This window comes from Youhaiella tibetensis (genome assembly GCF_008000755.1).
GTDB lineage: Bacteria > Pseudomonadota > Alphaproteobacteria > Rhizobiales > Devosiaceae > Paradevosia > Paradevosia tibetensis.
Genome location: NZ_CP041690.1, coordinates 2,974,660 through 3,029,205 on the forward strand (window position 1 = coordinate 2,974,660; position 54,546 = coordinate 3,029,205).

58 protein-coding genes, 1 other RNA gene and 1 pseudogene (2 of these 60 cut by a window edge) are annotated in these 54,546 nt (G+C 64.9%); 27 read left to right on the plus strand and 33 right to left on the minus strand.

What is annotated here, in order from left to right:
- Positions 1-653, minus strand: partial view of a PQQ-dependent sugar dehydrogenase gene (locus FNA67_RS14555; protein WP_147656529.1) — the beginning only. Its footprint begins 712 nt before the window's first position; the window shows 653 of its 1,365 coding nt (coding positions 1-653); it begins with the start codon at positions 651-653; its stop codon lies off the left edge, out of view.
- A gap of 175 nt (positions 654-828) precedes the next feature.
- Here FNA67_RS14555 and FNA67_RS14560 point away from each other — a divergent pair, with 175 nt between their 5' ends.
- Positions 829-1,575 carry a pyridoxine 5'-phosphate synthase gene (locus FNA67_RS14560; RefSeq protein ID WP_049705848.1) on the plus strand — a complete coding sequence of 249 codons (747 nt, stop codon included), beginning with the start codon at positions 829-831 and terminating at the stop codon, positions 1,573-1,575.
- Positions 1,576-1,586: 11 nt separating this feature from the next.
- On the opposite strand, the gene FNA67_RS14565 is transcribed toward FNA67_RS14560, so the two are convergent.
- Positions 1,587-2,237, minus strand: coding sequence for a TetR/AcrR family transcriptional regulator (locus tag FNA67_RS14565; protein WP_147656531.1), 651 nt, complete (start codon positions 2,235-2,237; stop codon positions 1,587-1,589).
- A 176-nt stretch (positions 2,238-2,413) separates the two neighbouring features.
- Between FNA67_RS14565 and FNA67_RS14570 the strand changes: the two genes are divergently transcribed.
- The 3 genes from FNA67_RS14570 (at position 2,414) to FNA67_RS14580 (ending at position 6,616) form a co-directional block, all read left to right on the plus strand.
- Positions 2,414-3,619, plus strand: a complete 1,206-nt coding sequence (locus tag FNA67_RS14570; protein WP_147656533.1) for a multidrug effflux MFS transporter — start codon at positions 2,414-2,416, stop codon at positions 3,617-3,619.
- 324 nt (positions 3,620-3,943) lie between these two features.
- The gene (locus FNA67_RS14575) at positions 3,944-4,543 is read left to right on the plus strand and encodes an NADPH-dependent FMN reductase (protein WP_049705851.1); all 600 of its coding nucleotides are present in this window, start codon (positions 3,944-3,946) and stop codon (positions 4,541-4,543) included.
- A gap of 153 nt (positions 4,544-4,696) precedes the next feature.
- Positions 4,697-6,616, plus strand: coding sequence for a potassium transporter Kup (locus tag FNA67_RS14580; protein WP_147656535.1), 1,920 nt, complete (start codon positions 4,697-4,699; stop codon positions 6,614-6,616).
- A 123-nt stretch (positions 6,617-6,739) separates the two neighbouring features.
- Here the strand turns inward: FNA67_RS14580 and FNA67_RS14585 are convergent, their stop codons facing one another.
- From FNA67_RS14585 to FNA67_RS14610, 6 genes are all read right to left on the minus strand, one after another.
- Positions 6,740-7,129 carry a hypothetical protein gene (locus FNA67_RS14585; protein WP_049705853.1) on the minus strand — a complete coding sequence of 130 codons (390 nt, stop codon included), beginning with the start codon at positions 7,127-7,129 and terminating at the stop codon, positions 6,740-6,742.
- Positions 7,130-7,263: 134 nt separating this feature from the next.
- Positions 7,264-8,022, minus strand: coding sequence for an alpha/beta fold hydrolase (locus FNA67_RS14590; protein WP_147656537.1), 759 nt, complete (start codon positions 8,020-8,022; stop codon positions 7,264-7,266).
- 9 nt (positions 8,023-8,031) lie between these two features.
- The gene (ilvN, locus tag FNA67_RS14595) at positions 8,032-8,586 is read right to left on the minus strand and encodes an acetolactate synthase small subunit (RefSeq protein ID WP_049705855.1); all 555 of its coding nucleotides are present in this window, start codon (positions 8,584-8,586) and stop codon (positions 8,032-8,034) included.
- Positions 8,587-8,738: 152 nt separating this feature from the next.
- Positions 8,739-10,502 carry an acetolactate synthase 3 large subunit gene (locus FNA67_RS14600; RefSeq protein WP_147656539.1) on the minus strand — a complete coding sequence of 588 codons (1,764 nt, stop codon included), beginning with the start codon at positions 10,500-10,502 and terminating at the stop codon, positions 8,739-8,741.
- 420 nt (positions 10,503-10,922) lie between these two features.
- Complete coding sequence (locus tag FNA67_RS22490; RefSeq protein WP_147656541.1) at positions 10,923-11,471, minus strand: ImmA/IrrE family metallo-endopeptidase; 549 nt, start codon at positions 11,469-11,471, stop codon at positions 10,923-10,925.
- A complete protein-coding gene (locus FNA67_RS14610; protein WP_147656543.1) occupies positions 11,446-11,799 on the minus strand; it encodes a hypothetical protein in 354 nt (117 codons plus the stop codon). The genes FNA67_RS22490 and FNA67_RS14610 overlap by 26 nt, the downstream gene beginning before the upstream one ends.
- Positions 11,800-11,870: 71 nt before the next feature.
- On the opposite strand from FNA67_RS14610, the gene FNA67_RS14615 reads away from it, so the two are divergent.
- Positions 11,871-12,152, plus strand: coding sequence for a CRISPR-associated protein Cas2 (locus FNA67_RS14615; RefSeq protein WP_147656545.1), 282 nt, complete (start codon positions 11,871-11,873; stop codon positions 12,150-12,152).
- Between the two features lie 4 nt (positions 12,153-12,156).
- Here FNA67_RS14615 and FNA67_RS14620 read toward each other — a convergent pair whose 3' ends face one another.
- Positions 12,157-12,768, minus strand: a complete 612-nt coding sequence (locus tag FNA67_RS14620) for a LysE family translocator (RefSeq protein WP_147656547.1) — start codon at positions 12,766-12,768, stop codon at positions 12,157-12,159.
- A gap of 82 nt (positions 12,769-12,850) precedes the next feature.
- Positions 12,851-13,453, minus strand: coding sequence for a YdeI/OmpD-associated family protein (locus FNA67_RS14625; RefSeq protein WP_147656549.1), 603 nt, complete (start codon positions 13,451-13,453; stop codon positions 12,851-12,853).
- Between the two features lie 645 nt (positions 13,454-14,098).
- Here FNA67_RS14625 and FNA67_RS14630 point away from each other — a divergent pair.
- From FNA67_RS14630 to FNA67_RS14640, 3 genes are all read left to right on the plus strand, one after another.
- Positions 14,099-15,646: a sensor histidine kinase gene (locus tag FNA67_RS14630; protein WP_147656551.1), complete on the plus strand. Its 1,548-nt coding sequence runs from the start codon at positions 14,099-14,101 to the stop codon at positions 15,644-15,646.
- 4 nt (positions 15,647-15,650) lie between these two features.
- Positions 15,651-16,334, plus strand: a complete 684-nt coding sequence (locus FNA67_RS14635; RefSeq protein WP_049705860.1) for a response regulator transcription factor — start codon at positions 15,651-15,653, stop codon at positions 16,332-16,334.
- Positions 16,335-16,426: 92 nt separating this feature from the next.
- The gene (locus FNA67_RS14640) at positions 16,427-16,615 is read left to right on the plus strand and encodes a hypothetical protein (RefSeq protein WP_049705861.1); all 189 of its coding nucleotides are present in this window, start codon (positions 16,427-16,429) and stop codon (positions 16,613-16,615) included.
- 118 nt (positions 16,616-16,733) lie between these two features.
- Here FNA67_RS14640 and FNA67_RS14645 read toward each other — a convergent pair whose 3' ends face one another.
- Complete coding sequence (locus FNA67_RS14645; protein WP_049705862.1) at positions 16,734-16,940, minus strand: cold-shock protein; 207 nt, start codon at positions 16,938-16,940, stop codon at positions 16,734-16,736.
- 340 nt (positions 16,941-17,280) lie between these two features.
- Between FNA67_RS14645 and FNA67_RS14650 the strand changes: the two genes are divergently transcribed.
- Positions 17,281-17,484, plus strand: coding sequence for a hypothetical protein (locus tag FNA67_RS14650; protein ID WP_147656553.1), 204 nt, complete (start codon positions 17,281-17,283; stop codon positions 17,482-17,484).
- On the opposite strand, the gene FNA67_RS14655 is transcribed toward FNA67_RS14650, so the two are convergent.
- From FNA67_RS14655 to FNA67_RS14665, 3 genes are all read right to left on the minus strand, one after another.
- On the minus strand, positions 17,481-18,050 hold the full coding sequence (locus FNA67_RS14655; protein ID WP_049705864.1) for an HPF/RaiA family ribosome-associated protein: 570 nt from the start codon (positions 18,048-18,050) through the stop codon (positions 17,481-17,483). The genes FNA67_RS14650 and FNA67_RS14655 overlap by 4 nt on opposite strands.
- A gap of 141 nt (positions 18,051-18,191) precedes the next feature.
- Positions 18,192-18,452 (minus strand): glycine zipper domain-containing protein, encoded by a 261-nt coding sequence (locus FNA67_RS14660; protein WP_049705865.1) that lies wholly within the window; start codon positions 18,450-18,452, stop codon positions 18,192-18,194.
- Positions 18,453-18,559: 107 nt separating this feature from the next.
- Entirely contained in the window at positions 18,560-18,922 is a 363-nt protein-coding gene (locus FNA67_RS14665; RefSeq protein ID WP_147656555.1) for a DUF423 domain-containing protein, read from the minus strand.
- An 84-nt stretch (positions 18,923-19,006) separates the two neighbouring features.
- Here FNA67_RS14665 and FNA67_RS14670 point away from each other — a divergent pair, with 84 nt between their 5' ends.
- Entirely contained in the window at positions 19,007-20,437 is a 1,431-nt protein-coding gene (locus FNA67_RS14670; RefSeq protein ID WP_147656557.1) for an MATE family efflux transporter, read from the plus strand.
- Positions 20,438-20,440: 3 nt separating this feature from the next.
- Here the strand turns inward: FNA67_RS14670 and miaA are convergent, their stop codons facing one another.
- Complete coding sequence (miaA, locus tag FNA67_RS14675) at positions 20,441-21,325, minus strand: tRNA (adenosine(37)-N6)-dimethylallyltransferase MiaA (RefSeq protein ID WP_244616357.1); 885 nt, start codon at positions 21,323-21,325, stop codon at positions 20,441-20,443.
- A gap of 29 nt (positions 21,326-21,354) precedes the next feature.
- Between miaA and serB the strand changes: the two genes are divergently transcribed.
- Positions 21,355-22,227, plus strand: coding sequence for a phosphoserine phosphatase SerB (serB, locus tag FNA67_RS14680; protein ID WP_147656566.1), 873 nt, complete (start codon positions 21,355-21,357; stop codon positions 22,225-22,227).
- Positions 22,224-22,772, plus strand: a complete 549-nt coding sequence (locus FNA67_RS14685; protein ID WP_210246386.1) for a GNAT family N-acetyltransferase — start codon at positions 22,224-22,226, stop codon at positions 22,770-22,772. The genes serB and FNA67_RS14685 overlap by 4 nt, the downstream gene beginning before the upstream one ends.
- Positions 22,773-22,792: 20 nt before the next feature.
- Here FNA67_RS14685 and FNA67_RS14690 read toward each other — a convergent pair whose 3' ends face one another.
- From FNA67_RS14690 to FNA67_RS14725, 8 genes are all read right to left on the minus strand, one after another.
- The gene (locus FNA67_RS14690; RefSeq protein WP_170267323.1) at positions 22,793-24,283 is read right to left on the minus strand and encodes a Do family serine endopeptidase; all 1,491 of its coding nucleotides are present in this window, start codon (positions 24,281-24,283) and stop codon (positions 22,793-22,795) included.
- A 226-nt stretch (positions 24,284-24,509) separates the two neighbouring features.
- Positions 24,510-25,469: a protease modulator HflC gene (hflC, locus tag FNA67_RS14695; protein ID WP_147656570.1), complete on the minus strand. Its 960-nt coding sequence runs from the start codon at positions 25,467-25,469 to the stop codon at positions 24,510-24,512.
- A 3-nt stretch (positions 25,470-25,472) separates the two neighbouring features.
- Positions 25,473-26,600 (minus strand): FtsH protease activity modulator HflK, encoded by a 1,128-nt coding sequence (gene hflK / locus FNA67_RS14700; protein ID WP_049705873.1) that lies wholly within the window; start codon positions 26,598-26,600, stop codon positions 25,473-25,475.
- A 75-nt stretch (positions 26,601-26,675) separates the two neighbouring features.
- The gene (locus FNA67_RS14705) at positions 26,676-27,188 is read right to left on the minus strand and encodes a dihydrofolate reductase (RefSeq protein WP_147656572.1); all 513 of its coding nucleotides are present in this window, start codon (positions 27,186-27,188) and stop codon (positions 26,676-26,678) included.
- A complete protein-coding gene (locus FNA67_RS14710; protein WP_147656574.1) occupies positions 27,185-27,664 on the minus strand; it encodes a GNAT family N-acetyltransferase in 480 nt (159 codons plus the stop codon). Before FNA67_RS14710 ends, FNA67_RS14705 begins: the two co-directional genes overlap by 4 nt.
- The gene (locus FNA67_RS14715; protein WP_147656576.1) at positions 27,661-27,996 is read right to left on the minus strand and encodes a nucleoside triphosphate pyrophosphohydrolase family protein; all 336 of its coding nucleotides are present in this window, start codon (positions 27,994-27,996) and stop codon (positions 27,661-27,663) included. Before FNA67_RS14715 ends, FNA67_RS14710 begins: the two co-directional genes overlap by 4 nt.
- Positions 27,996-29,009, minus strand: coding sequence for a DUF4424 domain-containing protein (locus FNA67_RS14720; protein ID WP_147656579.1), 1,014 nt, complete (start codon positions 29,007-29,009; stop codon positions 27,996-27,998). The genes FNA67_RS14715 and FNA67_RS14720 overlap by 1 nt, the downstream gene beginning before the upstream one ends.
- Entirely contained in the window at positions 29,009-29,803 is a 795-nt protein-coding gene (locus tag FNA67_RS14725) for a thymidylate synthase (RefSeq protein WP_147656581.1), read from the minus strand. Before FNA67_RS14725 ends, FNA67_RS14720 begins: the two co-directional genes overlap by 1 nt.
- Positions 29,804-29,949: 146 nt before the next feature.
- Here FNA67_RS14725 and FNA67_RS14730 point away from each other — a divergent pair, with 146 nt between their 5' ends.
- The 6 genes and pseudogenes from FNA67_RS14730 to FNA67_RS14750 all read left to right on the plus strand — a co-directional run bounded on the left by FNA67_RS14730 (position 29,950) and on the right by FNA67_RS14750 (position 34,183).
- Positions 29,950-30,621, plus strand: a complete 672-nt coding sequence (locus FNA67_RS14730) for a GntR family transcriptional regulator (RefSeq protein WP_049708049.1) — start codon at positions 29,950-29,952, stop codon at positions 30,619-30,621.
- Positions 30,622-30,687: 66 nt separating this feature from the next.
- Positions 30,688-31,257, plus strand: coding sequence for a uridine kinase family protein (locus FNA67_RS14735; RefSeq protein WP_147656583.1), 570 nt, complete (start codon positions 30,688-30,690; stop codon positions 31,255-31,257).
- Complete coding sequence (locus FNA67_RS14740; RefSeq protein ID WP_210246387.1) at positions 31,257-31,961, plus strand: S66 family peptidase; 705 nt, start codon at positions 31,257-31,259, stop codon at positions 31,959-31,961. Before FNA67_RS14735 ends, FNA67_RS14740 begins: the two co-directional genes overlap by 1 nt.
- 24 nt (positions 31,962-31,985) lie before the next feature.
- Positions 31,986-32,318, plus strand: a pseudogene (locus tag FNA67_RS22120) (S66 family peptidase); the annotation flags it as partial.
- 846 nt (positions 32,319-33,164) lie between these two features.
- Complete coding sequence (locus FNA67_RS14745; RefSeq protein WP_147656585.1) at positions 33,165-33,752, plus strand: biotin transporter BioY; 588 nt, start codon at positions 33,165-33,167, stop codon at positions 33,750-33,752.
- On the plus strand, positions 33,749-34,183 hold the full coding sequence (locus FNA67_RS14750; RefSeq protein WP_147656587.1) for a DUF1284 domain-containing protein: 435 nt from the start codon (positions 33,749-33,751) through the stop codon (positions 34,181-34,183). Before FNA67_RS14745 ends, FNA67_RS14750 begins: the two co-directional genes overlap by 4 nt.
- Here the strand turns inward: FNA67_RS14750 and FNA67_RS14755 are convergent.
- Positions 34,160-35,410 carry an Hsp70 family protein gene (locus FNA67_RS14755; protein ID WP_147656589.1) on the minus strand — a complete coding sequence of 417 codons (1,251 nt, stop codon included), beginning with the start codon at positions 35,408-35,410 and terminating at the stop codon, positions 34,160-34,162. The genes FNA67_RS14750 and FNA67_RS14755 overlap by 24 nt on opposite strands.
- 70 nt (positions 35,411-35,480) lie before the next feature.
- Positions 35,481-36,119, minus strand: a complete 639-nt coding sequence (locus FNA67_RS14760; RefSeq protein WP_147656591.1) for a TetR/AcrR family transcriptional regulator — start codon at positions 36,117-36,119, stop codon at positions 35,481-35,483.
- Positions 36,120-36,196: 77 nt separating this feature from the next.
- Between FNA67_RS14760 and FNA67_RS14765 the strand changes: the two genes are divergently transcribed.
- Positions 36,197-37,108, plus strand: a complete 912-nt coding sequence (locus tag FNA67_RS14765) for an oxidoreductase (protein ID WP_147656593.1) — start codon at positions 36,197-36,199, stop codon at positions 37,106-37,108.
- A 21-nt stretch (positions 37,109-37,129) separates the two neighbouring features.
- Here FNA67_RS14765 and FNA67_RS14770 read toward each other — a convergent pair whose 3' ends face one another.
- The 6 genes from FNA67_RS14770 to FNA67_RS14795 form a co-directional block, all read right to left on the minus strand.
- Entirely contained in the window at positions 37,130-38,008 is an 879-nt protein-coding gene (locus tag FNA67_RS14770; protein ID WP_147656596.1) for a hypothetical protein, read from the minus strand.
- Positions 38,005-38,916 carry an ABC transporter ATP-binding protein gene (locus tag FNA67_RS14775; RefSeq protein WP_049705885.1) on the minus strand — a complete coding sequence of 304 codons (912 nt, stop codon included), beginning with the start codon at positions 38,914-38,916 and terminating at the stop codon, positions 38,005-38,007. The genes FNA67_RS14770 and FNA67_RS14775 overlap by 4 nt, the downstream gene beginning before the upstream one ends.
- Positions 38,916-39,284 (minus strand): GntR family transcriptional regulator, encoded by a 369-nt coding sequence (locus FNA67_RS14780; RefSeq protein WP_145976760.1) that lies wholly within the window; start codon positions 39,282-39,284, stop codon positions 38,916-38,918. Before FNA67_RS14780 ends, FNA67_RS14775 begins: the two co-directional genes overlap by 1 nt.
- Positions 39,285-39,414: 130 nt before the next feature.
- Positions 39,415-40,437 (minus strand): hypothetical protein, encoded by a 1,023-nt coding sequence (locus tag FNA67_RS14785; RefSeq protein ID WP_147656598.1) that lies wholly within the window; start codon positions 40,435-40,437, stop codon positions 39,415-39,417.
- Positions 40,438-40,494: 57 nt separating this feature from the next.
- Positions 40,495-40,881: an SHOCT domain-containing protein gene (locus FNA67_RS14790; RefSeq protein ID WP_049705887.1), complete on the minus strand. Its 387-nt coding sequence runs from the start codon at positions 40,879-40,881 to the stop codon at positions 40,495-40,497.
- 111 nt (positions 40,882-40,992) lie between these two features.
- A complete protein-coding gene (locus FNA67_RS14795; RefSeq protein WP_147656600.1) occupies positions 40,993-41,448 on the minus strand; it encodes a YcgN family cysteine cluster protein in 456 nt (151 codons plus the stop codon).
- Between the two features lie 139 nt (positions 41,449-41,587).
- On the opposite strand from FNA67_RS14795, the gene FNA67_RS14800 reads away from it, so the two are divergent.
- The 6 genes from FNA67_RS14800 to FNA67_RS14825 all read left to right on the plus strand — a co-directional run bounded on the left by FNA67_RS14800 (position 41,588) and on the right by FNA67_RS14825 (position 46,066).
- Positions 41,588-43,747 (plus strand): transglycosylase domain-containing protein, encoded by a 2,160-nt coding sequence (locus tag FNA67_RS14800; protein ID WP_053167939.1) that lies wholly within the window; start codon positions 41,588-41,590, stop codon positions 43,745-43,747.
- A gap of 3 nt (positions 43,748-43,750) precedes the next feature.
- Positions 43,751-44,326, plus strand: a complete 576-nt coding sequence (locus FNA67_RS14805; protein ID WP_147656602.1) for a DUF1214 domain-containing protein — start codon at positions 43,751-43,753, stop codon at positions 44,324-44,326.
- Complete coding sequence (locus FNA67_RS14810) at positions 44,323-44,868, plus strand: DUF1254 domain-containing protein (RefSeq protein ID WP_147656604.1); 546 nt, start codon at positions 44,323-44,325, stop codon at positions 44,866-44,868. Before FNA67_RS14805 ends, FNA67_RS14810 begins: the two co-directional genes overlap by 4 nt.
- Before the next feature lie 22 nt (positions 44,869-44,890).
- Positions 44,891-45,245, plus strand: a transfer-messenger RNA (tmRNA) gene (gene ssrA, locus FNA67_RS14815).
- Positions 45,246-45,343: 98 nt separating this feature from the next.
- The gene (locus FNA67_RS14820; RefSeq protein WP_049705891.1) at positions 45,344-45,844 is read left to right on the plus strand and encodes an SspB family protein; all 501 of its coding nucleotides are present in this window, start codon (positions 45,344-45,346) and stop codon (positions 45,842-45,844) included.
- 9 nt (positions 45,845-45,853) lie between these two features.
- A complete protein-coding gene (locus FNA67_RS14825) occupies positions 45,854-46,066 on the plus strand; it encodes a ribbon-helix-helix domain-containing protein (RefSeq protein WP_049705892.1) in 213 nt (70 codons plus the stop codon).
- On the opposite strand, the gene FNA67_RS14830 is transcribed toward FNA67_RS14825, so the two are convergent.
- Together FNA67_RS14830 and FNA67_RS14835 are read right to left on the minus strand one after the other, a co-directional pair.
- Entirely contained in the window at positions 46,067-49,711 is a 3,645-nt protein-coding gene (locus FNA67_RS14830; protein ID WP_170267324.1) for an AsmA family protein, read from the minus strand.
- A 158-nt stretch (positions 49,712-49,869) separates the two neighbouring features.
- Complete coding sequence (locus FNA67_RS14835; RefSeq protein WP_147656608.1) at positions 49,870-52,053, minus strand: esterase-like activity of phytase family protein; 2,184 nt, start codon at positions 52,051-52,053, stop codon at positions 49,870-49,872.
- A gap of 119 nt (positions 52,054-52,172) precedes the next feature.
- Between FNA67_RS14835 and FNA67_RS14840 the strand changes: the two genes are divergently transcribed.
- Together FNA67_RS14840 and FNA67_RS14845 are read left to right on the plus strand one after the other, a co-directional pair.
- Entirely contained in the window at positions 52,173-52,571 is a 399-nt protein-coding gene (locus FNA67_RS14840) for a hypothetical protein (RefSeq protein ID WP_049705895.1), read from the plus strand.
- A 76-nt stretch (positions 52,572-52,647) separates the two neighbouring features.
- A protein-coding gene (locus FNA67_RS14845; protein WP_049705896.1) for an ATP-dependent helicase crosses the window boundary here: on the plus strand, positions 52,648-54,546 show its 5' portion. It continues 435 nt past the right edge of the window; only the first 1,899 of its 2,334 coding nucleotides appear in the window; its start codon is at positions 52,648-52,650; its stop codon lies beyond the right edge, outside the window.

A 54,546-nucleotide genomic window follows, 5' to 3' on the forward strand; every position in this document is an offset into this window, starting at 1 on the left:
CCCACCGAGAAGTAGAGCGTCTTGCCGTCCGGCGAGAAAACCACGTCGCGCGTCCAGTGATGGTTGGGCGGAATGCCTTCCAGGATCACCTCGGGCGCGCCGCCGGCCTTCAGGTCCCCGCTCTTGTAGGGGAAGCGCACCAGTCCGTCGGCATTGGCGACATAGACCCACTCGGGGTTATCCCCCGGCGGATAGAAGGCGATGCCATAGGGCTGGTTGAGCTTGTCGGTGGCGAAGACACCTTCCTCGGTCGGCTTGGCGCTGCCTTCGGCAATTCTATAGACGCGCACCTCGTTGGCGGCGCTGTTGGCGACGAAAAGGTCCCCGTTCGGCGCGAAGCGGATGGCACGCGGATTCTTGATCCCCTGCGCCACCAGTTCGACCTTGAACCCGTCCGGCACCTTTGGAGTCAGCCCGTCCGGCAGCGGCACCCCGTGCGCCGAATTGGAGGCCGAGGGCGTGGCGCCCGGCTTGGGCAGGTCATCGACGGTGAAGTGCCGGGTCACTCCCGGCGCGTCCTTGGACCAGTCCCCGAAGGCGGCGTCTCCGCTCAGCACCTGGCCACTGGCAGCGCCGCTCTGGGCGTTTGCAGCGGCACCTGCGGCGAGGAAGGCGGACATTGAAATGGCAACGATGGGTATGAACTTGAGCATGGTTCCCTCCTTGAAATGCCTGACCGGCAAACGCCTCGCCTCCCTGCCCGTTCCGTCCCACACAAAACCTTGAGCCGCTTCCGAGGCAATCAATCGCATCGCCACAGGCTGCAACTTGCGCCAAGGCGTCCTATAGATTTGGCTCACTTTTTCGAGTCGGCACCCTGGACCCGCCATGACCAAGCTCTCCGTCAATCTCAACGCTGTCGCCCAACTCCGCAACCGGCGGAACCTGCCCTGGCCCAGCGTCACCGGGATCGCACGCATCGTGCTGGACGCGGGCGCCAGCGGCATCACCGTCCATCCGCGCCCTGACGAGCGCCACATCCGGCGCACCGATGTCTTCGAGCTCAAGGAACTGCTGGTTTCCGAGTATCCGCAGGCCGAGTTCAACATCGAGGGGTACCCGAGCGAGGAATTCCTGGCTCTGGTAGAGACAGCCGATCCCGAACAGGTGACGCTCGTCCCCGACGATCCGCAGCAGGCCACGTCCGATCACGGCTGGGATTTCACCGGCAAGGGCAATTTCCTCGCCTCGGTTGTCGGACGCATCCGCACGCCTACGCGTCGCATTTCCCTTTTCTGCGATCCCGACGCCGGTGAGGCCGGCATTGCCGCGGCCCGCGCCACCGGCGCCGACCGCATCGAGCTCTACACCGGCCCCTATGGCGGTTGCTTTGACGATCCGACCCGCGCCGAAGCCGAACTCGCCAAGCTGGCTGACACCGCCCGCGCCGCCATTGCCGCCGGCATGGGGATCAACGCCGGCCACGACCTGACCCTCGAAAACCTGCCGAAATTCCAGGCGGAAGTCCCCGGCGTGTTGGAAGCCTCGATCGGCCACGGCATTACCGCCGACGCCCTCATCCTCGGCTTCGCCGAGGCTGTCCGCCGCTACCGCGAGGTCCTGGGCGATCTCTGATCGCCCCTCGCCTACCGCTTGCCGAAAGCCTTCAGGAACGTTCGCACCGCGTTGGTCGCCGCCGAGCGGATTTCCGCCGGCCTGGGTGCCTGCCCGATTTCGCGCGTAACCGCCAGGTCGGCATTGACCAGCGCCATGAATTGACGCGCCGCCAGGTCGGGATCCTCGATATCGAGATAGCCCTGGTGCGCCAGCTTGGCGAAGCGTCCAGAAATCGCCGGCCAGTTGCTGCCCGGCCCATATTGCTTCCACGTCTCGAAGAGCTCGGGATAGCGCGGGCCTTCTTTCTCGATCAGCGTGCGCAACGCCATTGCATCGGCGTCGCACATGCAATTGCTGCACAGGCGCATCGCGAACTCGACGAGGTCCGATTCGAGATCGGTGGGATGGTCCGGGAACGTGCCTATGGTCTGGATCAACCGGTAGCTCGAGCGCGCCGACACCTCGGCCACCACCGCCACGAACAGTTTTTCCTTGTCCCCGATATGGTTGTAGATCGTCTGTCGTGAGACGCCGGCCTCGGCCGCGATCAGGTCGATACTGGCGCCAGCCACCCCTTCCCGCACGAAAACGGCTGTCGCTGCATCCAGGATGCATTTGCGCTTTGCGCTCTGCCCGCGCTGCATGGCGGGTTCGCGGATCAACTCAGACAGAGATTCCATGCCGCGAATATAATGGGGCTTGACGAATTAGACAACACTGTCCAAAAATGTGGACATTGGAGTCGCGGCCCCGCTCCTCCCGCTTACGCGCGCCGCCTCTCCACGACATCACGATCAGTTTATGAAGGCGATCCGCGCATATGGGTGCAGCGGATCGTCGTTCCAAGGGGTTTTCCATGAAGAGCGATATCCTTCGCGCAGCCCTTGTCCTCGGCCTGTTGTCCGTCGTCGGACCGTTCGCCATTGACATGTACCTGCCCGCCCTCCCGGCCATCGGGGCAAGCCTGGGGGCCGACACTGCCCAGGTCCAGGCCAGCCTCATGGCGTTCATGGCGGCCATTGCCGTCTGCCAGCTTGCCTATGGCCCAATCAGCGACATGGTCGGCCGCAAGCCGCCACTCTATTTCGGCATCGCCCTGTTCACGCTGGGCTCCATCGGCTGCGCCCTGGCGCCCAGCATCGAATGGCTGATTGCCGCCCGTTTCGTCCAGGGCATCGGCGCCTGTGCGCCCATGGCCATCCCCCGCGCCGTCGTGCGCGACAACTATACCGGTACCGACGCCGCCCAGCTCATGAGCCTGCTCATGCTGGTTTTCTCGGTCTCGCCCATCCTCGCCCCGCTTTCGGGCAGCCTCGTCATCCAGTTCGGCGATTGGCGCGCCCTCTTCTGGGTGATGGCCGTGGTCGGCGTGCTGGGCCTGCTGCTCCTCGCCTTCTTCCAGCCTGAGACCCGTCCGGCCTCCGCGCGTGTCGAAAGCAGCCTGGGCAGCGCCCTGCGCGGCTATCTGATGCTCCTAAAGGATTGGAACTTCCTGGGCCTCACCTTCATCGGCGCCTTCGGCATGTCCAGCTTCATGGCCTACCTGGCCAATTCGTCCTTCATCCTCATCGAGCACTACGGCATCTCGCCGACCTTCTATAGCTTCATGTTCTCGATCAACGCCGTGTCCTTCATCGGGCTCTCCCAGTTCGCCGCCTATTTCGGCAAGCGCTTCGGCTTCAACGCCGTCGTGCGCACCGCCGTCACCGGCTTCCTCGTCGTCACCTCCGCTCTCTTTGCGACCTTTGCCGCCGGCATCGACAACCTGGTGATCCTGGCCGCCCTGCTCTTCGTGGGTTACGGCTTCCTCGGCCTCGTCGTCCCCACCACCGCGGTGCTGGCGATGGAAGAGCACGGCGAAATCGCCGGGACCGCCTCCGCCCTCATGGGAACGCTCCAGCTCGTCACCGCCGCGGTGGTGATGGGCATCTCCGGGGCCTTCTTCAACGGCACGGCCCTGCCCATGGTCACCGTCATCGCCGCCTGCGCCGTCGCCGCCTTCATCCTCACCCAGCTCACCATCCGTGGTGGCCGGCGTATCGTGGAGGCTCCGGCCGAATAACCTTCCTCTCCAAAGGCCAGTCCTGAGACTGAGGGCGCGGTGTCAGACCCGCGCCCTTTTCTTTTACAGCTTTCAAAGATTGGTTCATTATCGCGAACAGTCCATTCCGCTCCTCGAACAACCTCGCCTCGCGCCCTCGCGCCGTTCCCGCCATCGGCTCGAGACGCCCCGAAACCCGGTTGGTTTCGTTTATGTGCCTGACTCACATCGTTGATCCCGGGTGAAACCGGTGTGTCCACCAACCAGCATTGTGCCTTCTTGAGAGAATCCTGGGCAGGAACATATTCAGCGTCAGTTACTGTTTGAGACTGAAGGAGACCACAAATGTCCAAACCCAAGATTGCCGTCATCATCGGCTCCACCCGCGACACCCGTTTCGGCGCCAAGCCCGCTCAGTGGATCTTCGATCTCGCCAAGCAGCGCGACGACCTCGATGTCGAACTGGTGGACCTGAAGGACTTCGACCTGCCCCTGTTCAACGAAGCCGCCTCGAACGCCTGGATGCCCTCCCAGGACCCGAAGGCCGTTGCCTGGCAGCAGAAGGTCTCGAGCTTTGATGGCTACATCATCGTGACCCCGGAATATAACCGCTCGATTCCCGGCGCCCTCAAGAACGCCTTCGACCAGGCCTATGTGGACTGGAATAAGAAGCCGGTCGGCTTCGTGGCCTACGGCACCGTCGGTGGCGCCCGTGCCGTCGAGCACGCCCGCACCATCGCCGTTGAGCTGCAGATGGTCCCGGTTCGCTCGGGCGTCCATATCGGCGGCGGCGAGTTCGTAGCCACCGCCTTCCAGGGCAAGGAGATTTCCGAGATCGAAGCCGCGATCCTGCCCAGCGCCAAGGACATGCTCGACCAGCTGACCTGGTGGGCCTACGCGACCAAAACTGCCCGGGAAGAATCGGTCGCCGAAGCGGCCGAATAAGTCTCCTTCACGTACGCTTCCCGAGCTGGGCGGCACCTTCGGGTGCCGCCCTTTTCGTTTGCTCACCCGCAACCTTATGCACATGCTAGGGTTGAGTGTGGCAAAGAAGGGGTATACAAGCCGCCCGCCTCGCCGCCAGATGAGCAAAGGTTCATGACGCAAGTGGATGTCGCCGGTCCTGAAACCGGCAGTGTAGAGCCCGAACAGGCCGAACACGCACAAAAGCACTTGCCAGTGCTCATTCTTGGAGCGCTTGGCGTCGTCTATGGAGACATCGGGACCAGCCCGCTTTACGCCTTCCGTGAAGCGCTGCACGGCGCCACCGATGGCACGCCCGAGCACGTGGAAGTTCTGGGAATACTCTCCCTCATCTTCTGGGCGCTCACCATCGTGGTCACCATCAAATATGTCGGCTTCGTGCTGCGCGCCGACAACAAGGGCGAGGGCGGCACGCTCTCGCTGATGTCGCTGGCCCGGTCCAGTTTCGCCAATCGGCCCGCCTGGGTGCTGTTCCTGGGTGTCATCGGCGCCTCGCTGTTCTTCGGCGACGCCATCATCACCCCCGCCATTTCGGTGCTGTCGGCCGTGGAAGGGCTGGAAATCATCCAGCCCAATCTCACGCCCTGGGTCGTACCCATCACCGTGGTGGTGCTGATCATCCTCTTCACCGTCCAACGCTTCGGTACGGGGGGCGTCGCCACCGTTTTCGGGCCGGTAATGGGCGTGTGGTTCCTGGCCCTGGGGCTCTCGGGCCTCAATCACCTGGTCCACAATCCGAGCGTCCTCGTCGCGCTCAACCCCTATTACGGCGTGCTCTTCATCATCGATCACGCCCACCTGGCCGCCATCGTGCTTGGCGCCGTCTTCCTGGCCGTCACCGGCGCCGAGGCGCTTTACGTCGACCTTGGCCATTTCGGCCGCAAGCCCATCACCATCGCCTGGCTCTGGATGGTCTTCCCCTGCCTGCTGCTCAACTATTTCGGCCAGGGCGCCTTTGTCCTCGGCCACACCGAGGCGGCTTCAAATCCCTTCTTCCAGATGCAGCCCGAATGGGCGCTGGTGCCGATGGTGGCGCTGGCGACCGCGGCCACCGTCATCGCCAGCCAGGCCGTGATTTCGGGCGCCTATTCGCTCACGCGCCAGGCCATCAACCTCAACCTGCTGCCGCGCATGGATATCCGCCACACGTCCGAGAACGTGTCCGGCCAGATCTACATGCCCTACATCAATTCACTGCTGCTGGTGCTGGTCCTAGTGTTGGTCGTCGCGTTCCGCAGCTCGACCTCGCTATCCGCCGCCTACGGCATCGCCGTCACCGGCGAGATGCTGGTCACCGCTGTGCTGCTGCTCGTGGTCATGTGGCGAATCTGGAAATGGGGCCTGCCCGTGGCCATCGCCATCGTCACCCCGTTGTTCATCATCGATCTGGGCTTCTTCGTATCGAACCTGACCAAGTTCACCCAGGGCGGCTGGGTTCCGGCCCTGGTTTCGGTGATCCTGATCATCGTCATGTCGAGCTGGATGGCCGGCCGCCGCCGCCTCGCCGAAAAGACCCGGCGTGACGAAGTTCCGCTGGAGTTCCTGGTCCAGAACCTCACCAAGAAGAAGCCGACCATCGTCCCCGGCACTGCCATCTTCCTCACCAGCGATATCGAAGGCGCGCCGACCGCCCTCCTGCACAGCCTCAAGCACTACAAGGTCCTGCACGAGCGCAACGTCATCCTCACCGTCGTCACCTCCTCGGCCCCGACCGTTGCCGACGACGAGAAGGTGCGTATCGACGCCTATAACGAGCTTTTCTGGCGCGTCATCGTCACCTTCGGCTACATGGAAACGCCCAATATTCCCAAGGCCCTCGGCCTGGCGCGAAAGCTGGGCTGGAAGTTCGACATCATGTCGACGAGCTTCTTCCTCTCCCGCCGCGTGCTGAAGCCTTCGGCCAAACGCGGCCCGATCCGCTCGATCACCGACCGCATCTTCATGACCATGGCCCGCAATGCCAGCGACGCGACGGAATACTTCCATATTCCCACCGGCCGCGTGGTCGAGATCGGCACGCAGCTGACCATCTAGGAAGGGTCTGGCACCCCGCAGGAGCGCCTTCCCCGGCCAAGGCCGGGGCTCACGCTCAACACGTTCCTGCTTGAAAGTCCCTGTCCCCCGGCCTTGGCCAGGGAGGAAGGCATGGGATCGACCCTATTCCTTGGGCATATCCGGACAGACATAGGGCACGTCCGCCGGCTTGAACCGCTGCTCGCCGGCGGGCGACTTGAGCACCAGTTCATCGGCGGTGAGCGACACGATCTCGGCACTGATCGGCATGCCGTCCTCTTCCCAGCTCAGATGCGTCGCGTCCACCTGTTTCCAGGCCGAGAGCCGGTGCGTTTCCCAGCACGAATCGGAGATCAGCGTGCCATCCGAAAGAAACACCTGCATGGCCCCGGGCAGGTCCGTATCCTGCTGCACCCAGACCCGATCCGTCAGCCCGTCACCCTGGGGCCTGCCGCCCTCCTCGGCGATCGCCGGGAGGCATGTGCCCACGCCCCACATGGCCAGTAACGCGATTACGGCGGTCTTGGTGGTCATCGGCCTGGGCTCCTCTTGTCGGTCCCGCTGAACTGGGGATCACGCTCGGTCCTTGCAAGAGCGCCCTGAAATTTCGGTGATTTTTCGGCAGAGGCAGGTTTCGATTGTGAATTTTCGGCAACACTCGCCGCCGGCTAGCCCCGCATGGTCCGCAGGAAATCGAGGATCACCCAGGCGGTGAAATCGGGTTTTTCGAACGCCACGCCGTGCCCCGCGCCCGGCACGATCGACAGGTGCCCCCTGGGGAGCGCCCGCCACATCGCGACGGCGTGCTCAACATGGATGTTGTCGTCCTCGCCCTGCATCACCAGTGCCGGCTGGGCGATCCTGCTCAGGTCTTCGTCCGTCAACCGCGGCTCCGAGAACCAGAGCGCGAACATGCGCTCGGAGACCGAAGCAAAATGCTCCGCGCCCTCGGGAGCACGCTGGCCGTAGTCGGCCTCGAGAAACCGGTAGACCTCCGAGCCCGGCGCGACGTCGAACGCGTCCTGCCCCTCGTAGTGATAATTTGTGCCGATCAGCACCATGGCCTCGATGAGGTCCGGCCTTTGCAGCGCCGCGAACAGGGCCGCGATGCCTCCGTCGCTCCACCCGACCAGCACATGCGGCCCGTCCCCGAGCCACTCGAGGAACTCGATGACTTCGGCGCCCATGCGCCCATAATCGAAAGGCCGCCCGTCGTCCGACGTGCGGCCCTGCCCGATGCGATCGAACCCGATCAGCCGGTATTGCTGGCCCAGGGTCGGTCCGAGGGCATCGAGCAACTGCTCGGAATACCCCAGCCCGCCATGCAGGAACACCAGCGCCGGCCCGGAACCGCGCTCGCTCACCCAGACCTTCCGCCCGCCTATGTCGGCGTAGGCCCCCTGAAACGCAGCGCCGTCCCCGGCCATGTCCGCTCCTTACATGCCCTCCGGCCCGCGCGAGATCGCGGCCAGCCCGGTGCGCACCACTTCAACCAATCCCAATGGGACCATAAGGGCAATGAACGAGTCGATCTTGGAGGATTTTCCGGTCACCTCGAAAACGAAGCTCTCGGTGGTGGCGTCCACCACCTGCGCGCGGAAGGCATCGGCCAGGCGCAGCGTCTCGGAGCGGTGCTCGCCCGTGCCCTTGACCTTGATCAGCGCCAGCTCGCGCTCGAGCGCGGCGCCCTCGGCGGTCAGGTCGTGCACCTTGTGCACCGGCACCAGCCGTTCGAGCTGCAACTTGATCTGCGTGAGCGTCTTGGGAACGGCGACGGTGACCAGCGTGATGCGACTAAGTCGCTTGTCGTGTTCGGTCTCGCTGACGGTCAGGCTTTCGATGTTGAAGCCCCTGGCGGTGATGAGCCCGACGACACGCGCCAGGATACCCGGCTCGTTGTCCACGAGCACCGAGAGCGTATGCCGCTCGGGCGTTGCGGTTTCCTGGGTCAGGAAGTAGGCCGATCCGGTCGGCAACAGGCTTGCGTTCATTTTCTATACGTTCCTCGAAACACCGGTGCGTGGGGCCTCCCCCACCCTTATTCCCTCCCCACAAGGGGGAGGGAGACGCGTTGGCTTGATCCCGCCCCATCTCCTCCCTCCTCTTGTGGGGAGGGACCGAGGGTGGGGTGAGCCGCCCGCGCCTAAACCAGCATCTTCCCCTTCTCATCAATGATCGAACCGATGTCCGCCGTATCGGGCAGGATGATCTCGTTATGCGGCTTGCCCGACGGGATCATCGGCAGGCAGTTCTCGTCCTTTTCAACGATCACGTCGAACAGCACCGGTCCGGGGTAATCCAGCATCTCCTGGATCGCCGCATCGAGCTCTGCCGGGTTCTCGCAACGGATGCCCTTGCCGCCATAGGCCTCGGCCAGCTTGACGAAGTCCGGCAGGCTCTCGGCATAGGAATGCGCGTAGCGCCCGCCATGCAGCAGGTCCTGCCACTGGCGCACCATGCCCATGCGCTCGTTGTTGAGTATGAAGATCTTGATCGGCAGGCGATACTGCGCCGCCGTGGACATCTCCTGCATGGTCATCTGCACCGAGGCTTCCCCGGCGATATCGATGACCAGCGCGTCCGGATGCGCCACCTGCACGCCCACCGCTGCCGGCAGGCCGTAGCCCATGGTGCCGAGGCCGCCCGACGTCATCCAGCGGTTCGGCTCCTCGAAATGGAAGTGCTGGGCGGCCCACATCTGGTGCTGGCCGACTTCGGTGGTGATGTAGACGTCCTTGCCCTTGGTCGCCTCGTAGAGCCGCTGGATGGCGTATTGCGGCTTGATGGTCGTTTCCGAGTTCTTGAACCCGAACGAGTTGACCGCACGCCACTTCTTGATCTGCTCCCACCAGGGCGCGATGGCCTCGGTGCGCGGCTGGTTGGTGCGGCTGCGCCAGATGCGGATCATCTCTTCCATCACCAGCCCGCAATCCCCGATCACCGGAATGTCGATGACCACGTTCTTGTTGATCGAGGACGGGTCGATATCGACATGGATCTTGCGGCTGCCCGGCGAGAAGGCGTCGATGCGCCCGGTGATGCGGTCGTCGAACCGCGCCCCGATATTGATCATCAGGTCGCAGTCGTGCATCGCCAGGTTCGCTTCGTACGAACCATGCATGCCCAGCATGCCCAGCCATTGCGGGTTGCTCGCGGGGAACGCGCCCAGGCCCATGAGCGTGGAGGTCACCGGGAAGCCGGTGATCTCGGCCAGCTCGCGCAGGTGCTTGCTTGCTTCCGGTCCCGAGTTGATGACGCCACCGCCCGTGTAGAACACCGGCCGCTCGGCCCGCAGCATCAGGTCGACCGCCGCCGTGATGGCGTCGAGGTCGCCCTCCACCTTGGGCTGGTAGCTGGCATGGCGGAAATTCTCGAGGTCGGGGCGGATATATTCGCCCACCGCGAACTGCACGTCCTTGGGGATGTCGATCACCACCGGGCCCGGCCGCCCGGTCGTGGCGATATGGAAGGCCTCGTGCATGATGCGCGGCAGGTCCTTGACCGATTTGACCAGGTAATTGTGCTTGGTGCACGAGCGCGTGATGCCGACCGTGTCGCATTCCTGGAAGGCGTCAGAGCCGATGAGGTTGGTCGGCACCTGCGCGGTGATGCACACCAGCGGAATGGAGTCGAGCAGCGCATCGGTCAGCCCCGTCACCGCATTGGTGGCGCCCGGGCCCGAGGTCACCAGCACCACGCCCGGCTTGCCCGTCGAGCGCGCATAGCCTTCGGCCATGTGGGTCGCGCCCTGCTCGTGCCGCACCAGGATGTGCTGGACCTTCTCCTGCTGGAACATCGCGTCATAGATCGGCAGCGCCGCGCCGCCCGGATAGCCGAAGATATGCTCGACTCCCTGATCCGCCAGCGCCTGCACCACCATCTCGGCGCCCGTCATCTTCTCAGCCATCGCCAAAAATTCCTTCCTCACCACGGCCCATCCGAACCGCCTAAAACCCGGGCCTGCCTCCGCCTCCCCCTCTCCAGGGAAGGCCGGGGCGGGAGTGGGCAAAGCCCACCGAAACCCTCGAACCACCAACTCGGGGCCCACCTCTCCTCCCTCCCCCTTGTGGGGAGGGCCGGGGTGGGGGTGGGCCAAACCCACCGAACCCATCATTTCCAACCCTGCGCTCCTTTCCGCCCGCGACGGAAAAAAGGCAATAAAAAAGGCCCCATTCGGGACCTGTTTTCGGCGCACCAGCTCGCTCGCGGGTTTCTAACCCACGTTGCCGATGCGCCTACCTACTACGAGAATGAGTGCCCGCACGGGACCTCTCCAAAAAATTGAACGCGGTAGGGATAGGCGTGGGCGGGGGTGGGTGTCAAGGGACTAGTGAACAACCGATCCGATGTCCCCCGGAATCCCCGAAGGAACGAACTGGTCATCCCTCGACCCGTCGACTGGAAGCCCCAGCCTAATTCTCATAGCAGCAGGAGAGACGAGCAATTTCGCCGCCAATGCCTCAGGGGTAAGCACGCCGTCTCGCTGAAGTTGAACAATATGGCTTTGAGGCATCAGGAGACTAGCTGCGAACCTATTGGCTTCCGTCTCCTCACGTGGACCTATTGCCGTGTTGTGATAGCGTCCGGCAGACGTGCTGCGGTAAACTCGATCGTCATCAATCCCCCGCCCTATCAAGTGCCGGTGCAGGAAAAAGTGGCCCAACTCATGTGCGATCGTGAATCGCTTGCGCGCAGTGGAGTGGCTTGCGTTCACGTTAATTTGGTAGCTACCAGTTTCGGGTATCGACACCAACTCTCCCGAGATATCGGTGTCCAGCCAAGCTTCATGCAGCCTAATGCCGAATTCACGGCATATTCCCTCCAAGTCCACGGGGACCTTAGTTTGGGCCCTACGAATCGTCTCTGCTAGCGTCATCTTGGTCTGTCCCTTGAGCAGCGGCTATTTCGTTCGCCTCTTGATCTGTCACTGTTACCGCTCGTGCCAACTCCATATAGTCACGAACGAGCGAGGGTAACATAGCCTCCATTCTGTTTACCGCATCTTGCTCCAGGCGCCGGACGGCCTTCTCTAGCTCTTCCCTGGCAGCGCCGGCAGCAACCTGCTCTGCTCGATACTTCAAGAAGTTAAAAAACGGGAACGCCAGCAAGGCAATAAGCAACGCAATAAGAGCCATTAGTGCTGATAGATAGTCAAGACGGCCAAATTCCGTGGCCGCGTTGAAGACATTCGGATCCGCTGCCATACCCCCTCCAATATCAGCGATTGAGACGCTGACTAATTAGTGATAATTCGTTCAATAAACAGGAGATTTTTATGGCTGTCTACATCGTGAGCTACGATCTGCGCGCGCCAGGCCGCGACTATTCAACGTTGTACGCGCGCCTTGGTCAGTGGAAGGCAGTCAGAGGTCTAGAGTCTGTATGGTTCATAAACTGGGATACCACGCCAGTGAAGATACGTGATGACCTTCGCCAGTATGTTGATGCGAACGACTTGCTTTTCGTAGCCGAATTGAAGGGCCCGAGTGCGTGGTCCGGCTTATATGGCAATGCGGCCCAGATGCTCGTAACGTGGATTGATAACGGAAGTCGGTAGCCCCTCACCTGCTCACCACCGCCAACTTAACCCCCAACCCCACAAACGCCGCCGCAAACGTCCGTCGCATCCACATCATCACCTTCGGCCGCGAAACCACGTGCTGCCGCACCGCGGCGGCGCACACGCCATAAATCGCGAACACCACGAACGTCAGCGCCATGAACACCGCGCTCAGTTCCAGCATCTTCGGCACCGCCCCGCTCGCGCCCGGGTCCACGAATTGCGGCAGGAAGGCGAAGAAGAAGATCGAGAGTTTGGGGTTGAGAATATTGATCAGCACGCTCTCGACGATCACCTGCCGGGCCGAGCGCGGCGCGCTCTGGCCTTCGACATTGAGTGCGCCCTTCTCCCGCAGCGTCTGCCAGGCCATGTAGAGCAGGTAGGCCACTCCGGTATACTTGATCACCTCGAAGGCCAGCGCGCTTGCATGCAGGAGCGCCGCCAACCCGGTGATCGCCGCCGCCATATGCGGAATGATGCCGAGCGTGCAGCCGAAGGCCGCCACCAGGCTCGCTTTCGCCCCGCGCGTCAGCCCGGCGGCCAGCGTATAGAGCACGCCCGTTCCCGGCGACGCCACGACCACCAGGGTCGTGATGAGAAATTCGATGCTCATCGTGCTGCCTCCCGCCTGAGAGACTACCAGCCGCCATCCCTTTGGCAATCCGTGTGTTTCGCGAAGGCCACCCCCGCGCCCCCTACTCGCTCACCCCGCCCGATTTCGGCTGTCGCCACTGGTTGGCCCGGATGTTGACCGCCGCCTTCTCCACCGTCTCGACGATGCGCCTGGCTCGCGTCTCGTCGGTCCTGGCGCCCCCGATCCATTCGAGGATCGCCCGCTTGGCCGAGCGCGGGAAGGCCGACCAGTAGCGCAGCGCCTCGGGGTTCGCTGCCAGCGCCGCCGCGAGATCGTCCGGCTCGGCCAGCGCCTCCACGGCATCGAGCGCGTTCCATTGCCCGTTGCGCCGCGCGGCCTCCACCAGGCGCATTCCGGCCGGGGCCATCGCTCCGCTGGCAATCAGCCGCTCGACCCGGGCGCGATTAACCTGCGACCAGGCGCTGCCTTCCCGGCGCGGGGAAAGGCGCAGCATCGAGCGGGCGTCGTCCAGCTTGCGCGGCAGGCTGTCCACCCAGCCGAAGCACAGCGCCTCCTCCACGATCGCTTCATAGGGCACGTGCCGCCCGTCGCCCTTCTTGTAGGTGACCAGCCAGATACTCTCGCCCTGCCCGTGGTGCCTCTCGAGCCAGCCGCGCCACTCCGCCCGGCTGGTCACCTCCACCATCTCATGCTTGCCGGCCATTCCGCGTCACCCGCGTGGTTGCGCCGCCGCCAGTCTAGCGCCCTCGCAAATCCGGCGAAACCAGACCGGCGCCGATCTCTCCCCCGCGTGCCCGTTCCGCCTAACCCACGGAGGCCATGGGCAAATCGCGCCGCGCCCGCCGACTTATCCCCCGATTTTGCTTCTCGCGCATACTTTGCCCATCCCTCCGCCAATAGCGGGGCACTGACGAGGTGTCCGGCGGCCGGTGGCGAGTTCGGGCTGCGGTTTCGCGAACGCAGCTTGCGTCACGGGGTTCTGGGAGTTGGGGGAAGCAGGGGTCGCCCTGTTTCCGGCCTAAGTGTGACGTGACCGGCCCGGAGTGCGCTCGCGGGCAACTTGCGTGTACGGGTTCGTAGAACCCCAACGCTCAGGGGCGAGGCGAGCCTCGTTCATCCATCTTGTGTTCGTGAGGCAGACCTCGCCCCGAGCCGCCGTCCCTGCAGCACCCGCCGGCCTTGTGGCCGGGCGGCGCTTCGGCGCGCCTGCTTGCCCAAGAGACGGTCAAGAGACGGTCAAGCGACGGCCATGACGCGGCCGTGACCGCGTTTGCGGGCATATGCCCCTTCCCACAAGCCGCTCCAGCCAATAGTGATTTGGACGTTGCCGTTCAGGAGGCTTTCGCCCATGTCGCTGCGCTGGCGCATCCTTGCGCTCGAAATCGCCAGCCTCGTCTTCATCCTCGCCATGATCGCGCTGATGGCCGGCGCGTTGCGCCTGTCCGGTCATTTCGCCGGCCGGGTCGATGGCGTCCACAAGCGTTTCGAGGCCTTGGCCGATCTCGATGGCCGCGCCAACAATTACGGCGAGCAGGTCGCCAGCACCCTGCTGCTGGGCCGCGAGAAGATGGCCGACCTGCAGACCGCGCGACTCGACATGGAAAAGGTCTTCGCCCGGCTCAACCAGGCCACCCGCGACGAGATCGCCACCCTTGGCGGCCTGAGCGAAGTGCAGGCCGAATTGCCCGAGGTCGAGGAAAACCGGCGCATGCTCGAACTCTATCACGGCATCGATGTCAACGCGACGCGGGCCCTGGCCCTGCAGCGCGATGGCCGGCAGGTCGAAGGCATCGCCCTTTTCTCGCGCGACGTCGCCTTCCGCCTCGCCAACGAGCTCCAGCCCCAGATCGACCGGGCCCTCCAGGACGAGCGCGCCGAAGTCGCCGATCAGCTCGATGCCATCGCCACCTGGCAGGCGCGGCTATGGGCCGGCGGCGCCGTGCTCGCCGTGGCGGCCCTCGCCTGCCTCATCTCCCTGGGCTACCTCCTGCGGCGCTCCATCGTCCGCCCCCTGGGCGAGATCGCCACCGCCGCCGAAAAGCTCGCTGCGGGGGACTACGCCCAGCGCCTCGATTTCGCCGGCAAGGACGATTTCGCCGAGTTCGCCACCGCCTTCAACGCCGTGGCCGCCAATGGCGAGAAGACCGCCACCGAGCTGGCCACCCGCACCGCCGAGCTGCGCTCGGTCAGCGATCAGCTCAAGGTCATCGACAATCGCCGCACCCAGTTCCTGGCCGATGTCAGCCACGAGCTGCGCACCCCGCTCACCGTCCTGCGCGGGGAGGCCGACGTGGCCCTGCGCGGCCCGGCCGATGCCGCCGAGCTGCGCCAGTCCATCGAGCGCATCCAGGGCCAGGCCAAGGATCTGGGGCGCCTGCTCGAAGACCTCATGGCCTTTGCCCGCGCCGATGCCGAGAACCAGCCTTACATCGTCACCGATGGGCGTCTCGACGATGTCGTCAGCCTCGCCGCCGAAGAGGCCGAGCTACTGGCCGAGCCGCGCGAGGCCCGCATCGCGGTGTCCCTCAACGATGGCGGCCGGCATGTCGAGGCCGATTTCCGCCGCATCCGCCAGGCGCTCATGATCGGGCTGGATAACGCGGTCAAGCACTCCCCGCCCGGCGGCACCATCGGCATCCAGACCGAGGCCCTGGACGACAGCATCGCCATTCGCATCACCGACGAGGGGCCCGGCGTCACCCCCGAGGACCACCCCCGGGTCTTCGAGCGCTTTTATCGCGGGCGCGGCGAGAGCGACCTGGAAAACGAAGGGCTGGGCATCGGCCTTGCCATCGCCAAGGATATCCTCGATCGCCACGGAGGCACTATAAGTCTGGAGAACCGGCCCGAGGGCGGGGCGGTCCTGGAGTTCACTTTACCGGCAGGCGCACGCTAGACCCATGAAGATACTTGTCATCGAAGATGATCGCCGCATCGCCTCGTTCCTCGAGCGGGGACTGGCTGCCGAAGGCTACCAGGTGAGCGTGGAACAGGATGGGCGCGATGGCCTCGAGCGGGCGCGCACCGACAATTTCGATCTCATCATCCTCGATCGCATGCTGCCCTATATCGACGGCATGGAGGTCTGCCGCATCCTGCGCGAGGAGCGGCGGCCCGCCATGATCCTGATGCTCACCGCCAAGGATAGCCTTCAGGACAAGGTCGAGGGTCTCAAGGGTGGCGCCGACGATTACCTCACCAAGCCCTTCGCCTTCGACGAGTTGCTGGCGCGCATCGTGGCGCTGCGCCGCCGGCGCTCTGACATCGATCACGAGGACATCCTGCGCATCGGCCCCCTGGCCCTCGACCCGCAATCGCGCCGCGTCACACGGAACGACCGCCCGATCGCCCTGACGGTGCGCGAATTCGAGCTCCTGCGCTACCTCATGGTCAATGCCGGCAAGGTCGTTTCGCGCCAGCGGCTTCTCAACAGCGTCTGGGAATATGGCTACGATCCGGGCACCAAGATCGTGGACGTCTACGTCCGCTACGTGCGCGCCAAGATCGACGAATCCGGCCAGCCGTCGCTCATCGAGACCGTACGCGGTATTGGCTACATGATGGGCGGCGAGGCGGCCGGCTGACCCGGCTTTCTCTCCAAATTCTAACCATTCCCTCAACATCGTCTAACCTGCCGGTCGTAATTTTTCCGGGGTCTGGACTACGGAGAGTTGGAATGGACGGCTGGCCCCGCATTTCAAGCAAGCGCTTCGATGGCGAGAGCATGGACACCTACCGCAGGCGCGCCGCTCAGATCGCCGAGATCATCACCGGCTTCCGCATGGGCCGTTTCGACAGCGAGACCGCCGACGAGATGGAACAGCGCCTGGCGGACCTCCAGAACCCCATCCTCGAGCATCACTGAGCCGGCATCTGCCGGAAAAGCAAAAGGCCCCGATCCGGGGCCTTTGTCGTTTCTGCGGCCAGAAACGCGAAAGGCCCCTTGCGGGGCCCTCCTGTTGTCGCCGGGGCGACCTGGCTCCTTAGAGAGCCTTGATGTTGGTCGCCGACAACTTGCCGTCGCGGCCGGACTGCAGGTCGTAGGAGACCTTCTGGCCTTCGTTGAGCGTGGTCATGCCCGAGCGCTCCACGGCGGAGATGTGAACAAAAGCGTCCTTGGTGCCATCCTCGGGCTGGATGAAGCCGTAGCCTTTGGTGGTGTTGAAGAACTTAACGGTGCCGATGGTCATGGTAAACCTTGTGATGATGCCGGACCCAACTCGGGCCGGCGCGTTTTCTTGTCCGCAACGCGCGGACAAGGCCTATAAACGTTCGCAAGATCAGGAGGTTTCCAAGCACCGGCGAGCCGGTAGTTCAGATAGCGCAAGTTCAGACGAAAACGTAACCGCATTATCGCTGGCTATTGCGACGTTATCAAGTCATCACAGCGCAGGGATGATATGCACCGCTCCCAGGCTTTTCGAATGGCGACAAAGCCTTGCCCGCCGCGGCGCGCGCCCTCCCCCTTCCGGCCGGTCTACCCTGCAACCGGAAGGCCCGTTCGCTAGTTTTCACCCGGGAGGTGAAAACATGTCATCAGCATTCGTCAGGGAAGGCGGCGGGGAAACGCCGCGCGTCTGGCAGAGCCGCGAGAGCGCCGCTGAAAGTCTCGCAACGTGGCGCACAATTGATGGCCAGCACTACAACTACGAGATCCGCGCACGCCCTCACGGCGGCTTCATGATCGCCCGACTCAACAAGTCGGGCGGCTTCGATAGCTGGGTTTCCGATTAGCCGAGAGGCCCGATCGCCTTGACCGCGGACGCTTGCGGGCCGTAGGGCCCTTCTTCGTCAGAGGCCACCGCCAGCACCTCGTCGCCCTCGGCCAGCGCATCGAAGCGCCCCTTGAGCACGGCCTCCGAGAAGAACAGCGTCGCCCCGTCATGCATTTCGATGAAGCCGTTGCGCACCGCCCCATCCAGGCGCGCGATGCGCCCATGCTCGGGCTGATGGGCCAGTTGCTTGACGTCTTGGGGCGCCAGCTTGCGGAAATGGGTCGAGACCTGTTCGGCCGCCGTATGAAAGGCATCGGCCAGGGCAGTGTCGAACGCCTGCGGCCCGGCCGGCGATGGAAGATCGACGCTGCGCTTGCCGATCGCCAGGCCGCCCGGATAGGCGAGTTCCACATGGATGCTGACGACGCTCTTGTGGCCGATCTTGTTCTTGCCGTCGATGATCACGTGCCCTGAAATGACGGCGCGGTCGAGCCTATCCAGATTACCGGCCAACTCGTCGATCTTGGCGCGGATGCGGTCGCTCGGTTCGAAGTGACGGAAGCTGATTTCGATCGGTGCGTTCATGGGAACCTCCCGGCGTTGCACTGAAGGATCAACTCGCCATGAGCGCTTGAAGTTGCGGCAGAAAAACAAAAACACCCGGCCCCGGCTGAGCGCCGGGACCGGGTGCTGTCTATTGCCTAGACCAGTAAACTGGCTGACGGCTTAGCCGCGCGGGCAGGTATCGATGAACACCTGGCCCTTCGAATTGCGATAGTAGCACTTGCCGGGCTGGTCAGCGACCTTGCCGATGGCTGCACCGGCAACCGCGCCCAGACCCGCGCCAACCGCGGTGCCAAGGACCGAACCGGTCGTAGCGGCACCGATGATGCCACCACCAACGGCGCCAACGGCAGCACCCTGCTGCGTGCTGGTGCAAGCCGAGAGCGACAGCAGTGCCGCCGCGATCACGAGTAGTTTCTTCATTCTTGACCCTCCTGAGATGGTGCGGGCTCAATGCGGCTCGCGCTTTATGGTTCCACCTTTAAACAAGTCAAAAATGGGGCGGACGTCAATATGTGGCGCGATAGCAACTACTTGCTATCGATAATTGCCGCCACGACCACGGCGATCCAGCCCCCGATCATGGCCGCTCCGCCCAACGGCGCGGCCCCCGGAAACACCCCTGCCCCGGTAAAATGTCGTGTGATGAGATCGCCGGCGAAAAGCAGTGTACCCACGCCCAGGAGCAGCGCCGCAGCCTGCAGGGCCCTTCCCGGCAGCCGGAACAGCCCGAGCGCCAGGAGCGCAGGTCCGTGAGCCAGGCAGATTGTCGAGGCCGCCCCCAGCAGGTGCTCATCACCGCCATGGGAGGCAGCGGCCGCGAGCGCCACGCCGGCGCCCCCGATCAGGCCGCCCAGGCCGAGCGTGATGCGACTGAACATATCCCGTGCCATGGCAACCCCTTGGTGATCGGCAGCCCGGGGGTAGCAGCTTCCTCCGCCATCGGCTACAGGTCATGCGCGATAAGGAAGCCTTTCATGACTGTCCAACTGGATTCGGACGCCGCCCTGGCGCCCGCAAACGTGCGCTCTGGCTGGAGCGCCGAACTCAAGGCGCTGTTTGCTCTCGCCTGGCCGCTGGTGCTCGCCCAGCTGGCGCAGAATGCCCTGTTCACGTCCGACGTCATCATGATGGGCTGGCTCGGCCCCAAATACCTAGCAGGCGGCGCGCTCGCCACGGCCTTCTTCAACATGTTCCTCATCGGCTCGATCGGTCTGGTCGGCGTCGTCGCCCCCATGGTGGCCCAGGCACTGGGAGCCCGCGACCTGCGCAGCGTGCAGCGCACCCTGCGGACCGCCTTCTGGGTCGTCATCGCCATTGCCGCCGTGCTCATTCCGGTGGTCTGGCAGGTCAAGCCCATCCTCCTCGCCCTCGGACAGAACCCCGAGGCGACCGACCTCGCCCAGGACTTCGTCCACCACGCCGCCTGGCTCTTCCTGCCGGCGCTCGGCCTTATCGTGCTGCGCTCGTTCCTTTCGGCCCATGGCGTAACGCGGCCGATCCTGGTGATCACCATCCTCGGCATCTTCATCAATGCGGGCCTCAACTACTGCCTTATGTTCGGCAATTTCGGCTTCCCCCGCCTCGAGCTCAAGGGGTCGGGCATCTCCACGGCCACTGTCAACCTGCTGATGTTCCTGATGATGCTCGGCTACGTGCTCTGGCACCGGCGCTATCGCCGCTACAACATCTTCGGCAACTTCTTCGCCATCGACTGGGCCCGCTTCCGCGAGATGTTCCGCATCGGCACCCCGATCGGTCTCACCGTCATGGCCGAGGTAGGCCTCTTCTCGGCTGCAGCGATCCTCATGGGACTGCTCGGCACCGATGAGGTCGCCGCCCATGCCGTGGCGCTCCAGATCACCTCGATGGCCTTCATGGTGCCGCTCGGCCTCTCGCAGGCCACCACCGTCCGCGTCGGCCTGGCTTACGGCGCCGGCTCGCGCGAGGGCATCCGCAAGGCCGGCTGGTCTTCGATCGGCCTGACCCTGGCCTTCGAGTCCATTACCTGCACCCTGTTCCTGCTCTTCCCGCTACGCCTCGTGACCTTCTTCCTCGATCCGTCCCACGAGGCCAATGTGCACGCCATCGGCCTGGCGGCCACCTACCTAATCGTCTCGGCGCTCTTCCAGGTCGTCGACGGAACACAGGCCATCGCGGCCGCCTCGCTACGCGGACTCAACGACACCAAGGTCCCGATGATCATCGCGATCGTCGGCTACTGGCTCGTCGGCCTGCCCGTGGCCTATCTCTGTGGCTTCGTCCTCGACTGGCGCGGGGTGGGCGTCTGGAGCGGCCTGGCGGCGGGTCTGGCGTTCGTCGCCATCGTCCTCACCGTCCGCTTCGCCATGCGCGAACGGCTCAACCTCATCCGGTTCGACAAGCTCAGGGAGCAGTTGGACGCCTGATCGCTAGGGCGCGATCCAGGTCCAGTCACCCATCCGGTTACGCATCCAGGTGCGCTGCCGCTTGGCGTATTGGCGCGTCGCGATGATGGCGCGCTCGATGGCCTCGTCCTCGCTCATCCGGCCCGCGAGCACCGCGGCGATCTCGGGCACGCCGATGGCCTTCATTGCCGGTAGCGCCGGGTCGAGGTCCATCGCCATGAGTGCGCCGACCTCGTCGACCGCGCCGCCATCGAACATGGTCTCGAACCGCCGCGCGATCCTCTCGCGCAGAACATCACGATCCGGGTTGAGCACGACGCGCTCGACCTCGAACCCTTCCAGCAGCCCGCTCTGGGCGGCATCCTGGAAGCTGGCAAGCGACCTGCCGGTTGCCTTTAGCACCGCCAAAGCCCGCACTACCCGCTGCGGATCAGGAGCCCTGAGGCGCCGGGCCATTTCCGGGTCACGCTCGGCGATCAGGCGAGCCCGATTCTCTGCATCAAGTCCTTGAATCTCTTTCTCAGCTTCGGCCACCACTTCGGCGGGGACAGTCGGAACCTCAGCGAATCCGTTTGTGAGCGCTTCGAAGTAAAGTCCTGTCCCACCTACGAAAATCAGTGGCCGCTCGCGATCCGTTTCTTGAATCAGTTTCTCAACTGCGCCGGCCCATGCTCCCGTCGAAAACCGCTCGCTCGGCGAGACAAAGCCATAGAGGCGATGTTCCGCCTGCGCCTCCTCGGCAGCACTCGGGCGGGCGGTGACGACACGCAGGACGTCGTAGACCTGCATGGCGTCGGTGTTGACGACGATGCCGCCGCTCTCCCGGGCCCGCGCCAGGGCCAGCGCCGACTTGCCGCTGGCAGTCGGACCCGCTATCAACACCGCTCGCCTTTTCGGCGCTCCGCTCATCACCATTCCTCTGTCGTACCGGGTCCCATATGTCGGTTCTCTGCCTCATCGCCAACCCTTCCGATCCGGCGCTCGACAGCGATCTGGTCAATGCCGTGCAGCGCGAGACGGGCGGGGAAATCAACTGGCTGACCCAGCGCATTGCCTGCGAGATCGTCGAGCCGAAGTCAACCGACCCTCTCGCGACGGCGCGCCTGCACATCAAGGACCGCCCCGTCGATGCCGCGCTCGTCCGTGTCGAGAAGCGCCGTAAGAAGCTGCTCATCGCCGACATGGATTCCACCATGATCGAGCAGGAGTGCATCGATGAGCTCGCCGACGCGCTCGGCATCAAGGATCAGGTGGCCGACATCACCGCCCGCGCCATGAACGGCGAACTCGACTTCGAACAGGCGCTCGATACCCGCGTCGCCCTGCTCCGCGGGCTCGAGCGCGCCGTGATCGAGGAGATCCGCCGCGAGCGCATCACCCTCGCCCCGGGCGGTCGCGCCCTGGTCCACACCATGAAGGCCTATGGCGCTTATACCTCGCTCATCTCGGGCGGCTTCACCTTCTTTGCCGACTACATCGCCAAGCGCATCGGCTTTGACGAAGCCACAGCCAACGTCCTCGAGTTCGACGGCGATCGGCTGACCGGCACGGTGACCAAGCCCATCGTGGACAAGATGACCAAGCTCGGACGCCTCAACGCCCTCTCCGCCGAACGCGGCCTTGCCGTGGAAGAGACACTCGCTGTCGGCGATGGCGCCAACGACCTCGACATGATCCGGGCCTCCGGCCTGGGCGTGGCTCTGCACGCCAAGCCCGTCGTCGCCGAGCAGGCCCATGTCCGCATCGATCATGGTGACCTCACAGCCCTGCTCTATCTGCAAGGCTATAGCGACGAAGATTTCGTGCGATGAACCTGGAAACCGAACGCCTTATCCTGCGCCCCTGGGAAGATCGTGACCGCGCGCCGCTGGCCGCCATCCTCGGCGACCCGCATGTCCGTCGCTACTACCCGAGCACGGCCACGCCCGAAGAGGTCAACGCGCAGATCGATCACGCCATTGCCCGCACGGCCGAACACGGCTTCCACTTCTGGGCCGCCGAACACAAGGCAGACCGCAAGCTCATCGGTCTCGTCGGCGTCGCCAGCCTCTCCGACCGCATGCGCACCGTCATCGACAGCGATCCGGGCGTCGAGATCGGCTGGCAGTTCGACAAGAACTACTGGGGCCAGGGCCTGGCGCCCGAAGGGGCGCGGGCCTGGCTCGATCACGCCTGGAAGACGCTCGGGTTCGCAGAGGTCGTGGCATTCACCGCCCAGACCAACCTGCCAAGCCAGCGCGTGATGGAAAAGATCGGCATGCGCCGCGACCCGGCAGACGATTTCGCCCATCCGAACCTCGCCGAAGGGCACCCTTTGCGCCAGCACGTGCTCTACCGCATCAAGCGCCCCGGCTAAGCCGCCGGGACGCCTGCCGCCTATTGCAGGCGAACCGCGATGAAACGGCTGGCCATAGTGGCGTCGGTCACCTTGAACAGCACCGCCGGACGCCCCGCCTCCTTGGCGGCGCTCACCATCGAGACCACGTCAGCCACCGTTTCGATGGGCTGCTGGTTCACCTCGCTGATGACCAGCCCCGGAATGATGCCCTTGTCCTCGGCATCGCTCTTGGCCGTGACGTCGGTGACGATCACGCCCTTGACCTCTTCGGGGATGCCGTACTGCTTGCGCACTTCAGCGCTGAGGGGACCGGCTTCGAAGCCCACCAGTTCTGGCAGGCCGGGAGGCGGCCCGACCGGCGCGTCGGGGGCGTCAGGAGGCTGAGGAGGCTCCTGCTGCTGCTGGGCTTCGGCGATCTTCTGCTCGCCGACCTCAAGCCGGCCCAATGAAATCTTGACGGTCTTGTCCTTGCCGTTGCGCAGGATCTTGACCTCGACGGACTTGCCAACTTCGGTCTGGGCGACAATGCGCGGAAGGTCCCGCATCTGCTCGATCGGCTTGCCGTCGAACTGCAGGATGAGATCGCCCACCTTGAGCACGCCATCCGATGGGCCGCCCTTGGTGATATCCACGACCATCGCGCCATTGGTGTTGTGCCGCCCCAGGCTCGCCGCGATGTCGTCGGTCACGCCCTGGATGCCTACGCCCAGCCACCCGCGCCGGGTCTCGCCGAATTCGACCAGTTGCTCGATCACCGGTCGGGCGAGATTCGTCGCCACCGCGAAACCGATGCCGATCGAGGAGCCCCCGCGCGCCAGGAGCGCGGTGTTGATGCCCACGACCTTGCCGTCCATGTCGAACAGCGGCCCGCCGGAATTGCCTTGGTTGATGGCCGCGTCGGTCTGGATGAAGTTGTCGTAGGGACCCGAATTGATATCGCGGTTGCGCGCCGAGACGATGCCCAGTGTCACCGAGCCGCCCAGGCCGAACGGGTTGCCGATGGCCATGACCCAGTCCCCGACCTCGGCCGTATCGCTGTCGCCGAATTCGACGAAGGGCAAGTCGCGACCGGCGTCGACCTTGAGTACCGCCAGATCGGTCTTGCTGTCGGTGCCGACGACGCGGGCCGGCAGCCGCGTGCCATCGGTCAGAAACACCTGGATTTCCTCGGCGCCGTCGATGACGTGATTGTTGGTGACGATCAGTCCCTCGGGCTTGATGATGAACCCCGAACCAAGGCTCTCCGCCTCGAGCTCGGCATCCGGTCCCTGCCCGTCATTGGGATTGAGATGGTCGAGCATGTCATCGAGCTGGCTGCCATCCGGCCCCTGCGGAAGGGGCACGCCCTGCCCGCCCGGAACATGGCGCGAGGTCCCGATATTGACCACCGCCGGCGACAATTGCTTGGCAAGCGCCGAAACCGAAGCCGGTCCCTGCGCGGTCGGCGAAGCCGCCCCGGCTGGAACGGCCGCCAATGTCACGGCGCCGAAGATGACAAGGGCACGCAGTGCCGCCCGGGCAAAACCCATACTAACCCTCCCGGCAATCCCCCATGCCGCTGTCAGGGCGGCCAGGGGCACAAGAAAACAAGTCCGGGCCCGATGCAAGCTCGGGCACGGTGAGTTGAAGCTTGTTCCTACCATGGCGCCCCCCGAGCATTATGGCAGCAGCCGGGCTTTCCCCAACCGGAGGCCCAAACAAAAAACCCTCCCCGCTCGCGCGGGAAGGGTTCGCTTGTCAGTTCTGGAGCCGCCGTTACTGCGCGGCGGCAGGTTCGGCCGGAGTTGCGGCCGGCGCCTGGGGCGCCGCCTCGACGGAGGGAATCGCCGGCGCAGGCTGGCCACTGCTCTGGCCCGGATTGCCGAAGTACTGGAAGAAGTCGGAATCAGGCGACAGCACCATCGTCGTACCGCTCGAACCCAGCGCGTTCTTGTAGCTCTCCATGGAGCGATAGAACTGGAAGAATTCCGGGTCCTTGTTGTAGGCGGAAGCGAAGACCGAGCTGCGCTGGGCATCGCCCTCACCGCGCAGGACTTCGGAGTCCTTGCGGGCCGCAGCCACGATTTCGACCGCCTGGCGATCGGCGATGGCGCGCAGGCTCTGCGCCGCTTCCTTGCCGCGCGCACGCAGAAGCGCCGCTTCGGCCAGACGCTCGGCCTTCATGCGCTCGTAGGTCTGGGCGGAGACTTCCGGGGTCAGATCCGTACGCAGGATGCGCACGTCCACCACTTCGATCCCGAGCTCGGCCATATCCGGACGGATGAGGTCTCGGGCCTCGCGCATCATCTGCGAACGCTCTTCGGAGAGCGCGGCATTGAAGTTGCGCAGGCCGTAGACCTGGCGCAGGGCGGAGTCGAAGCGCGTGGCAATACGCTGCTCAGCCACCCGCAACTCGCCTTGCGAGCGCTCGCGGAAGAGACGCGGATCGGAAATGCGGTAGGTGAGGAACGCGTCCACGACGTAGAACTGACCGCCCGAGACCTGCAGGCGCATATTGGCCAGGTCATAGCGCAGCAGCCGGTTCTCGACGATCTGCACCGTATCGACCAGCGAGGTCGGGATCTTGAAGTAAAGACCCGGTTCCTCATGGACATCGGTGATCCGGCCGAAGCGCATCACGATCGCCTGCTCGCGCTCGTTGACCACATACATGGACGAGAACGCGAGATAGACCACGGCAAGAAGGGCAACGCCAAGAATGATGAGACGGTTCATGGCTTAGTTCCCCTGACCGCTAGTCGTAGTGGTGGTGGAAGTCGAAGGCGTCGGCGTAATGCCGCTATTTGGCTTCAACTCGGGGAGGGGCAGGTAAGGCACGACGCCCGAACCGGCGCTCTTGTCCACGATCACCTTCTGGGAGCTGCCGAGCACCTGTTCCATCGTCTCGAGGAACATGCGTTCGCGGGTCACCTGCGGGGCCTTGGCGTATTCGTCATAGACCGAGGTGAAGCGCGAGGCCTGGCCTTCGGCTTCCTGCACGACGCGGTTCTTGTAGGCGGCGGCATCTTCGCGCATTTGCGCAGCCTGGCCGCGAGCATCGCCGAGCAGCGTATTGGAATACTGCCGGGCTTCTTCCTGGAAACGCTCCTGGTCCTGCTCGGCGCGCTGCACTTCATCGAAGGCATCGGCCACTTCAGCCGGCGGCGCCACGTTCTCGATAGCGATCTGCCCGACGCGCACGCCCAGCTTGTAGTCATCCAGAATGCGCTGGGTGATCTGCTGAACCTCGACGGCGATACCGGCACGGTCTTCGCGGTAGATGGCCTGGGCGGAGCGGCGGCCCACGACTTCACGCATGGCACTCTCGCCGGCGCTGCGAACCATGTCTTCCGGATCGCGCACGTTGAAGAGATATTCGATCGGATTGGCGACCGACCACAGCACCGAGAACTTCACGTCCACGATGTTCTGGTCGGAGGTGAGCATGGTCCCCTCATCACGCTGGCCGTTGCGGCGCGTGGCGCTGGTTGGAACCGTCCCGATCTCGGTCTGGTTTTCCGTTACGTTGACCTTCTCGACGCTGTCGATGGGCCAGAGCATGAAATGCAGGCCGGGGCTGGCGAGATCGGGCTTGGGCTTGCCGAAGCGCAGTTCCACGCCCACCTGCTGGGGATCGACGGTGTAGATCGAGTTGGCGGCCCAGAAGGCCATGATCGCCAGGACGCCACCGATGAGCGCCCAGCGCCCGCCCGGAATGCCACCCTGGAAGCTGTCGCGACCCCGGTTGAGGATCTCTTCGAGATTGGGAGTCCCGCCTCGGCGGGGTCCACCGCCCTGCGGGGCCTGCCCCCACGGTCCGCCATTATTGTTGCGGCCGCCTCCACCCGTATTGTTGTCCCAGGGCATCGCGTTCCTTTCCGAGCGCTTGTCACAAGATTGCCGAACTATATAGGGAAGCGCTTTTGACCGATCAATGCGGAGCTATGCGCGGCGTTCATAGACCTTTACGCGAAATGACGCAGTGTCCTTGCCCGTAAGGGGCACCTCCGGCTCGTCGACCACCACCCAATGAGCGTGATCGATGGCCGGAAACACCGTATCTCCTTGCGGTTCAAGGTCGACCTCCGTGATGTAGAGCCGTTCGGCCAGCGGCATCGCCTCGCGATAGAGCTCGCCGCCGCCGCCGATAAAAACCTCGTCAACACCATCGGCTTCCGCCATCGAGCGGGCGTGACCGAGCGCCGCGGCGAGGCTGTCGATCACCAGCACACCGTCGGGCTGGTAGCCCTTCTGGCGCGTGATCACGATATTGGTGCGCCCCGGCAAGGGCTTGCCGATGCTCTCGAAAGTCTTGCGGCCCATGATGATCGGCTTGCCCATCGTGGTGCGCTTGAAGAAGGCGAAGTCCGAAGGCAGCCGCCAGGGAATGGCGTTCCCCGCCCCGATCACCCCGTTGCGCCCGATGGCGGCGATCATGGCAACCTTGACGCTCATTGCCCCGCCAGCGCCTCCAGCGCCCCATCCGTCACCCGGCACCGCCGCCAGTCGTCGAGGAATACGGCGCCCTGGGACTGGTAGAACTGAATGGATGGCTCGTTCCAATCGAGCACGTTCCATTCGAGCCGCCCCAGGTTCTCCGCCTTGCAGCGCCGCGCCAGATGCGCCAGCAGCGCCTTTCCGAGCCCCTTCCCACGCATGGCTGGTTCGACAAAGAGATCCTCCAGCCAGATGCCGTGGCGTCCCTGGAAGGTCGAGTAGGTGTAGTACCAGAGCGCGAAGCCCGCCGGCTGCCCATCCCACTCTGCGATATCGCAGAACACCTTCGGCGAAGGTCCGAAGAGATCGCGCACGATGTCGGCCTCACTCGCCTTGGCTTCGTGGAGCAGCTTTTCGTAGGACGCCAGGTCCTCGATGAACTTGATGATCAGCGGCGCATCGGCCGGGGTGGTGGAGCGGATGGAAAGTGTCATGGGGATGAAGGTTCGGTGTTGGAATTGTCGAGATAACGCAGCCACTTGCGCTGAATCGCGGCCTCGAGATCGATGCCGTTCCGGTCGCAGAACAGCAGCAATTGCGCCAGCACATCGGCGGCCTCGTCGGCCATGGCCTGCGCGATGACCTCAGGCGTCGCCCCCTTCCGGCGGCTGCGCCCGGTCAGCCGCAGATAGTCGGCCATCAGCTCGCCGAGCTCTTCCTGCAGCTTGAGTGCATACCAGTCGTCGTCGCGCGCGATGTCGTTGCGCACCGCGTAGATGTCGGAAACCTGGCCGACCTTGCGGGCCAGCTCGCGCAGGTCCGCCATCACTGAGGCTTTTGCCGGTTGAGGATGAGGATCTCCAGCTCGTGGTTGTAGGGCGGGTAGAAGTCCGTCGCCGTCATTTCGAAGGTGGTCGGCCCCGTCTTCCTGACGTCCGTCCCGCAGAACGACACCAGGTTCTCCGGCGCCCCCTTGTCCACGGTCAGATGGAACTTGCCGATCGGCCCGCTCCAGTTGTTGCCGGTCGACCAGATATAGGAAATCCAACTCTCGGTGAACGGCGCGCTATAAGGGTCGTCGCTGCTCGTCAGGGTCTTCCTGACCGCCTTGATGAAGCTCTCGTCGGTGCAATACTTCTTCTGGTACTCGCTCGCCGGATCGTAGTCGTCATAGGGCTCGGACAGGAACGTCACCGCCACCGTGCCGCCGACGCTCGGCTTATAGGTATGCACCACCTCGGCCATGGCGCCGGCCTTGAAATCGGCTTCCCAGCTATAGGTCGACTTGAGGGTCCAGACGGGCGTCATGTCGGTCTGCCAGCCCTGCCCCGCGTCGTATTCCATCGGAATGACCAACCCGCGATGCATCAGCTCGTTCTTATCGACCTCGGGCAGCGCATTGAGCTTGTCGATAGTGTCCTGGCCGTAGGGCGTGAGTGGAATGCCCAGGCCCTTGAGATAGTCGGTCTGGTCGATGCCGAAGGCGAAGACATACTGGTGGAGCGTCGCCTCCACCGGCTTGCCGTTGAACGTGGTCTCGAACCCGAAGATGTTCTGCGGATCTTCGGTGGGAATGCTGACGATGAAATCCCCGCTTCCCGTGATGTCGGGTAGCGGGAAGGCCACCAGCGTATGCTGATCCTCGTCCGAGGAATTCTTGAACTCGTAGACGACCTTGACCTCTTCGGCCGAGATCGAAAGGTCTTCCGAGAGCATCTGCACTTTGTCATTGGTGATGAAGCTCAGCCCGCCCGCGCCCAGTTGCGCCATGGAATCGTTGGCCATGGCCGACGCGGGGAGCGCGGCCAGGAGGAGCGATAGTCCAAGGCGGGTGAGCATCAGACAGCTACCTCGGCTTTGATGTGGGGATGGGGATCGTAACCGGTGATGGTGAAGTCCTCGAAGGTGAAGGCCTCGAGCGCCTTGACGTCGGGATTGAGCGTCAGCTTCGGCAGCGGGCGCGGCTCGCGCTCCAGTTGCAGGCGCGCCTGCTCGAAATGGTTCGAATAGAGATGCACGTCGCCGAACGAATGGACGAAATCGCCCACCTCGAGCCCGGTCACCTGCGCCATCATATGCGTGAAGAGCGCATAGGAGGCGATGTTGAACGGGACGCCCAGGAACGTGTCGGCCGAGCGCTGGTAGAGCTGGCAGGAGAGCTTGCCGTTGGCGACGTAGAACTGGAAAAGGCAATGGCACGGCGGCAGCGCCATCTCGTCAACCTCGGCCGGGTTCCAGGCCGAAACGATGTGCCGGCGCGAATCCGGCTTGGTCCTGATCGAGTGCACCACATTGGCGATCTGGTCGATATGGCGCCCGTCCGGCGCCGGCCAGCTGCGCCATTGCGAGCCATAGACCGGGCCAAGGTCGCCGTTTTCGTCGGCCCACTCGTCCCAGATCCTGACGCCACGCTCCTGGAGCCAGCGCACATTGGTGTCCCCGCGCAGGAACCACAGCAACTCATAGACGATGGACTTGATGTGGAGCTTCTTGGTGGTCAGCAGCGGGAACCCCTCCGAGAGGTCGAACCGCATCTGGTAGCCGAAAAGTGAGCGCGTTCCCGTGCCGGTCCGGTCCGATTTGTCGGTGCCCTTTTCAAGGATGTCGCGGAGCAATTGCTGGTAAGCTTTCATGGCGGGGATACTACGCGATTCTGCACTGCATTGCGCAAGTTCGCGACCCTTTCCCCGCCCGCGAAAAGTCGCGGGACGAGCTGGGCTCCATGCACCGGATCCCGGCGCACCTCGACACCATTGCGCCGCCCGACTATCAACGGCGCATGACCAGTGGCGATCGCGATGACACCGTAGCCGGGCGGATTACCCGGGCCCTTGCCGAGCGCATCGTCGCCGGCGCGCTCGAGCCGGGCGTGCGGCTGCGCCAGGACCACATCGCCCAGGAGTTCGGCGCCAGCCATGTGCCGGTCCGCGAGGCTTTCCGGCGCCTCGAAGCCCAGGGGCTGGTCGCCAGCGAGCCGCGCCGGGGCGTCCGTGTCGCCTCGTTCGACCTGGCGAGCGTGCGCGAAGTGGCCGAGATGCGCGCAGCCCTTGAAGGCCTGGCCCTGCGCCATGCCGCCCCACGCCTCACCGCCGCCATCCTCGATGAAGCCGAGCAGGCCACGCTCGCCGGCGACCGTTCCCGCGACGTGCGCTCCTGGGAAGAGGCCAACCGCACCTTCCACCGCACGATCCTGGCGCCCTGCAACATGCCGCGCCTGCTCGCCGCGATCGATGACCTGCACGCCATGAGCGCCCGCTTCCTCTTCGCCACCTGGCGCTCGACCTGGGAAACGCGCACCGACCACGATCACCGCGCCATCCTCGCGGCGCTCCGCGCCGGCCAGGTCGAGAACGCCGTCGCCATCCTCTCGCGCCACGTCCAGTGGATCGGCCAGCGCCCGGTGCGGCTGGCCTCGGGCGGCGTGCGCGAAGTCTTCTCGATCGAAGGCTGACGGCCCTCATAAGCGTTTGCCTTGGCCCGGCGAATGCACCTATCCTCCCTGCCGGGAGGACGTGATTTGCTGCGCTTCGATGAAGTCGTCGCGGTCCTGCGCGAGCGCATCGAGCGGGCGCAGCTGATCGCCATCGACGGCCTGCCGGTTTCGGGCAAGTCGACCCTGGCCGCGCGTCTTGCCAGCACGTTCGACCTCGATATCCTGCCTTTCGACGACTTCGTCCTGCCCCGCCGCATGCGCCAGCGCAGCCTCGGGCCGGCCTATCCGTTCCCCTATTTCCGCGTCGACGACTTCCGCAGCGCCGTGCGCGACCTGCGCCGGACCGGCACCTGCACCTACCTGCCCTTCGACTGGAAGACGGGACGACTGAGCCGCCAGACCACCACCCTCGCCCGCCGCGGCCCGGTGATCGTGGAAGGCTGCGCCACGCTCGATCCGCTGCTGGCCGACCATTACGACCTGCGCCTTTTCGTCGAAAGCGACCGCGCCACCACCTTCGCCGCCCGCACCCTGCGCGATGGCCAGTCGGACGTGATGAACTGGCGCGAGCTCTACCTCCCCAGCGCCGACCTCTACCTGGCAACCGACCCGCGCTCCCGCGCCGACTTCCTCGTAGCGGGGCGCGGCGTCTGATGGCGGGTGGTTTCCAGCGCCCGCTGATGCGCCCACACCGGCTTCGCCCGGGCGATCGCATTGCGGCGGTGTCGCCGTCCTGGGGCGGCCCTGGGGCGTTTCCGCATCGCTACGCTGCCGGCAAGCGCCAGTTCGAGACGGATTTCGGCGTGACACTCGTCGAGATGCCTCACGCCCTGGCGTCTCCCGACTGGATCGCCGCCAACCCCGCCGCGCGCGCAGCAGATCTCATGATCGCCTTTGCCGACCCGGGTATCGCGGGCATTCTTGCCACGATCGGCGGGGAAGATTCCATCCGCCTGCTTCCCCATCTCGACCTCGACGTCATCGCTGCCAATCCCAAGGTCTTCATGGGTTTTTCCGACACCACGAGCCTGCACCTGGCCTGTCAGGCAGCCGGCCTCGTCTCGTTCTACGGACCGAGCATAATGGCTGGCCTCGCCGAGAACGGCGGCATGCATGCCTATACGCGCGACGCCCTGCGACGCGCCCTGTTCTCGACCAACCCTATCGGGGTCGTACCGCGCAACACCGAGGGGTGGACGGCCGAACGCCTCGACTGGAGCAATCCGGCTCTACAGGAGCAGCGGCGGGTCCTCTGCAGGACGGACCCATCGGTCATCCTGCAAGGGACAGGGCAAGCCACCGGCCCCTTGATCGGCGGCTGCGCCGAAGTTCTCGAGATGGCCAAGGGCACGCCCTGATGGCCACCACCCGAATTCTGGGATGGCGCCATTCTTGTCTACGAAACCTCCGAGGATCGCCCATCGCCGAACTTCGTGCGTTACTGGCTACGCAACTTCGCGGCGCAGGGCATTCTCCAGCGTCTCAACGGCCTGCTCCTCGCCCGTCCCGATCCGGGCGAGGATCCTGGTTACCGCGCCGCCCTGGAGGATTCCGCAGTAACCGCTCTCCGCGAGGCAGGCCTCACGGCTTTGCCGGTACTTTCAGGCCTCGATTTCGGGCACACCCAGCCCATGCTTACCCTGCCGCTGGGAGCCCTGGCCCAAATTGACTGTGACGCGGGGACACTGAACATCATCGAAGCCGGTGTCATCTAGGCATGCCGAAACGCCGGCTCGGATCGCTCCGGTCGGGTTCGGGGTAGTTCATTGGCGGCTCGGGGCGAGGTTTGCCTCAAGTCTATGGATGCTAGCGGTTATGCGAGGCATCGCCTCGCCCCTTGAGCGTTTGGGGTTTCTACGAGCCCGTCCACGCAAGTTGCCCGCGAGCGCACTCCGGGCCGGTCACGTCACACTTAGGCCGTAAGCCCAGGCGCCCCCGGACTTCCCCCAACTCCCAGATCCTGGCGGCAGAGCAAGATGCAGGCTGTCGACTTTCCTGCACCCAGTCCTGACGCCAGCCGCCGCAGCACCGCGTACCGTGCCTCGCCGTTGGCGGAGGGATCGGGAAAGTATGCGGGAGGGGTGGTGTGCGGGGATAAGTGTTCTGGAGCTTTGTCGAGATTGGCGTGGCACGCGCTCGCTCCGCCCCACTCCCCGGTGTCTTCCCCGGCGCAGGCCGGGGTCCGCTTCACCGCTCTTGGGTGGGGATAGATTCCTGGGCCCCAGCCTTCGCCAGGGAAGAGGGAATGGGTGGTGGGGAGATATCGAAAATGCGCGAGCGCTTGGGGCGACGTATTAACCGGCAGGTCTCCCTCCCCCTTTGTGGGGAGGCAACAAGGGTGGGGGTAGCCCGCCCTCGGTGTCTCTTGCCACCCCCCACCCTCGATCCCTCCCCACAAGGGGGAGGGAGGCGGGCGGGAGCGACCAAGATCCGAGGCATTCCATGCACACGCCCCACCTTATCCACACGCCTCAATCACTGCTCTTGCCATTTTATAGATTATGTGGACTCCTTCTCTTATCAGAGAACCAAATTATCTATAATTTCTCACAGGAGCTCTCATGTCTGGAATCGATACCTCGACCCTTCGCCGCGCCGGTGATCCGTTGGCGCTGGGGACGCGGTCGCTGGCGGTCAAGGCGGCGGCGGTGGTGGCTGGCACCGCAGTCCTGGCACTTTCCTCGCAGGTGGAAGTGCCCATGGTGCCGGTGCCCATGACCATGCAGACGCTGGCCGTCACGCTCGTCGGCGCGCTCTATGGCTGGCGCCTGGGCGCCATCACGGTGATGGCCTGGCTGATGGAAGCCATGATCGGCCTGCCCGTGCTCGCCGGCGGCGCCGCTGGCTTTGCCCATTTCGCCGGTCCCACCGCGGGCTATCTCTGGGTGTTCCCGGTGGTGGCGGCGCTGGTCGGCTGGCTGGCCGAACGCGGCTGGAGCGGCAGCAACGTCGTGCGCAGCTTCCTGGCCGCAGCGATGGGCAACGCCCTTTGCTTCGTCGTCGGTGGGGCCTATCTCGCCAGCATGATCGGCTTCGAGCAGGCGCTGGCCGCCGGCGTGACGCCCTTCATCGTGGGCGCCGTCCTCAAGTCCGGCCTCCACGCGGCCGCGCTCAAGGGCATCGACACCGTCCAGGCACGTCGCTCGTGACGGTTCGGCTGCGCGCACATCACCTCTTGTGCATGCTGACCTATGTCGGTGAAGGCTATTCGAAGGCCTTCACCGCCAACTACGACCGGATCATCGCCCGCCTCGGCGCGGGCGAAGACATCCAGCTCATCGACGGCCCGGACGATGTCTGCGCCCCGCTCCTCGATGGGGCCGAGCCGCATTGCCATCGCCAAAGCGTCATCGAGCGCGACCGGCTGGCGGCGCTGGCAGTCGCAGAGATTCTCGGGCGCGCGGTCGCGCCGGGCGACAAGCTCAGCCTCTCGGCGAGCCTTCTGGTGAGGATGCGAAACGCGTTCGCGGCCGGCGAGAGCCGCGCGGCCTGTGCGTCGTGCGAATGGTCCGACCTCTGCACGCGCGTGGCGGAGGCCGGTTTTCCCGAGACGCGGCTAGAAGCGGCGCGAGGCGTCTAGCGCCAGGCCGAGCCCGACGCTGCCGAGCACGTCTGTGCGCACCGTGCGCGCGGCAGGGAACATCTCGCCCAGGGCCGAAACAATGGCGGGCACCAATGTCGAGCCGCCGGTAAGGATGAGCGTCTCGATGGCCTCCGGCCCCACGCCCGCCTGCGAGAGCGTCGCCTGGATGGTGGCCCTGAGCCGGCCCACCGAGTTTTCGAGGACGGCATTGAAATCGTCCCGCGAGATGCGCGTGCCGATGGTGTGCTCGTGTCCCTCGAACGTGAAATCCACCGCCTCGGCATCCGAAAGCGCGATCTTGGCCTCCTCGACCGTGGCGCCGAGACGATGTCCGAGGCGATTGTCGACGATGTCGATCATGCGTTCGACGAGTTCGGGATGCTCGGCCTCGTTGCGCGTGCTGCGCAATTCGGAAAGCGTCTTGGCATTGTAGAGGCGGTTGATGCGGTGCCAGGTGGCCAGGTCGTAATAGGGCGCCGAAGGCAGGACGCGTTTGTGGTCGGCGGTTTCGGTCTGGTAGCCGAGCATCGGCATGACCTTGCCCAGCGACAGCAGCCGGTCGAAATCGGTGCCCCCGATGTGGACACCCGCCGTCGCCAGGATATCGCCCGCCCGCTCGGTGGAGCGGGCGCGCTCGGGCGACACCCGGATCACGGTGAAGTCGGAGGTGCCGCCGCCAAGGTCGACGACCAGCGCCAGCTCCTCGCGCTCGACCGTGCGCTCATAGTCGAGCGCGGCGGCGATGGGCTCGAACTGGAATTCGACGTGCCGGTAGCCCTGCTGGCGCACAGCGGCCTCGAGCTGGGCCTGCGCCTGCGCGTCGGCGACATCATCCTCGTCGACGAAGCGTACGGGCCGCCCCACGACGACCTGGTCGAGCTCGCCGTCGAGCGCCGCCTCGGCGCGCTGCTTGAGCTCGGCGATGAAGAAGCCGAGGATATCGGTGAACGGCACTAGGTTCTTCTTGATGCGCGTCTTGTCGTTGATGAGGCTGGTGCCCAGCACGCTCTTGAGCGCCCGCATGATGCGCCCGTCCCCGCCAGTCACGTATTCCGAAAGCGCCTTGCGCCCAAAATAGGTGGCGTCTTCCTCGAACGAGAAGAAGATCGCGCTCGGAATGGTCTGCTTGCCATCCTCGAGCGGCAACAGCTGGGGCACGCCATTGGCGGCCACGCCCAAGGTCGAATTGGACGTGCCGAAATCAAGGCCGCAATTGAGGGTCATGGCGCCACCGCAAACGTGAGGGAGATCGAAGGGAGCGGCTTCTTAACGGGTCGCGGCGGGCAAGGGAACCCTATTTCTCGTCGCGGTCGGGCCACGCTGCGAGCAGGATGTCCTCGAGCAACTCGTCGGCCGCCGCCAGGGGCGTGGCGGCGCCGGCAAAGCCGGAAAGCTTGCCATCCAGAAAAAGCTGCGCAATGCCATGCGCCTGCGACCAGGCAGCGACCGTGAGCGCCATGATGCGGCGGTCCGCCGGATCGAGCGGCAGGCTGTTGATCCGCCCGACTGTCAGCGCGATCTGCCCCATCGCCGCATAAGCCGCCTCGTGCAGGCGCTCCTCTTCAGGCAGGTGCAGGTCGGGCCGGAACATCACGCGGAAGCGCCCGGGATGGGTGAGCGCGAAACGCACATAGCCCGCCGCCTGCGCCCGCAGCAGGGCCGTGCCGCTGCCGGCGAAATCGGCGAGCTCGACGTAGCGGCGCAATTCCTCGTAGCCCAGGATGGCGATCTCGGTGAGCAGCCCCCGCACGCTGGCGAAATGATAGGCCGGCGCCGCCGCCGAAACCCCTGCCCTTCGCGCCGCGGCGCGCAGCGTAAAGCCCTCCACCCCGTTTTCGGCGAGGATGGCATCGGCGGCACGGATCAGCGCCTCGCGCAGGTCTCCGTGGTGATAGCTCTGGCGCGGAGAAATGTCCGCTTTACCGTTTGTCATCGCACGTGCATCTTTACAGCGTTAAAATCGCTGACTTAACATTGTTCAGATAATATCGAACCCGATTGGAATCGACCATGGCCCATTGGACTGCCGATAACATACCCGACCAGACCGGACGCACCTTCATCGTCACAGGCGCCAATAGCGGGCTGGGCTATGTGACGGCCCTCGAGCTTGCCCGGCACGGGGCCACGGTGATCATGGCCGTCCGCAACGCGGCAAAGGGCCAGGGCGCCCGCGACGCTATCGCGGCGGCAGTTCCGGGCGCGAAGCTGGAAGTGGCGGCGCTCGATCTGGCCGATCTCAACTCGGTCGGGGAATTTGCGCGATCCATCGTCTCGAGCGGCCGCCCGATCGACGTGCTCATCAACAATGCCGGGATCATGATGCCGCCACGCCAGCTGACCAAGCAGGGCTTCGAGCTGCAGTTCGGCACCAACCACCTGGCCCATTTCGCGCTGACCCTGCAATTGCTGCCGGCGCTGGAGGGGCGGCCTGACGCGCGCGTGGTGACGATGACCTCGGACCTGCACAAGCGCGGCCACATCCATTTCGACGACCTGGGCGCGGTCAAGACCTATTCGCGCACCGGCGCCTATTCGCAATCCAAGATCGCCAATGTCTATTTCGCGCTCGAGCTCGACCGGCGCCTGAAGGCGCAGGGGCTGCCTATCAAGAGCGTGCTGGCCCATCCGGGCTACGCGGCGACCAACCTGCAGTCGGCTGGCCCCCGGGGCCCCCTCGCCTGGCTGCTCAGGCTGACGAACATGTTCGTGGCCCAGCCGGCCGAACAGGGCGCCCTGCCCGAGCTTTACGCGGCGACGGCGCCGGGCGTGGAAGGCGGGCAGTACTTCGGACCGGACGGCGCCAACGAGATGCGCGGCTACCCCAAGCTGGTGCAGCCGATCGACCGCGCGAAGGACCCGGATATCGCCAAGCGCCTGTGGGAAGTGTCCGAGGAGATGACGGGCGTGCGCTGGCCCTGAGGCCAGCGCATCCGCGTTCGATCAATCGAGGGTCCGGCGGCGATATTCGCTCGCCAGGACAATCACCACAACCGCGAAGGCCCAGCCGGCGACCATCTGCACCCAGTTGACGTGGCTGAGGAGGTCTGCGGTGAAGCGGACCATGTCCACCGGCCCCAGCGTCAGGATCTGGTTGCGCACCGCGTTGCTGGCCCAGGCGAAATCAGCCCGGTAGCGCAGGTAGTTGAAGATCACGCCCCCGTCGGGGCCCTTGAAGAAGACGTTCTCGAGCAGCACCAGGATCGCAGGGATCAGCGCCGCCAGCGGCATGGCCCAGCGACCCACCACCGTCGAGAGTGCCCCCACCCAGGCCAGGAGCGGCGCGATCCACAGCAGCACCAGTGCCAGGAACACGATCGCGACCAGCCCCAGGCGCCAGAAGCTGTTGAAGGCGGCCAGGAAATCGGGCGCGGCGAACAGCGGGAACTGCGCGTGGACCATCAGCGCCATCACATAGGCCCACGCCCCCGAGAACAGCATCGCCGCGAACACCAGAGCCGGAAACACGGTGAGCCCGGCCGTCATCTTGGAAGACAGGATCTTGAGGTCGCTTACCGGCATCGACTTCCAGAACAGCATGGCGTTGTTGCGTTTGTCCGCCGAGAACGCGTCCGCGTAGTAGAAGAAGAGCGTGATGATCAGGTAGACCGTCCAGCCGCCGATGGCGGCGATGAAGGCCACCTCGTAGAACTTGAGCGTCCCCTCGATCTGGTCGCCGAAATAGTCGGCACGGAAGCGTCCGACCAGGAACGGCATCACCGTTCCCGCCACCAGCAACCCTATGATGAGCAGCGGGCCATAGAGAAACGCGCCCCGGTGTTCGAGGTATTCGCGCTTGACCAGGGCAACGAACGATTTCATTGGCCGGCTCCGGAATTGCTGGGCGTGCGCTGCATGAGGGCGACGAAGAGATCGCTCAGCGTCGGGGTGGACACCTGCCCGAGCGCTTCGAGTTCGGAACGGTCCACGCCATCGAAGACCATGGCCGTCTGCCCGAACCGGGTTTCCTCGTAGATGGGGCGCAGAGCGCGCGCCGCTTCCAGGTGGTCGGGCCCCACGATCAGTTGCGCATACTTGCCGCTCACCGTCTCCATCTGCATGTGCAGCACCAGATCGCCATCGCGGATGAACATGATGTCGGACAGCATGAACTCGATCTCGTCCACCTGGTGGGTGGTGATGAGGAGCGTGCGTTCCTCGGTCATGTAGTCCTCGAGCAGGCGGCGGTAGAAGCGCTTGCGGTAGGTGATGTCGAGCCCGAGCGTGGGCTCGTCCAGCACCAGCAGCTTGGCGTCGATCGCCATCACCACGGCCAGGTGAAGCTGAGCGATCATGCCCTTGGAGAGCTGCTTGATCTTGGCTTCCATCTTGACGTCCGTTCCTTCCAGGAACGTCCGGGCTTTCTGCTGGTCGAAATTGGGATGGATATTGGTGAGGAGCGCGAAGAGCTCGCGGACGCGCAGGAAGCGCGGCAGGCTCGCCACATCGGAGATGAAGGCGACGTTCTCCATCAGCTCGGCGCGATGGGCGAACGGATCCTTGCCGAGCACCCGGATGGTGCCCTCGGCGCTGGTGAGGCCCAGGAGCGCATTGAGAGTTGTGGTCTTGCCCGCCCCGTTATGGCCGATCAGGCCATAGATGCGGCCGGGCGGAATGTCGAAGTCGAGCCCGTGCAGGACTTCGGTCTTGCCGAAATGTTTGCGCAGGCCACGGGCATGCACGATCGGTTCGGCACTGGCGGTTTCGATAGTGGTTACGGCGTTGCTCATCACTGTGCTCCTGCCTTGGGTTCTTCCTGCTTGAGCAGTTCGTCGATGTTCAGCTCGAGCGCCTTGATCTGCGCCTTGATACGCGGCCATTCCTCGGTGAGGAATTTCTCGCGCTCCTGTGCCAAAAGCTTGGGTCGCGCGCCCTCTTGCACGAACATGCCTAGTCCTCTCCTGGTTTCGACAATCCCGGTATCGACCAGGGACTGGTACGCCTTTGTCACGGTCAGCGGATTGACCGAGAGATCGGCCGAGATCTGGCGCACCGAAGGCAGCGCCTCACCCTCCTTCACTTCCTGCCGCAAGATCATCTGGCTGATCCGTTGTCGGATCTGGATGAAAATGGGTTGGGTCTCGTTCCACTGGTTCATGTGTGTTGCCTGCATAGTGTAGTACATTAGTAACACACTAAGACGGAGAGTCAAGCCACCGCTTTCCGGCACCGTCACCCGGCCAACAGCGCGCCCATCATTGCGTAAGGATTACGGTGGCTTGCAGCTCTCAGCCGGCCTGCCCGACAAGGACCTCGGCGCGTCCACGTCTGCCCCAGGCTTCGTAGGCGAGCGCGAAAACGGTGATGGCGAGGAGAATCGCGATAGCGACGAGCGCCGCCTGCCAGAACTGGTGGATGGGCTGTCCGAAGCGATTGCGCGCGGCAAAGATGATGAAGTTGCTCAGGACCAGGTACATGAGCACATGTCGCCCCGGCGTCAGGATGACCGCGGGCAAGGCGAAATGCGCAATGGCCTGCGAGAGCGCCACATAGGCCAGAAGGAACGCGGCAGGTCCGATGACCCAGGCGATGCTTGGCGGAAAGCGCGAGGGAAAGCCGCCCGCTTGCGCCGTCTGCCAATAGAAGTACCCGGTCGCCACGAGCGCCACCGGCCAGTACCACCAGCGCAGCCGCCCGCCCTCCTGGCCCAGCCGGATGCCGAAGAGGAACCACGGCAGGTAAGCCAGCAACGGGAAGTTGGCGTAGTTGGTATTGGCGACGATGGTCGCCGACAGCGGCACGTTGACCGAGGTCGTAACGAACGTCGAGGCGAAGCAGAGCGCGATCGCCACGGTGAGCAACCACCACTTCCCGGCGATGGCGACGAGCGCCGGGCGCGCCACCACCAGCAGCAGATAGAGCACGAAGAAGCTCGCCAGGAATTCGCTCCAACCATAGAGCACCCGCAGCGAAAGCAGGTCGACAAGCAACTCGGGCGAGAGCGGGCGCCGATCCACCAGCAGCACGAAGGCAAAGGCCGACACGTAGCTGGCCGCGAGCATCATCCAGACAGGCTTGGACCGTGCCGAAAGCGGCCTGGCCGCGCCGCGCGACAATCCAACCCCGATGCCGAAGGCCAGCATGAAGCCGGAAAAGGTCACCAGATTGATGAAATCGGAAAATCCGTTCGAGAACGGAATCGGTCGCACCCTGATCCCGATGAGCTGGATTACATGTGCCAGGACCATGCCCACGACCAGCAAGGTCTTGAGCAGGTCGAGATATTGCGCCCGAACGCCTTTGGCCTGCATGTCCGGCCCTCCCCTCGCGCCCTTGGTAGCGGCGGGGACGGGAACGGGCAAGCGCGCTCAGTTGCCGGCAAGGATCATGGTCTTGAGCCTGGCGTACTCGGCTTCGGTGATGGCGCCCTCGTCATAGAGGTTCTTGGCCGCAGCGATCCGGTCGGCCGGCGTCTTGCCGATGGCGTTGACCATGTATTCGTCGGCCCGCTCGGCGATGGCGCGCTCACGCTCCATCTCGCGCTGCTGCAGGCTGTCCCCGCGCACGATCAGGTAGACCAGCGCCGTCGGGAACGGCAGGATGATGAGGATGATGGTCCAGCCGGCCTTGGCCCAGCCGCTCAGCGTGCGGTCGCGCATGATGTCGGCGAAGACGAACACGACCAGCATGAAATAGGCCAGGACCACAAAGGTCGAGACGATGGTCCAGAAGAAATTCCAGAAGGTCGCGCTCATCGGGTGCTCCTTGGCCGCGGATACCCGACAATAGCGGCACGGAGACCGGCCCGTGATGGGCCCTGCGTCCCCGCTGTTGGCAACCCGTCTCAATAAGCCCGGCGCACGCCCTCAGATATCCTCGGGCGGCTCGTATTCGGGCCAGTCGACCGCATGGTCTTCCCACTCGCCCGGCTGCACCTCGAGTTCGCTCACCGTGCGCCCGCGCACCGAGACGCCCACGTCCTCGATGGCCTGCATGTCGCCCGCGATGAGCGGATGCCACCAGGCCAGGCCCTTGCCCTCGGCCAGGCGCCGGTAGGCGCAGGTTCGCGGTATCCATGGGATCGTCAGCACGTTTTCCGGCGTCAGCTTGATGCAGTCGGGCACCTTGGCCTTGCGGTTGGGATAGTCGGTGCAGGCGCAGGTGTCGCCATCGAGCAGCTTGCAGCGCACGTCGGATGTGATGATCTCGCCGCTATCCTCGTCTTCCAGCTTGACCAGGCAACAGCGACCGCAGCCGTCGCAGAGGGCTTCCCACTCTGCGTCGTTCATCTGCGATAGCGATTTTTCTTCCCAGAAGGGCATGTCGTTAACGTCAATTCTCTTAGGGTATGGCGGCTTTGCACTTGCGCTCGCGAGCCGCCAATCATAATCCAGCGAGCGCCTTGCCAATGTGGCCGAAACCGGGAGAATCCGTGGCACGGGCGCGCTAAGGGAATTTCGGATGCAGGATCCGTTCTACCACAAGGAAAAGCGCCAGAAGAAGGGCCGCATGCTGGCGGCCGACGCCTGGCTCGATTCCACCCTTTATGAATCCTGGCATGCGCTCGGCCGCGGTTATACGCGCTTTCGCGACTTCATGTCGATTTTTCGCGTCTCGGGCATCAAGCGTCTGTTCGTCGAGCTGTTCTCGGACGCCCTGACCTTCGGGACCATCGGCCTGGTGCTGATGACAGCCCTCGCCCTCCCTGCCTTCGACGCCACCGCCTCGGGCCAGTTCAACAAGGCCGAGGATATCTCGGTGGTGTTCCTGGACCGCTATGGCAACGAGGTCGGGCGGCGCGGCATTCGCAGCGACGATTCGGTGGCGCTCGACAAGTTGCCCGACTACCTGATCAAGGCGACCCTCGCCACCGAGGACCGGCGCTTCTACGACCATTTCGGCATCGACGTGATGGGCACGCTGCGCGCGCTCGTCTCCAACGCCCAGGGCGATTCCTCGCTCCAGGGCGGCTCCTCGATTACCCAGCAGCTCGCCAAGAACCTCTTCCTGTCCAACCAGCGCACGCTCGAGCGCAAGATCAAGGAAGCCTTCCTCGCCCTTTGGCTGGAAGCGCACTACACCAAGGACCAGATCCTCAAGCTCTATCTCGACCGTGCCTATATGGGCGGAGGCAATTTCGGCGTCACGGCGGCGGCCGAATACTATTTCGGCAAGCCGGTGACCGACATCAACCTGGCCGAAGCCGCCATGCTGGCGGGCCTCTACAAGGCACCGACCAAATATGCCCCGCATGTCGATCTCGCCGCCGCGCGCGGCCGCGCCAACCAGGTGCTCTCCAACATGGTCGACGCCGGCTACCTGACCGAAGGCCAGGTGACGGCAGCCCGCCGCAATCCGGCAACGCCGGTGGATCGCGTGGCCGAGCTCAATTCGCCCAACTATTTCCTCGACTGGGCCTTCGACCAGGTCAAGACCATCGTCGCCAACCGCCCGGACTCCAACAACTTCATCGTGCGCACCACGATCGACCCCGTGCTTCAGTCCTATGCCGAGGACGCCGTGACCTCGGTCATTCGCGAACAGGGCGCGGCCTACAAGGTCACCGAGGCGGCCATGGTGGTGACCGAGCCCAATGGCTCGATCCGCGCCATGGTCGGCGGGCTCGACTACGGCAAGAGCCAGTTCAACCGCGCCATCGTCTCCAACCGCCAGCCCGGTTCGGCCTTCAAGCCCTTCGTCTATTCGACCGCATTCGAGGACCTGGGCCTCACGCCCACCTCCACAATCGACGACCACCCCGTCTGCATCGGCAACTGGTGCCCGCAGAATTATGGGCGCAACTACAAGGGCCGGGTCTCGCTGATCTCGGCCTTCGCCCAGTCGATCAACACCGTGCCGGTGACCCTCTCGATCAAGACGGGCCGCCAGCCCATTGCCGACATGGCCCACCGCATGGGCATCACCAACGATTTCGAGGTGACCCGGTCCCTGGCGCTGGGCGTGGCCTCGGTGAGCGTGCTCGACATGGCCTCGGCCTATTCGGTGTTCGCCGACGATGGCTACAAAACCCCCGCCTTCGGCATCACCCGCATCAATACGCTGCGCGGCGACCTCGTCTACGAGGCCGATCCTGATGCCCACCGCGAGCGCGTGCTTTCCGAGCAGACCGTCGCCTACATGAACCAGATGATGCGCGCCGTGGTGACCTCGGGCACCGGCCGGCGCGCCGACATTCCGGGCGTCCCGGCCGTGGGCAAGTCCGGCACGACCAGTTCCTACCGCGACGCCTGGTTCTGCGGCTTCACCGGCAATTACGTGGCCGCCGTCTGGTTCGGCAATGACGACTATCGCCCGACCAACAATCTCACCGGGGGCACGCTGCCGGCCATGACCTGGCAGAAGTTCATGGCCTATGCCCACACCAATGTGGAGATCAAGCCGGTGTTCGGGGTCGACTTCACGCCCACCCAGCCCGAGATCGTTCAGGCCGAGGCCACGACGCCCACGCCACCCGTCGAGGAACGGCCGCCTGCGCTCAAGCCCGCCGCCGCCCAGAAGCTGCTCGACGTTGCGGACCTGCTCGACAACGCGCTCAAATCAATCCAGCTTTCCAATGGCTCGGCCACCCTGGTCGTATCGCAATCGACGCCGGATCACTGACGCGTGCGCTTCCTCACCCATCTGCTCTTGATGTTCGCGGTTGCACTTGCGGTGGGCTTCGGCCTTTCCTGGTACGCGCTTTCGGACGGACGCCTGTTCGGCGCCTACCGCGTCGGCCCCTGGGCCGCCTGGCCGGCCGCCGGCTCGCCCACTCCCGACCCCTATACCCGCGCCCATATCGCCCGCACCGGGGCACTGCAACTGGGCCAGAGCGAGGGGTTGGAATTCGTCGCCTCGACCGATAGCCAGGGGCGCCCGCTCGACCGCGCCTGCACCTATCGCGTCCACGGCACCACGCCCGTCGCGAGTTTCTGGACGCTGGTCGCCGAGGCCCAGGACGGCACCAACATTGCGCGTTCCGAGGGCGAGGAGGCCATGCACAGCGCCCGCCTCGCCCGCAACGAGGATGGCACTGCCGTGATCTTCGTAGGCAAGCGCCTCTCCCCGCTCAACTGGCTTGAAATCACCGGAGACGGCCCGTTCAGCCTGGCGCTCACCCTCTACGACACCGCCGCGTTCGGCGGCGTCGGCTCGGGTGCGGACACCCTTCCGGCCATCGACCGGGAGGACTGCGCATGATCCGCACCCTCCTCTGGCTGCTGGCCGGCGTCCTGCTGGGCGGCATCATCCATATCGTGGTGATCCTGGCCCTGCCCTATTTCGCCACCGAAGACGTGTGGAGCCGCGTCGCCGCGCTCGAGGCGGTGGACAAGCCCGTGGTGCTGCCCGTGCCCAAGCCCGGCGAGCCCAATCCGCTGCGGCTCGATCCGGATATGGTCTATGCCGTGTGCCAGGTGAACCTGGCCGATGGCCCCGGCGTGCTTTCAGGCACCCTGCCGGACGCTTTCTGGTCCATTGCGGTTTATAACCGGGCCGGCGCGGTGATCTATTCGACCACCAACCGCGACGGCGTCGGGCAGAACCTCGACCTGGGCATCTTCAACGCGGCCCAGACCCGCCTGCTCGCCCAGCAGCAGCTCGATGTCGCCGAGGGCCTGCTCATCGTCGAATCGCCCCAGAACAACGTCTTTGCGCTCGTGCGCCTGGCGCCGCCCCACCCGGCCATGCAGGCGCGCTACGCCGACGCGCTCTCCCAGCTCGAATGCGGTAACATCCAGTAACGCTGTCGAAATCCGCCAACCGGCATTTGCATCCCGCTCCGCCGGCCCTTATATTGAAGCTGCCGGCAACGGCTATGGCGATAAACGGCCATCATAATAAACCCATCGGACCCGGGGGCAGTACCCGGCGCCTCCACCAATTCCCCTGTCGCGGCAGGGGCCTGCGGGGGCGAAATAGGATCGACGAGGGCGTAAAGGGTGTTGCTTTCGCTCGGTATGGTACCCGCCGACATCGGGCCATCTTTATAGTTGCCAACGACAACTATGCTAAGGTTGCTCTCGCTGCGTAATGCGGCGCGATCGCCTGAAATAAAGCCCTCCTGCTGTAGCAGGTAGGAGGCGGGGTTCGCAGGCACCTGGCAACAGAAGCCTGCACTTCCCTTCACGGCCTGCCCTGCTGTTTGCGCTTGAATTATCCCCCCTGTTTGGGCTGTATGGGGGCCTCGAATCTCTCCCGTTAAGACAAGGCGCGCCGATGGCCGAAGATCTCATCCGCTATGACATTCTGGCTCAGGAAGCCTTGCGTGGCGTAGTTCGCAAGGTTCTCTCGGAAGTCGCGCGGACTGGCTTGCCCGGGGAACACCATTTCTTCATCTCCTTCGTCACGCGCGCGCCGGGCGTGCGCCTGTCCGAGCGGCTGCTCGCGCAGTACGACAAGGAAATGACCATCGTCCTGCAGAACCAGTACTGGGACCTCAAGGTCACCGAGACCGCGTTCGAAGTCGGGCTCTCGTTCGACGGCCAGCCCGAAATGCTGGTCATCCCCTTCTCGGCCGTTAAGGGCTTCTTCGATCCTTCCGTGCAGTTCGGCCTGCAGTTCGAGCCCGAACTGGCGCTCGATCCTTCCGATGAAGGCGAAGCCGCCGAGGGCGAGGACGAAGACGATGTCGCCGCCGAGGAACCGGCCGCCGCCATCGCCGCCGAAAACGCGGCCGAAAAGGTCGTCAGCCTCGACGCGTTCCGCAAGAAGCCCTGATCGCGCGCTTTGCAGAAGCGCTCCCTGACCATTGCCGGCCACCGCACCAGCCTGGCTCTCGAGGCCGAGTTCTGGGCGGGGCTGGAAGCCATGTCGGCCGAACGCAACCTGCCCCTGGCCGCCCTGATCCGCGATATCGACGAAGCGCGCGAGGAGCCCAATCTCTCCTCGGCCGTGCGCGTAGCCGTGCTGCGCTGGTATCAGCAGCAAGCCGGCAGCTAGTTACTGGCCGGCCGGCGTCGAGGGCGTGAGCTGCAGGTCGAGCGGCGGAAACGTCATCGGCGAACCGGTGATATCGGTGCTCGGGCTCGAAACCGGCGGGGTCTGCGGCACGGGCGATGACTGCGCGGCAGCATTGGCCGCTGCTTCCTCGGCCGCCTTGCGCGCCGCCTCTTCTTCGGCCGCCTTCTTTGCCGCCGCTTCCTCTGCGGCCTTCTTCTGCTCCGCGATCAGGCGCGCCCGTTCCTCGGCGGCGGCCTTCTGGCGCGCTTCGTCCTCGGCACGCAACTGTTCGAGCCGGTCGACTTCCAGTTCATAGGCCCGCACCTTGATCGCATCCACCATCGCCCCGAGGTCGAGCTTGCGCTGCGGATTGGTGAGCGAGCCGGAAAGCACGGCGGTCACCTGCGAGGTGGTGGGCGAAATCAGCCCGGCAGCATCGACCGTCTCGGTCGGCGTCAGGGAGAACGAGCCGTCCAGCCCGAGATCGGCCAGCCGCAACGAGGTGCCGCCGAAGAGCTGGGCGTTGCCGCTCTGCACCGAAAGGTTCTGCGAGCGCACCGTACCGCCGGCAATGGTGAACGCCCCCGAAAGCGAGGGCGCGGCGAACGGCCCCCGGTCGAGCGCCAGCGCCACGATCGAAGTCAGGGCATCGGGCTCCAGCTCGAGAATATTGTCGAGCCCGGCCACCGTCTCGAACACCTTCGGATCGAGCCGCGCGATCGAAAGCCCATCGATGGTGTAGCTCCCCTCGCCGGCCAGCGTCCTGAACATCGCCGCGATGCTGTCGCCCGTGCCATTGAACTGCGCCCCGCCCGTAATGGTCCCGCCAAGCGCGCCTGCCGAGCCCGGTGGCAGCAGCGCGTCGATCTCGACCTTTTCGACGTTGAGGCGCCCGCTGGCCTGCTTTTCGGCGCTCGTGCCGCTGCAGCAGACGGCAAGTTCCAGCCCCACCGTGCCCCCGCCGAGCGTGCCGGTGAAGTTGCGCAGGCGCATGTTGCTCTCGTCCCAGGAGAGGTTGAACCGCGCGTCGGTAATGGCGGTCCGCCCGCCGACATCGAGACTGGGCACGGCAATGGCGATGTCCCCGCGCGTCGTGCGCGCCGCCTGGCCCACGGCGATGGGGCCTTCCGGCCAGACGCCGTCGGCCGCCGGAATGAGCGCGGCAGGCCCGGCGATCAGCCCGGCCAGGGAAGCCACGTCGGTGGAGCCCAGCCTGATGTCGCCCGTGACCGAACCCAGCGCGCCCTGGCGCTCGAGCCGAAGCGTGCCGCTGAAATCCTGCCCGCCCGACGTTCCCGTGATCTCGCTGAGCGCCAGGCTCTTGTCCCCGCTCCAGGTGAGCTTGGCGCCGCCCGAGATCGGCGGCACGTGCACACCGCCGGCGCCCAGCAGTTCGGCGAGCGGTGAGGCATCGGAAAGCGCCACTTTCACATCCCCGGCTCCCTTGAGGGCACTGGGGTCGGCGGCCACGATATTGCCGGTGAACTCCATGCTGTCCCCGCCGCCGGTGGCCGAGATCGAGGTTTCGAAACTGTTGGACGGCGAGCCCTCCAGAACCACGCGCATGCGCACCGGCTGGCCTTCGGGGAAGAGGCTCGTCGGCCCGAGCCCGAGCTGCTCGGTCAACGCCGCCGGATCGTCCGAGGCCAACTCGGCCGTTATCGAAACCGGAGCCTCCAGAGCCTTGGCGAGCCCCTGGCCGAGTTGCGCCGAAAAGCCGAGGTCGGCCGTGCCGGTGGTGCCGGTAACGGTGAGCACCTGTCCGCCCTGGTCGCCGGGCGGCTCGAGCGTCACCTTGAGATCGGCCGGCAGCGCCCGGGCCATGGCCGCCCGAACCGCCGGAGGCGCCGACATCGCATCCTGCGCCAACGCCAGGATCGGCGCGTCAGGATCGGTGACGAGCACCGTTCCGCTCGCCGCCACGCGCGGTTCGGCAAGCGTGCCGGCAAGCTTGCCGTTGAGGTCAAGGCGCGCCCCACCGAGATCCTGGGCGGAGAACTGCGTCACGTCGATCCCGTCCGGTCCCCAGGCTGCATTGGCCACCAGTTGCGTGCCTTCGAGGCCGGAGAGCGCAACGCTCTGGGCACTGGCCGTCAGGTGCCCCTCGGGGAACGTCACGGCGAAGCCGCCGCCCGCCCCGGTTTCGGGCAAAAGCGCGGCCAGCGCCGTGCTGTCGGCAGCCGAAAGCGCCGAGAACTTGGCCACGACGTCGAGCTGCCGCTCGGGCCCGAACCCCACCGCACCGGAAACGGCGTGCCGGCCTTCATCGAGCGTGAACACGCCCTCCTTGAACCGCAGGTCGTCGCCATCCAGTTCGACGCCTGCCTCGAACGAAGCCGGGACGTTGAAAAGCGGATTGTTGTCGGCGGGCTTGCGCCAGAGCGCCGCCAGGGCATCGAGCCGCGAGGTCGAAATGCCGAACCGGCCCGCAAAGCTGGGCCGATCCTCGACGGACGCCAGACGACCGCTGAGCTTGACCTGCGTATCCCCCGGAAGCCGGCCGGTCATGCTGTCGACGCTCCAGCCCTTCCCGTCCGAGCTCGCCTTGACCGTGATATCGCGCAGGTTCACCCCGCGCATGTCGAGTTCGGCCAGGTCGAGCGCGATCGTGCCGGGCATGGGCGGCACCGGCGGGGGCGGCAGCTCGCCGAGCAGGCGCACCAGTTCGTAGGGCTGCACGCCCTCCTCCTTGGTCGCATCGCGCGGCGGCAGGGCCACCACCCCGCCCGAAAGCGTCGCATCGAAACTGCGGCTCTCCCCCAGCTTGATGATGGCGCTGCCCGTCAACCGCGTGCCGGTGCGGTTCTCGTCGGGCACGAGCGTGAACGAGGTCATCTGCACCTGGTCGGTATTGGCCTCGACCTTGCTGGTCAGCACCAGGTCCCCGCGCACGCCTTCGGCCCGGTCGGCCGGCGGCGGCGATTGGCGGAAGGTGATGTCACCCGCAAAGCGCGGCGCCTGGCCTGTGGAGAAGAGGCCCTCGGCCCCGAGCGAGAATGCCTTGCTCTCGGGCTGGGCAAAGGCCGTCAGGCGGGTCGAACCGTCACTGTCCATGGCCGAAGTGGTCACCCGCAGCGAATAGCGCTCCTGCCCGATGACGCCGCGTCCGGAAAACGCGAACGGGCCGCGCAGCGCCTGGAGCTTGAGTTCGCCATCGAGCTCGGAAAGGCTCATGGTCTCGCCCGAACGGGAATCCGCCACGTTGAGCGCGCCGCCCACCACCGTCGCCTTGCTGACCGAGATGTTGGAGGTGGTCACCTGCTCGGGCAGGTTGAGCCCGCTCACGAAGATGCCATTGTTATCGAAGGCGAGGTTGAGCACCGGCTGGTCGAGCACCAGGCTCGTCACCGAATAATGGTCGCGCAGGAAATCGACGAGCGAGAAGTCGGCCTTGACGTGCCCGACCTTGAGCACCGGCGCATCGGCAGGGCCCACCGCCACATCGGCGAACTCCAGTTGCGGTGCGGGCAGCAGGTTGAAGCGGATATCGCCCAGGATCTCGACCTGGGTCCCCAGCGCCTCGGTGGCCATCGCCTCCATGCGCCCGCGGTAATCGCCCCATTGGATGAAGCGCGGCACGATGAACGCTGCCGCCAAGGCCAGGATCGCCAGGATACCAACGACGATGAAAATGCGGTTGAGCACGTACCGAGTCACCTGAATTTTGCCGGAGTGTAGGGAAGTCGCCACATTCCGTCACCCCGCATGAGTGCCCGCCGGGGCAAGAATTTGGCGCAGCGCACCAAATACAAGAGGCCGGGCACTTCTGCCCGGCCTCTCACGCGATTTTGCTTTGAACGCGATTACTTCACTTCGCCGATCGACCAGAAATAGGTCTCGCCCGAGGAGTCATCCACGCCGTCATTGTCGGTGACCAGGTACCCCACGCCATTGGCGTCGATGCCGAAGCCCTCGACCTTGTCGACCACGTAGCCGCTGCCGGCCTTGAGGTCGGCAAGGATGTCGTGGAACTCTTCCTTGGCGACCACCGGCAGCTCCCCGCCGAGCTTGGCCGGCACGAGGTCGGCGAGCTTGACGCGATAGAGCTTCTTGAGCTGGGCCTTCTCGCCGATCTGGTTGTCGCGCTCGATGATGTAGGCGTAGTCGCCGTGAGCGGTGATCTCGGAGAGGCCGACCCAGGCGCCTTCGGAGGGAGCGTCGAGCTGGTAGCGCACCGCGCCCCATTCCTTGCTGGCGGGCTTGTAGGCCAGAAGCTTGACCTGCCCCTTCGGGTCATCCTTCCACTCGCGCTGGATGGCGATCCAGAGCGTCATGTCGTCGCCCGAACCCACGGCCGTGATGCCCTCGGTGCCGAAGCGGATCTCGTTGGCCAGCAGTTCGGCCGGGAACGGCACTTCCGCCAGGATCTTGCCATCCGCATCGACGTGGTAGAGCGCGTGCGGCACGAGCTTGTCGCTATTGCCTTCCGAGGCGAGCCAGAAGCCGCCCTTGCCGTCGAGCGCGATGCCCTCGAGGTCGAGCTTCTGGGCAGCGTCGCCCCCACGGGTCACCACCGTCTTGTGGGTGATGCGGGCGGGCGTGGCATTGGCATCGATCGTGTAGATCGAGGGCTGGGCCGAAAGCACGCTGTCGCTGACGGCGTAGAGGATGCCGGGCTTTTCGGCATCGCCCACAAGGGCCGAGAGCGCCGCCCAGCCGATGGGACGACCCTTTTCGTCCATGTCCGAGATGATCTGCGGGAACGCCGCCTCGCCTTCGGCGAGCTCATAGACCATCACGTGCGAGCCGATGAGGCCGTCGCCGCGCAGGTCGGCTTCGTTGGCGGTGGCGATGAGGTTGCGCGAGGGGATCGCCACAATGCCTTCGGGCGAAATGCCCGAGGGGAGCGACTGGATGTATTCGGGCGCCGCGTCCGGCCCGTTGTCCTTGTAGACGGCGACGAGCGAGGAACGCTCCTCGGTCACGAAGATATAGGTGGTGTCGCCGAACTTGGCCACTTCAAGGCCTTCCGGCTCGACGCCCTTCTTGTTGCGGGCATCCGGATAGTGGCCGAGCTGGGCGGCGGTGTCGTCGAGCTGCGTGCCCGAATCCCAGAGCAGCGTGCCGTCTTTCTTGAAGATCGAGAAGCCGCGCGAACCGCCCTTCCAGTCGCCTTCATTGGCGATGGCGAAGCGATCGTTGTCGATCCAGTGGACGGCATCCGGCTCGCGGGGCACGTCTTCCATCTTGCCGGTGAACTTGAGGGCGCCGTCCTTCTTGGTGTCCACGCCTTCGAGCGAGACCGAGCCGGCCGGGAAATTCGCCGTCACCGTGCCGGTCTTGCCGTCGATGATGACGATGTGGTTGTTCTCCTGAAGCGTCAACGCGATTTCGTCATTGCCGTTGAAATCCACGAATTCCGGCTCGGGATCTTCCGGCGCGATGGCGGCGAGGCCCGTTACGTCCACCTTCTTGACGCTGGCCGGATCGACCACGCCGTCCTTGACCGAGACGATCACCACATAGCCTGCCGGCATCTGCGGGATGACGCCGTCATTGAGGTCTTCGTCGCGCTCGTTCTCGATGGCGATGGCCACGAGCGTTCCCGCTTCGTTGTGCGCGGTGGAATCGGGCTGGCCGCCCAGGTCGATGGTGGTATCGACGGTCTTGCTGGCGATATCGACCACGGCGAGCTTGCCCGAAGGGTTCGCCTTGCTCTCGGAGGTGTTGACGCCCACATAGGCCTTGGCGCCGATGATGGTCACCGAAGTGGGTTCTCCATCGAGCGAAAGGAAGCCGAGCGGCTTGGGCGCCTTGGGATCGGTGATATCCACAAAGCCGATTCCGCCCGCCGGGCTATCCGAATAGACCAGCGTATTGCCATCTTCGCTCGCCACGATGATTTCGGACGAGGTGGCTTCCGCCGCTTCGTTGTTCTGGGCAACCGGGAAGCTGGAAATGCGGTTGAAGACCTCCGCCGCCATGATCGGCGTGGTCGAGACCATCAGCGTGGCCAGCAGTGCCGGCAAAAGACGTTTAGTATGCATGGAAGAGCCCTCCGGTGATCAATGAGGGCCCGCAATAGGCATGCGGCGCTACGGGGTTGTGACACGGCGATGACGCTTCCGTGACACTCCACCGCCCTCCCGCCGCCCAAGGAGTAACGATGATGAAATGGCTCGCCGCGCTCGCCGGACTGATGGTGATCCTCTTCGCCGGAGCGCCGGCCCATGCGGCCGACGCCTGCGCGACGCCGGGCAAGTTCGTCTTCGCCAACGTCGCCACCCAGCGCGCCGCCATCCCACCCCGGGAACACACGACCTATGCCGCCCTCGGCCTGCGCGCCAAGCGCAACGGCTGTTCGCTCGCCATCGTCTGCACGCCCGCGGTCACGGGCGAGGATCGCTACAAGATCGCCGGCCAGCGCTGCGCCGCCGTTCGCCAGGCCCTCGCCCGCTACGAACGCCGGCCCGAATTCCGCAGGGCCATCCAGGACTCGATCGAAAAGCTCCCACCCAAGGGCCTGAACTTCCCCGCCGGCTCGGTGGTCGTGATCCTTCGCTAGTCGCGGCTGCATATACATTCACCCCCGCCGCACCTATATTGCGCAACGAGAACAAAAAGAGATTCGTCAATCCCGCATGCCCGCTGAACCGCAAAGACTCGCCCCGTCCGCAGGAGGCCCGATTACCAGCCAGCTCGGCCGGCGCGGACCTGACTATCTGCAGGGGCTCAATGAAGAGCAGCGCGACGCCGTCCTGACCATCGACGGGCCGCTGCTGGTTCTCGCCGGCGCGGGTACGGGCAAGACGCGCGTCCTCACCACCCGCATCGCCCACATCCTTTCCACCCGCAAGGCGCGCGGCTCGGAAATCCTGGCGGTGACCTTCACCAACAAGGCCGCCCGCGAGATGAAGGAGCGCATCGCCAGTCTCGTCGGCTCCTCGGTCGAAGGCATGCCGTGGCTGGGCACGTTCCACTCCATCGGCGCGCGTATCCTGCGCCGCCATGCCGAACTGGTGGACCTCAAGCCCGCCTTCACCATTCTCGATACCGATGACCAGATCCGGCTCATCAAGCAGCTCCTCGAAGCCGAGAACATCGATGAGAAGCGTTGGCCGGCCCGGCAGTTCGCCGGCATGCTCGACGACTGGAAGAACCGGGGCCTGCTTCCCCGGGACGTGACCCCCGCCGAGAGCGGCTTTTACGCCAACGGCAAGGGCGCCAAGCTTTACGCCGACTACCAGGCGCGCCTCAAAACCCTCAATGCCGCCGATTTCGGTGACCTGCTGCTCGAATGCATCCGGCTCTTCCGCGAGAACCCGAAGGTGCTCGAGGAATATCACCAGCGCTTCAAGTACATGCTGGTGGACGAGTACCAGGACAGCAATGTGGCCCAGTATCTCTGGCTGCGCCTGCTCGCCCAGGGGCGCCCGGCCAACGAGGCCAATATCTGCGTGGTGGGCGACGACGATCAGTCGATCTACGGCTGGCGCGGCGCCGAGGTCGACAACATCCTGCGCTTCGAAAAGGATTTTCCGGGCGCCAAGGTGATCCGGCTCGAGCGCAACTATCGCTCCACCGCCAATATCCTGGCGGCCGCCAGCCATCTCATCGCCCATAACGAGGGCCGGTTGGGCAAGACCCTACACACCGATGTCGCCGAGAAGGGTGAGACGGTTGCCGTCACCTCCGTCTGGGACAGCGAGGAGGAAGCCCGCCAGATCGGGGAAGAAATCGAGCAGTTCCAGCGCCAGGGCGAAACGCTCAACTCCATGGCGATCCTGGTGCGCGCCTCGTTCCAGATGCGCGAATTCGAAGAGCGCTTCATAACCCTGGGCCTCAACTACCGCGTAATCGGCGGCCCGCGCTTCTACGAGCGCAAGGAAATCCGCGATGCGCTGGCCTATTTCCGTCTCGTGGCGCAGCCCGCCGACGACCTGGCCTTCGAGCGCATCGTCAACACGCCAAAGCGCGGCCTGGGCGACTCCACGCTCAAGATCCTCTTCGATGCCGCCCGGCACCAGAACGTGCCCCTGCTCTCGGCGACGCGCATGCTCATCGAGACCGAGGAGCTCAAATCCAAGCAGCGCACCACCCTGCGCGACCTCGTGGGACAGTTCGACGATTGGTCCGAACGCCTGCGCACCATCCCGCATGCCGAACTCGCCGAGCAGATTCTCGATGAGAGCGGCTATACGGCCATGTGGCAGAACGACAAGTCCGCCGACAGCCCGGGGCGCCTCGAAAACCTCAAGGAACTCGTGCGCTCCATGGAAGAATTCGAGACCATGGGCGGCTTCCTCGAGCACGTCGCGCTGGTCATGGACCGCGACAGCTTCGAGGCCGACGACGCCGTTTCCATCATGACGCTGCACTCGGCCAAGGGCCTCGAGTTCAACACCGTCTTCCTGCCGGGCTGGGAGGAAGGCCTCTTCCCCCATCAGCGCTCGCTCGACGAATCCGGCCGCGCCGGGCTCGAGGAAGAGCGGCGCCTCGCCTATGTCGGCATCACCCGCGGCCGCAAGCGCGTGCGCATC

What these genes read in the sequence shown, in the direction of transcription:
- hflK (WP_049705873.1), bottom strand. Translation starts at nt 26,600, where the DNA reads ATGCCCTGGGACAACAATACGGGTGGAGGCGGCCGCAACAATAATGGC.
- FNA67_RS14645 (WP_049705862.1), bottom strand. Translation starts at nt 16,940, where the DNA reads ATGACCATCGGCACCGTTAAGTTCTTCAACACCACCAAAGGCTACGGC.
- FNA67_RS14810 (WP_147656604.1), top strand. Translation starts at nt 44,323, where the DNA reads ATGATCCGCACCCTCCTCTGGCTGCTGGCCGGCGTCCTGCTGGGCGGC.
- FNA67_RS14705 (WP_147656572.1), bottom strand. Translation starts at nt 27,188, where the DNA reads ATGAGCGTCAAGGTTGCCATGATCGCCGCCATCGGGCGCAACGGGGTG.
- ilvN (WP_049705855.1), bottom strand. Translation starts at nt 8,586, where the DNA reads ATGAACGCAAGCCTGTTGCCGACCGGATCGGCCTACTTCCTGACCCAG.
- FNA67_RS14600 (WP_147656539.1), bottom strand. Translation starts at nt 10,502, where the DNA reads ATGGCTGAGAAGATGACGGGCGCCGAGATGGTGGTGCAGGCGCTGGCG.
- FNA67_RS22490 (WP_147656541.1), bottom strand. Translation starts at nt 11,471, where the DNA reads ATGACGCTAGCAGAGACGATTCGTAGGGCCCAAACTAAGGTCCCCGTG.
- FNA67_RS14660 (WP_049705865.1), bottom strand. Translation starts at nt 18,452, where the DNA reads ATGAAGAAACTACTCGTGATCGCGGCGGCACTGCTGTCGCTCTCGGCT.
- FNA67_RS14570 (WP_147656533.1), top strand. Translation starts at nt 2,414, where the DNA reads ATGAAGAGCGATATCCTTCGCGCAGCCCTTGTCCTCGGCCTGTTGTCC.
- FNA67_RS14650 (WP_147656553.1), top strand. Translation starts at nt 17,281, where the DNA reads ATGTCATCAGCATTCGTCAGGGAAGGCGGCGGGGAAACGCCGCGCGTC.
- FNA67_RS14765 (WP_147656593.1), top strand. Translation starts at nt 36,197, where the DNA reads ATGGCCCATTGGACTGCCGATAACATACCCGACCAGACCGGACGCACC.
- FNA67_RS14590 (WP_147656537.1), bottom strand. Translation starts at nt 8,022, where the DNA reads ATGGCCGGGGACGGCGCTGCGTTTCAGGGGGCCTACGCCGACATAGGC.
- FNA67_RS14630 (WP_147656551.1), top strand. Translation starts at nt 14,099, where the DNA reads ATGTCGCTGCGCTGGCGCATCCTTGCGCTCGAAATCGCCAGCCTCGTC.
- FNA67_RS14635 (WP_049705860.1), top strand. Translation starts at nt 15,651, where the DNA reads ATGAAGATACTTGTCATCGAAGATGATCGCCGCATCGCCTCGTTCCTC.
- FNA67_RS14800 (WP_053167939.1), top strand. Translation starts at nt 41,588, where the DNA reads ATGCAGGATCCGTTCTACCACAAGGAAAAGCGCCAGAAGAAGGGCCGC.
- FNA67_RS14585 (WP_049705853.1), bottom strand. Translation starts at nt 7,129, where the DNA reads ATGACCACCAAGACCGCCGTAATCGCGTTACTGGCCATGTGGGGCGTG.
- FNA67_RS14785 (WP_147656598.1), bottom strand. Translation starts at nt 40,437, where the DNA reads ATGCAGGCCAAAGGCGTTCGGGCGCAATATCTCGACCTGCTCAAGACC.
- FNA67_RS14655 (WP_049705864.1), bottom strand. Translation starts at nt 18,050, where the DNA reads ATGAACGCACCGATCGAAATCAGCTTCCGTCACTTCGAACCGAGCGAC.
- FNA67_RS14670 (WP_147656557.1), top strand. Translation starts at nt 19,007, where the DNA reads ATGACTGTCCAACTGGATTCGGACGCCGCCCTGGCGCCCGCAAACGTG.
- FNA67_RS14690 (WP_170267323.1), bottom strand. Translation starts at nt 24,283, where the DNA reads ATGGGTTTTGCCCGGGCGGCACTGCGTGCCCTTGTCATCTTCGGCGCC.
- FNA67_RS14575 (WP_049705851.1), top strand. Translation starts at nt 3,944, where the DNA reads ATGTCCAAACCCAAGATTGCCGTCATCATCGGCTCCACCCGCGACACC.
- FNA67_RS14730 (WP_049708049.1), top strand. Translation starts at nt 29,950, where the DNA reads ATGACCAGTGGCGATCGCGATGACACCGTAGCCGGGCGGATTACCCGG.
- FNA67_RS14615 (WP_147656545.1), top strand. Translation starts at nt 11,871, where the DNA reads ATGGCTGTCTACATCGTGAGCTACGATCTGCGCGCGCCAGGCCGCGAC.
- FNA67_RS14770 (WP_147656596.1), bottom strand. Translation starts at nt 38,008, where the DNA reads ATGAAATCGTTCGTTGCCCTGGTCAAGCGCGAATACCTCGAACACCGG.
- FNA67_RS14740 (WP_210246387.1), top strand. Translation starts at nt 31,257, where the DNA reads ATGGCGGGTGGTTTCCAGCGCCCGCTGATGCGCCCACACCGGCTTCGC.
- miaA (WP_244616357.1), bottom strand. Translation starts at nt 21,325, where the DNA reads ATGAGCGGAGCGCCGAAAAGGCGAGCGGTGTTGATAGCGGGTCCGACT.
- FNA67_RS14560 (WP_049705848.1), top strand. Translation starts at nt 829, where the DNA reads ATGACCAAGCTCTCCGTCAATCTCAACGCTGTCGCCCAACTCCGCAAC.
- FNA67_RS14790 (WP_049705887.1), bottom strand. Translation starts at nt 40,881, where the DNA reads ATGAGCGCGACCTTCTGGAATTTCTTCTGGACCATCGTCTCGACCTTT.
- FNA67_RS14580 (WP_147656535.1), top strand. Translation starts at nt 4,697, where the DNA reads ATGACGCAAGTGGATGTCGCCGGTCCTGAAACCGGCAGTGTAGAGCCC.
- FNA67_RS14760 (WP_147656591.1), bottom strand. Translation starts at nt 36,119, where the DNA reads ATGACAAACGGTAAAGCGGACATTTCTCCGCGCCAGAGCTATCACCAC.
- FNA67_RS14835 (WP_147656608.1), bottom strand. Translation starts at nt 52,053, where the DNA reads ATGCATACTAAACGTCTTTTGCCGGCACTGCTGGCCACGCTGATGGTC.
- FNA67_RS14610 (WP_147656543.1), bottom strand. Translation starts at nt 11,799, where the DNA reads ATGGCAGCGGATCCGAATGTCTTCAACGCGGCCACGGAATTTGGCCGT.
- FNA67_RS14755 (WP_147656589.1), bottom strand. Translation starts at nt 35,410, where the DNA reads ATGACCCTCAATTGCGGCCTTGATTTCGGCACGTCCAATTCGACCTTG.
- FNA67_RS14620 (WP_147656547.1), bottom strand. Translation starts at nt 12,768, where the DNA reads ATGAGCATCGAATTTCTCATCACGACCCTGGTGGTCGTGGCGTCGCCG.
- FNA67_RS14745 (WP_147656585.1), top strand. Translation starts at nt 33,165, where the DNA reads ATGTCTGGAATCGATACCTCGACCCTTCGCCGCGCCGGTGATCCGTTG.
- FNA67_RS14840 (WP_049705895.1), top strand. Translation starts at nt 52,173, where the DNA reads ATGATGAAATGGCTCGCCGCGCTCGCCGGACTGATGGTGATCCTCTTC.
- FNA67_RS14780 (WP_145976760.1), bottom strand. Translation starts at nt 39,284, where the DNA reads ATGAACCAGTGGAACGAGACCCAACCCATTTTCATCCAGATCCGACAA.
- FNA67_RS14715 (WP_147656576.1), bottom strand. Translation starts at nt 27,996, where the DNA reads ATGGCGGACCTGCGCGAGCTGGCCCGCAAGGTCGGCCAGGTTTCCGAC.
- FNA67_RS14795 (WP_147656600.1), bottom strand. Translation starts at nt 41,448, where the DNA reads ATGCCCTTCTGGGAAGAAAAATCGCTATCGCAGATGAACGACGCAGAG.
- FNA67_RS14775 (WP_049705885.1), bottom strand. Translation starts at nt 38,916, where the DNA reads ATGAGCAACGCCGTAACCACTATCGAAACCGCCAGTGCCGAACCGATC.
- FNA67_RS14820 (WP_049705891.1), top strand. Translation starts at nt 45,344, where the DNA reads ATGGCCGAAGATCTCATCCGCTATGACATTCTGGCTCAGGAAGCCTTG.
- hflC (WP_147656570.1), bottom strand. Translation starts at nt 25,469, where the DNA reads ATGAACCGTCTCATCATTCTTGGCGTTGCCCTTCTTGCCGTGGTCTAT.
- FNA67_RS14565 (WP_147656531.1), bottom strand. Translation starts at nt 2,237, where the DNA reads ATGGAATCTCTGTCTGAGTTGATCCGCGAACCCGCCATGCAGCGCGGG.
- FNA67_RS14665 (WP_147656555.1), bottom strand. Translation starts at nt 18,922, where the DNA reads ATGGCACGGGATATGTTCAGTCGCATCACGCTCGGCCTGGGCGGCCTG.
- FNA67_RS14640 (WP_049705861.1), top strand. Translation starts at nt 16,427, where the DNA reads ATGGACGGCTGGCCCCGCATTTCAAGCAAGCGCTTCGATGGCGAGAGC.
- FNA67_RS14710 (WP_147656574.1), bottom strand. Translation starts at nt 27,664, where the DNA reads ATGACACTTTCCATCCGCTCCACCACCCCGGCCGATGCGCCGCTGATC.
- FNA67_RS14725 (WP_147656581.1), bottom strand. Translation starts at nt 29,803, where the DNA reads ATGAAAGCTTACCAGCAATTGCTCCGCGACATCCTTGAAAAGGGCACC.
- FNA67_RS14720 (WP_147656579.1), bottom strand. Translation starts at nt 29,009, where the DNA reads ATGCTCACCCGCCTTGGACTATCGCTCCTCCTGGCCGCGCTCCCCGCG.
- FNA67_RS14625 (WP_147656549.1), bottom strand. Translation starts at nt 13,453, where the DNA reads ATGGCCGGCAAGCATGAGATGGTGGAGGTGACCAGCCGGGCGGAGTGG.
- FNA67_RS14685 (WP_210246386.1), top strand. Translation starts at nt 22,224, where the DNA reads ATGAACCTGGAAACCGAACGCCTTATCCTGCGCCCCTGGGAAGATCGT.
- serB (WP_147656566.1), top strand. Translation starts at nt 21,355, where the DNA reads ATGTCGGTTCTCTGCCTCATCGCCAACCCTTCCGATCCGGCGCTCGAC.